Raw genomic sequence first — 57,054 nt, 5'->3', positions numbered from 1 at the left:
GCACGCACGCGTTAGATGCAGAGTGGGCCAGAGTTACGTCCTCAGAACTTAAGCTAGACTATCTAACTGGTGATCCAGTCTGCTGGAGCTAGCCGAAGTGGGAGCAGCGGTCAATGCAACCGGAGTATTGAGAATAAAACGCCGATCTTTTGAGTGAACGGATCATTAGAATGACCAAAGAGACGATTGCGGGCGTGAATATCCAGGAGCGGTACAAGATGCATAGCAATAGCGATGCGATGTTTGACAACTCCTCGCTGAAAGACCCTGCATCAAAGATGCTATTAACATCTGAAGTGAAACGTCATCCCGTTCCGCACGTTATGGATTGACGTGTTCCATCCATTGGATGCAACGACGCGTTCGCGTCGGGTCCTGACGTTTAGCATTTGAGCAAGAGCATTTCTTACGTCACTCACCAAGGCGATTGGGAGTTGTTTATCAGTTCTTCACCTACCATTGGCATTTTGAGGTACCGCGAAACCGTCGGGACCGAACATGAAGATCAAAGAGCTACTTGCGGAAAAGCCTAAGAAGAAGGTTGAAGGCATCTTACCATCGGCCACACTACAGGACGCCGCGACAAAGCTGATCGATCTCAAGATCGGGGCGCTTGTTGTCTTTGAGCGAGGCGACAGGATGGTAGGCATCGTCTCCGAGAGAGATCTTTTGCCAGTTGCTGCAAACCCTGACGACAGATTGGCGAATATATGCGTTGAGACAGTTATGACGCGGGACGTCATCACTTGCAGTCCCGATGATGAAGTTGGGCATTTACTGCAGCTGATGGGTGCACACTCGATCAGACACGTTCCTGTAGTTGAAGACACCGAAGTGATCGACATTGTCAGTATCAGAGAACTGACAACGGCATATGACCTTCTGCGAAAAGAGGCAGAGACCGATCCTTTAACTGCATTGCCAAACCGTCGAACATTCCTGCGAAGACTTGAAGTTGAGTATGCACGCGCCACACGCTTTAAGCACCAGCTAGCCGTCGCGATGATCGACATCGATCATTTCAAGGCAGTCAACGACGTCCACGGCCATGATGCTGGTGATCGGGTCCTGCTGGCGATTGCCGCTATGCTCATGACTGAGCTTCGTACGATCGATCTGGTTGGGCGCCTTGGGGGTGAGGAATTCGCAGCTATCTTTCCTGAAACAGATATCGGACGGGCCAAAGTGGCGTGCCAGCGTTTGCTTGATACCATTGAGGCCTGCACATTTTCGATAAGGGGGGAAACAAATCCGCGTTACGGCGAGCATTGGTTTGGCAGGTGTGTCGGCGACGACATGTGAAGGAAGCTGCATTTTAAGGCAAGCGGATGAATCCCTTTACGATGCCAAGCGTAGTGGTCGTAATCGCCTAATGGCCAAAGCTTGCTGAACCGAGTGGCTGCCATCCAAAGCTTTTAAGCAGCGATTTCGTTCCTATTGTCTGCGGGGTGGTACGCGGACAAAGCTGATATGCTCCGAGATCGAGATTCTGGTTCGGCGCTTCTAGCTCGGCGAGAAGCGAGATCCCGCGGTCTCTACGGAGCCCAAAAATCAATGCATGCAGCGATATGCATATATGGGTGACGCCCTGCATTACCTTAGCTTGCATGAAGTCATGTTTGATATAGGCTAAGTTGTAGCCAGCATGGCCGGGGTACAGTTTGGGGAGGCTGCCCAGAATGGCGCGTATCAGCGAGATACACTACTCAAATGCCCACGCGAGCAGTACTGGCGTTGGCGAGTTCTTCGAGGTTGCGCTTTCGCCGGGCGAGGATTCTGCAGATTTCTTCGTTTCAACGTACAATCAAAACGGATCGGTCAATATTGATATCCCTCTCACTGATCCGGGAATTACCACAAGTTTTGATCCAGCCTCTGGCGAAACGATTTACGTTATCTCCGGTGCAACATATGGCTTCTTGTTAACCGACCCAAACGGGGGAGGCAGCAACAACGAAGCGGTCGCGCTAACGGATGTCAGCGGTCCAACAAACGTCGTCGTAAACTTCTACGACATCGGCGGTGGAACCACCGAAATCGAAGCAACAAATGGGGCGGCGGCAGGGGCGACCTCCACCAATTTGGCTGGAGATTTCGGTTTCTCGATACAGTTCAATCAGCCTAACCCCGACACACCGGTCTTTGCTACAACGTCTCCAGGCACAGCCCAGGTCGTGTGTTTTGTTGCTAACACGCATATCACAACACCAAAGGGCGAAGCCCCCGTCAGATCTCTAAGCGTTGGAGATCTCGTCACCACCGTTGATCGTGGGCCCCAACCTATAAGGATGATAGTTGATCGCGAGATCAGTTTTCCTGAGTGGAACGAAGATCTCAAACCAATAGAGATCAAACCATGCAGTCTGGGCGGTGGCTTGCCGCTACGCACGCTTTGCGTATCGCCACAGCACCGTATTCTGTTAGCAAATCTGGCCACACGTCAAGCTTTTGGAATAGGAGAATGGCTCGTGCCAGCGAAAGCTCTCACGCGATTGCCAGGGATACGTCAGAAGACAGGATGTCGAAGAGTGACGTACTTCCATCTGGTTTTCGACCAGCACGAAATCATAGTCTCTGAGGGTGCCATGACTGAAAGCCTCTATCCCGGTCCCATGGCAACAAGTAGCCTTGATCGCGATTGCCAAAATGAGCTACGTGAAATCTTTCCGGAACTGTCATCAGAAATACCCAAAGCTGCACGACCATGTGTCGGTGCTGGAAGAGCCAGAAGACTTCTCCGCAAAGAGGAATTTGCGGTATCATGAGCATCCATTTGGTGCAAAAAGTAGACCCCCGCAACGCTTCACCGGACGTCAGCTCGTCCGGCAACCTGTAGATACTAGGCCCAATACATCTGCGACTTCCATGAATGGCCGCGTTTGGCACCGCACCGCGGCGTATGAAAAGATGCTATTGCAGCGACTTCTATTGTCTAAGCGCGCGCAGCATAAATTCCCAATGACCGAGTTGGGCTCTCTGCAGACCTCAGATGCGCCGCAGCAACTAACTGCTTACGGCCCAAGCCACTATAGAGAACGGCCCAAAGCCGACATCCAGGATTGCCCAGGCTCGCCTCCCGAAGCGGACGTTCGCACAGCTTGCGGAATTTGTTCTCTGGGGGCAAATACGCGGAAATCATCTCTTTTGGTGAATCTAATGACAACAAAGGGAACTTTCCTTCTCAGGGAGCCAAGCGCAACTTAGTGGCAGAGCGTGTTCATTTGCTTAAGTGGACCATCACGTAGTTCGACGAGCGGGGAAACTGTGTCCCAAGGCAGGCTCATGATCATGATTTCCGACGATCAAGTGCTTTCGGGCGCCAGGCAACTGATCGAATACCGACCGAAGGTAGCTTGCGTCCTTTGATCGAGGGCCGAACGCGAAATCACCAATGATCCAGAGATCGTCATTTTCTTGAACTCGGTCGCACATGTTTTCGATCAATACAGAATCCATCTCCTCCACGGTGGAAAAAGGGCGACCACAGAACTTCAGAACGTTCTCATGACCGAAGTGCGTGTCAGCAGTGTACCAGATCGTCATTTGGTCAGCCTTCGATCCTATGCTTGAAAAGCCCTCAGTTCTTCCGGTGTATAATCAAGAGCCAGCAACTTCAGTAGGATCAAATCCAACGGTAGCTGCGTTTCCGTCCACGCTCCATTTTCTGATGTTACGAAAAGATCATAACCACCTCGTTTGTTGGAGCTGATCTGTATTTCACGACCATTCAAGAAGTCCCACAGTCGCAACGGGCTAAGGTGGTCGGCATTATCTGGGTGCAGGTCTATCCCGGAGCACTTCGAAAGCACTGATGGCAATGCGACCATCAAAGCCTCCCAGTTTTGCTGCCTCTCCTGTGACTTCAACGGCTTCGCCTCGGGCGAAATGGAACCAGCAGCAGCCTTCAACGCGAATACCGGGGCAAACCTGGTCTCGAAATCATCTTGCGCCATTGGCTGCTCCTCAAAAAATCGGTGTGGTACACCAGCTTATATGTTTATCAAAGTTCACTGTTTTTTGGTCCTGAAGCTGCCGCTGTCGGAACTTCAACATAGCAGACTGCCAGCCAAACAATTCCTCTAATTCACAGTATACTTCATAGACGAAATCGTAAAGACCCGAGAAGCCGATTGTATGGAAGCGCAATCGGATAAGTTACTCAGTTCATTTGCATTTGTGGTACGCAGACGCCGGACTGCGCTTGGGCTAACGCAAGAGGAACTGGCACACCGGGCTGGCGTTTCGATGCGTTACATCTCTCTTTTAGAGACCCAAAAGCACCAACCGACGCTTGACACTATAAAGGGGCTTAGCGAAGGCCTCGAGACCACGATGACTGCGCTTGTCTCTGAAATCGAAGAACTGCTTCGCGAAGTCTAGTCCATTGAATTGAATCAATTTTATTGACTCCCAGCAACGAATGGGCTCTGAGCTAGAGGCCGTTTCGTGACCCAAATGGCCATGTCGGGTGACGCGTTTCACCACATGAACTTAGCGCATGGTTAACCGCACTTCGAATAGCCGCAAGACCCGCAGGTCATGCAGCCTTCGATCATCCGTAAATCGTAGGACCCGCAGGACGAACAAGCCTTGCCACGGGGGCCGCCGTTGATGGCCACCACATCTGCCTGCGGATCAGCCTTGAGGCCCATCCCCTCACCCGCAAGGAAACCAATCGAGATCATGTGCTTTTCAATCACGCCGCCAATCGCCGCGAGGATCGAGGGTACGTATTTGCCTTGCATCCATGCGCCACCACGCGGATCGAACACGGCTTTCAACTCTTCAACCACGAAGGACACATCGCCGCCACGCCGGAATACGGCAGAGATCATACGTGTCAGCGCAACAGTCCAAGCGAAATGCTCCATATTCTTGGAGTTAATGAACACCTCAAACGGGCGCCGGTGCCCAGCAATGACCAGATCGTTCACCGTGATATAGATCGCGTGCTCGCTGTCGGGCCATTTGAGTTTGTAGGTCGCCCCTTCCAACTCTTGTGGGCGGTCCAACGGCTCGGACATATAAACAACTTCTGCGCCTTCATCCTCGGTGCGGACTTGCGCTGGCACTTCGGAGGGCGAGGCTTCTTCGGACACCGACAACACTGATCCAGTCACATCATTCGGGCGATATGTCGTGCACCCTTTGCAGCCTTGGTCCCAAGCGGCCATATAGACCTCTTTAAAACCATCAAAGCTGATATCTTCGGGGCAGTTGATCGTCTTCGAGATCGAACTGTCGATCCACTTTTGCGCCGCGGCCTGCATACGCACGTGATCCAGTGGGGCCAGTGTCTGCGCATTTACGAAATAGTCGGGCAAGGGCGCATCACCTTTCAGCTCTCGCCACAGCTGCACGGCATAATCCACGACTTCTTCTTCGGTGCGCGAGCCATCCTTCTGTAAAACCTTGCGCGTGTATGCATAGGCAAAGACAGGTTCGATCCCGGACGAGACATTGCCCGCATAAAGGCTGATCGTGCCGGTCGGCGCGATTGAGGTCAGCAGCGCATTACGGATACCATTTTCACGGATTGCGTCTCTCACATCGCTATCCATGTCCTGCATCGCACCACTGGCCAGAAACTGGTCAGCATCAAACAGCGGGAACGCGCCTTTTTCTTTCGCAAGGTCGACGGACGCCAGATAGGCGGCACGTGCAATTTGATGCATCCACTTATCGGTCTGTGCTGCGGCCTCTTGTGATCCATAGCGCAGGCCGACCATCAACAAAGCATCTGCCAAGCCGGTCACACCCAAACCAATGCGGCGCTTGGCTTTTGCCTCGGCCTGCTGCGCGTCCAGCGGGAAGCGGGACGCATCGACCACGTTGTCCATCATCCGGACAGCGGTCGCAACCAGATCGGTGAGTGCTCTTTCATCCAATGCAGCGGCGGCTCCAAACGGATCAGCAACAAGGCGCGCCATGTTGATTGAGCCCAGCAAACATGCCCCATAGGGTGGCAACGGTTGTTCTCCGCAGGGGTTCGTCGCCGCAATTGTCTCGCAATAGTTCAGGTTGTTCATTTGGTTGATGCGGTCGATGAAAATGACACCGGGTTCGGCGTAGTCATAGGTGGATTGCATGATCGCATCCCACAACGCGCGTGCTTGCACGGTGCGATAGACCTCGCCCTTGAACACAAGATCCCATGTTGCATCCGCTTTCACCGCTTCCATAAATGGATCAGTGATCAGGACCGACATGTTGAACATCCGCAAGCGCGCCGGATCAGATTTTGCCGTGATGAAATCTTCGACGTCCGGGTGATCGCACCGCATTGTGGCCATCATCGCACCACGGCGCGACCCTGCAGACATAATCGTGCGGCACATTGCGTCCCACACATCCATGAATGACAGTGGACCAGAGGCATCCGCCGCGACCCCCATCACGCTCGCGCCTTTGGGGCGAATGGTCGAGAAATCATAGCCGATCCCACCGCCCTGCTGCATGGTCAGCGCGGCCTCTTTCAGCATGTCAAAGATCCCGCCCATACTGTCTGGAACCGTGCCCATGACAAAGCAGTTAAAAAGAGTCACAGACCGCGCCGTGCCCGCCCCCGCCGTAATGCGCCCTGCAGGCAGGTACTTGAAATCCGCCAGCGCGTCGTAAAACTTGCCTTCCCAAGCCTTCGGATCATCCTCCACCGCTGCTAAAGCACCTGCGATCCGCGTCCATGTGTCCTCAACCGTTTCGTCAATCGGTGTGCCATCTGCCTCTTTGAACCGATACTTCATGTCCCAGATTTGTTCGGCAATGGGGGCAGAAAAACGGGTCATGCGAGGCTCTTTCAGGTTGAAGTGTGACACAGCAGGCTGACATCATAGTGACGTCATCGAGATTCGGGAATGGGAATTTGGCAACGGTATGTCGCGGGGTTGCAGCATAAATTGGGTGAACTCGCAAATTACCACATCTGGTGTTTGCAATCAATGCGATTTCTACATATAGTGCTTTTGGCACAGTCGTTGAAGTTGAGACACAACGCCTTACGTCTAAAGTTCAACTCGGGGGATTGATGTCAAAAACCGTTCACATGCTCAAACTCTCTGTCGGCACCGAAGATGTCGCCGGACTAGAGGCATGGCAGGCAACCAAACGCGCCCAAACTGATAACGGCCTGCCGCGCCACATCACCCGGATGTGGCCCAAGCGGGGCGATGAGATTCTGAATGGCGGGTCGATCTTTTGGGTGATCAAGGGTGTGATCCTCTGCCGCCAACCCATATTGCGACTTGATGAATACATCGGGGCCGACGGTATTCGCAGATGTGCGATCGTTTGCAAACCGGGGCTGATCCGGGTGGAGGCGACCCCCAAGCGCGCCTTCCAGGGTTGGCGCTATCTGGCAGTCGCCGACGCGCCGCGCGACCTGCCCGAGGGGCGGCAAGACGAAGAAGCCTTGCCACCCGAATTGTCCAAAGCACTTGCCGCGATTGGTGTCCGGTAGTCCCTTAAGAGTTGCAGTTAACCTGGAAGGATCGCACTTCTCTCGTCTCCCCGCCCGCAAGTGTTGCATTGAACGATCTGAAGTTTGGCTCTTCAGCAGTGACTGCTACCGAACCGAGACCGGCATTCACGCACCACTGATCCATTCGGCTCAATACGACATCTCTTGAAACTTCTGATGGGAAGTATTGAACGATAAAAGTCTCATTAGACTGAAACATAATGTACATGCCAACCCGATCAGCCGGATCTGGAAACTGGTTTGCCAGCCGGGCCTCGCGGTTTCTTTGCGCTTGTTCGGGCGATACACAGGCGGCGGCAAGAAGCAGCAATGTACATATGGAGATGAGTTTCTTAGCTCGACTAAGCGCTGAGATCATTGATTGTTTGTCCTTCTAAATCTGATCGTGAAGCCCTTGTGGCTCCGCTTCTTCTTATCCGTTGCTATGTGGCTCAACCGAAGCGAGCATTCAAGAAGATTTACGGCGCAATGAGACCCTCGCCACCATCATCTTGTTCTGCCATGATTGCGTGCAGGAGGAACAAATATGACAGTCTTTACCAGTCCGTACCCGGACGTCGCAGTGACGGATCGGTCGATTACCGAGCGCGTTTTTCAAGGTCTTGAGAGCAGGTTAGATGACGTGGTCCTGACGGATGGCCCGACGGGTCGTAACCTAACTGCCGCTGCATTCATGGATCAGGTCAAAAGGCTCGCAGGTGGACTCGATGCCGCTGGCTTCGGCGCAGGCCGGACTGTCGCGATCATGGCCCCCAATATGCCAGAATACTGTATAGTCTTTCACGCAGTAGCCTGGGGTGGCGGCACGATTACTACGCTCAACCCGACCTATACCGCTCATGAGGTAGCCCATCAAATGGCTGACTCCGGTGCGCAGCTTCTGATTACGATTCCCGATTTTCTAGAAACCGCGAAAGAAGGCGCAGGCGATACACCCGTCATCGCCATCGGCACCCCGGAATACGCCGCACTCTTTGGTGATCCGATCATGGCGCAAGTGCCTGTTGACCTTGACGACTTCACCGTTGTTCTTCCCTACTCCTCTGGCACCACCGGCCTGCCCAAAGGCGTAATGCTTTCGCACCGCAACCTTGTCGTCAATGTTGATCAGGTGATTGCCGCCGCCGATTTTCAGCCAGGCGAGGTGGCCGCAGGCTTTCTACCTTTCTTTCACATCTACGGAATGACGGTATTGATGAACGTCCACCTCGCTGGCGGTGGGGCCATTGTCACTATGCCGCGCTTTGATCTGCCATTGTTTTTGCAGATCAGTCAGGACCACAAAGCCAAACGCATGTGGATCGTGCCACCCGTCGCCCTTGCATTGGCAAAGCATCCGCTGATTGATGACTATGATTTGTCATCGGTTGTTCAAGTGTTCTCGGGCGCAGCGCCGCTGGGGGCGGAGCTATCCGAGGCCGTGGCAAAGCGGCTCGATTGCCTGTCACTGCAAGGCTACGGGATGACCGAACTTGCCCCGGTCTCCCATGTCACACCGGGCAGCGCCCCCGGGCAGGCGGGGCTGGTCTTGCCGTCCCCAACACGGCCTGCCGCATTGTCGATACCGACACAGGCGCCGACCTCGCCGCAGGGGAAGAGGGCGAACTTTGGATCAAGGGGCCGCAAGTCATGCAAGGCTACCTCAACAATCCCGAGGCGACCGCAGACACAATCGCGGAGGGTGGCTGGCTAAGGACCGGTGACATCGGCAAGATCGACGCGGATGGCTATCTTTTTGTGACTGATCGTTTGAAAGAGTTGATCAAGTACAAAGGCTTTCAGGTTGCTCCCGCTGAGTTGGAAGCAACACTTGTGACAATGGCGGGCATCGTCGACGCCGCTGTCATTGGAAAGCCCGATGTAGAGGCCGGTGAGCTACCAATCGCATTTGTCGTCACAGGTGACCCGGCCCCAAATGATGCCGCGATCAACGCATATCTTGACCAACACCTGGCCCACTACAAACAAGTTCACGAGATACATCGCATCGAAGAGATCCCTAAATCGGCTTCGGGCAAGATACTGCGGCGACTGTTACGCGACGGGTTGCAGGGCTGATCACTGGACGGGCGCGATCGTACCTCTATAGTCCAAAGGTGTGATCACAAGGCCTCCAAACATGAAACCAGCTTCATCCCGCGCCGCCCGACGGCTCGCCCAGAAGAGCGGTAAATCGGCACCCTTAAGCGTTGCCGATCTGGCAGGTCGCGTGGCCAAGGCCAAAGTCAAAGGCGTGGACAAAGCACTGGAGACACGGGCCAAGCGCATTCTGACCTCTTACCTCGAAACGGCGCAATCTTACGGCCTACCCGTGAATGAGGTCGTGGCAGAGATGGCCAGCGGTCAGACAGCATGGCGTCTGGGCCATGCGGTGCGCGAAGAAATCCTCAAATCACCGCCCGATGCCGTAAAAAATGCCGCCTGTGCGCAAGGCTGCGCCTTCTGCTGCATCCTGTCGGGTGGTGAGGGCGGTGTGATCACCGGGTTTGAGGCGGCGCAGCTGCACGCGGCGGTTATGCCGTTGGCGGGCCAGCCCGATGGCCGCAACTGGCACCCCGAGGCTTGCCCGGCCCTTGACCCTGCAACACGCAGTTGCCGCGCGTATGATGCAAGGCCCATGATCTGCCGCTCTTTTCTTTCGACGGATGCTGGTGCATGCGAACGCAACGCGGCGGGCGGTCAGGAACAGGGGGCGGGGCTCCTGGGCAGTCACCTGGACTACCTCGTGGTCCATGCGCTTTGCTTGGCAAGCGCTGCGCGGTATCACACAAGTCCATACCTACAGCATGGCCGCAACGGCCGCTTCTGCCGTTGCAGGATCAGATAAGGCACATAGCCTGCAACATGCGCGTCACAAACCATTTGCATTGGATACGGCGTGCAAGGATGCTGCACAGGCGGCGCAGGCATAAGCAAAACCACCCGATTGCTGCCAAGTTCCCGCGGCTACACCCCCAACACCATCTGCAAGGCTTTCAGCTTTGCGCGCTGTTCATCGGTCCAGTCGCGGCGGCGACCCCGGAACAAGGTCGCCTGAGAGGCATGTATCAGCCCGTCGTCGAGGATCTTAAGACCATTGGCACGCAAAGTTTCCCCGGTTGAGGTGATATCCGCTATCGCCTCAGCTGTTTCATTTTTGACGGTACCCTCTGTAGCACCTTGGCTATCAACCAGTTGATAGTCCGCCACCCCCTGCTCACGCAGAAATTCCCGTACCAAACGGTGATATTTTGTGGCAATCCGCAATCGGAAGCCGTGGGTGCGTCGGAAGGCAGCCGCCGCCGCGTCCAGATCATCAAGGGTTGAGACATCCACCCAAGCTTGCGGCACCGCAATGATCAGATCGGCCCCGCCAAACCCCATTGGAGCCAGCTCCGCAACTCGCGTATCCCAGTTCGCCAGTTTCTCGCGCACCAGATCCGATCCGGTGACACCAAGATGGATATTGCCTGCCGCCAATTCGCGCGGGATTTCCCCGGCGGATAACAGCACCAACTCAACCCCGTCGATCCCATCCACCGCACCGGCATACTCGCGGTCGGACCCGGATTTGCGCAGGCCAATTCCGCGTGCACCAAACCAGTCAAACGTCTTTTGCATCAATCGGCCCTTTGAGGGCACGCCAAGCTTCAACATGTCCGCAACCCCAACGCCAGATCAGGACGAATGACGCCGCCAACGGCAGGCACTGCACGGCCCTGCCCCAGCCGCGCCGTCAGCGCATCATAGCGCCCACCGGTGGCCACCGGCGGATGCTCTGGCCGGTCAGTTGCGTAGAATCCAAACACAAACCCGTCGTAGTATTCCAGCGATGTGCGCCCATAGCTGCCTTCAAACTCAAGGTTGGCGACATCAACACCACGATCTGTCATCGCATCCAGTCGTGCATCCAGACCTGCGACGGCATCCGCAATTGCGGGCATATCGACGGCGATATCGCGCAGGGCGCTCAGCACGTTCGGTGCCGTTTCGCGCAAGCCAAGAATGGCATCAATCAAGGCAATCTCTTCCGCGGCAATCGGTGCAGCAGCGGCATCCGCACGCAAAGCCTCAATCCGTGCGGCAACCTCCTTGCGGCTTCGCAAACCGATATCCGCTCCTGCATCACCAAACGGATCATCCGCTGCCAAAAGTGAGGCCCGCGCTGGCGGAACCTCGCCTGATCCAAAACGCTTCATCAACGCGCGAAACCGTCCCGGTCGCCAGATATGCCTTAAGAGTGCGGCCTTGCGTGCATCCGTCGTGCGCAAGCCGCGCACCGCCGCCATCAGCACGCCGATATCACCAGTTGCCGCACGCACTGGTAAATCGGCCAAGCCTTCGGCAATCGCGGCGAACACTTCTGCGTCCGCACTGGCCGGGTTCTGACCGTCAAACACCTCGTACCCCACTTGCACATATTCATTTGCGCGGGTCTCATCAGTTTCCTGCTTGCGGAACACCTTGCCCGCATAGGTATAGCGGGCCGGGTCAGCATGCGCCTGCATATGCATCTGCACAACAGGCACCGTGAAATCCGGACGCAATACCATCTCGCCACGCAGCGGATCAGAGGTCAGATAGGCGCGCGCGCGAATATCCTCACCGTAGAGATCCAACAAAGTATCCGCCGATTGCAGCACATCCGCCTTGAAGACCAGGGCCCCCTTGGCAACGAAGAGATCACGCAGACGACGTGCCTCGGTCAGTGTTTCGGGAGAGGTGGGCATCAGTTGGTCCGCCACAATGCGATGATGACGCCGGCGATGGCAGTCGCCACGCCTGCAACGCCGGCGGGCCACATGTTCAGGGCGAACGCAGCGATGACGAGACCGACGCCAATCAAAAAGATCCAAAACCAGATCGGCACTGCTGCGAAGGCGAAGACTTTGTTGAGCGCATCCAATAGATCACCCATCGCTCTGCCCAGCCAAAATCTCGCGCACTTTCGCGATCATCTGATCACGCGGTACCTCGTACTGGCTGGGGCGGTCCTTCCACTCTTCCAATGTCGCGTTCTTGGCAATCTCAGCACCTAAGATCAGGTCCTTAATTTGGACAATCCCGGTATTGAACTCGTCGCTGCCCGCAATGATGGCAATCGGTGATTGGCGCTTGTCCGCATACTTCAGCTGGTTGCCAAAGTTCTTTGGATTGCCCAGATAAACCTCGGCTCGGACACCCGCGTTGCGCAGCTCGGCCACCATCGATTGATAATCCGACATGCGATCACGATCCATGACAGTGACAACAACAGGACCAAGAGCAGATTGCTTCATCTGGCCTTTGGCGCGCAGAGCGGCCAATAGGCGATCTACTCCAATCGAGACACCCGTCGCAGGGACTTCCTGCCCGGTAAAGCGCTTGACCAGATCGTCGTAGCGACCACCGCCAGCAACGGAGCCAAAGTTCCGTGGGCGGCCCTTTTCATCTTGGATTTCAAAGGTAAGTTCGGCCTCGTAAACCGGGCCGGTGTAGTACCCTAGACCACGCACAACAGACGGATCGATTTCGATCCGCTCTGCGTTGTAGCCTTGGGCGTCCAACAACTCGGCAATTGCTTCCAGTTCTGCAGCACCATCAAGACCGACATTTGACCCGGCCACAAGCTCCCGTAGGCGTGTGACGGTCCCGGCTCCTGTGTCGCGCTTCGCGGTCATGAAGCCCATCACGATCTCAGCCTGTTCATCAGCCAGCCCAGCGCCTTTGGTGAAATCACCACTGGCGTCCTTGCGGCCCTCGCCCAGCAACGCCCGCACACCTTCCGGTCCCAGCCGATCCAGCTTATCAATCGCGCGCAGCACGATCCCGCGCTCGGCCTCTTTATCGTCACCGACAAGGCCAGCAACTTCCATCACACCATTCAGCACTTTGCGGTTATTTACCCGGATCACATAGTCGCCACGGTCGATCCCCACGGCCTCCAGCGTGTCCGACAGCATCGCGCAAATCTCGGCATCAGCCGCAACGGAACCGGACCCTACAGTGTCCGCATCGCATTGATAAAACTGACGAAAGCGCCCAGGTCCGGGCTTTTCATTGCGCCACACCGGGCCCATCGCATAACGGCGATAGGGGAATGGCAGATCATTGCGGTATTGGGCCGCGACCCGCGCCAAAGGGGCCGTCAGATCATAGCGTAGGGCGAGCCAGTCGTTATCCTCTTCCCATGCAAACACGCCCTCATTCGGGCGGTCCACATCGGGCAAAAACTTGCCCAGCGCCTCAACCGTTTCAACGGCAGAGGTTTCCAACGCATCAAACCCATAGCGATGATACACCCCGGCAATCGTGTTCAGCATTTCGGCGCGCGCGGTCACATCGGCGCCGAAATAGTCCTGAAAACCCTTGGGCGTCTGCGCCTTGGGCCGGGGTTGTTTTTTGATCTTGGCCATTGGGTTGGTCCTGCCAGTCTTTCACGTTCCCGCGCCGTTTAACCCGGCAATGTCACAGGGGCAATGCAGTCGTATATTTCAGCTCTTTCAAACTAAAGGACGACACAACCGATTTCACAAACTCAGAGCGGAGCAAGCTGTGGGTCATGAAGCTTTCATATGCCTCCACATCGCGGCAACGGATTTTAAGAATATAGTCGGCTGTGCCCGACACCGCATGGGCCTCCATGATCTGCGGGTGGGCGCTGATAACGCTGGCGAACCCTGCGATCGATGTTTCGCTATGGTCCGCCAAACGCACGGTTGCAAAAACACAAAGCCGCGCATCCACCCCGGTTGGATCCAACAACGCCACCCGTCCGCGCAAAAGGCCGGCGTTCTCGAACTCCTGCACCTTGCGCCAGACTGTCGAGGTGGCCATGTCCGCCCGCTCGGCCAATTCCGCCAAGGATGCCGCAGCATCCGATTGCAGGGCGTTGAGCAGTTTGCGTTCTTGGTCAGATATTTTCATGAATGCGATAATCCTGAATACTATCTTATCAAGATTACGCGGAATACAGCCAAAACAAAACAATTTTTCACTCCTATCGGGTCATTATACCCAAGAAGGAGAACACCGATGCCAAAGGACACCAGCTATACCTCACTCCAACCGGATGCTCGTGGGTACTTTCCCTACGCCGCCGAAGATGACGCCGTCTGGAGAGAGCTTTTCACCCGTCAAATGGCGTTTTTGCCCGGCAAGGTTGCTCCCGAGTACTTGGACGGTGTGAGAAAGCTGCGCCTTAGCGCCGACAAGACGCCGCAAGTCAAAGACATCGACGCGCGGCTGCAAAAGCTGACTGGCGCGGGCGCATATGGTGTCCCGGCCATCATCCCGCCATCGCAGTTCTACGATCTGCTCAGCAAACGGACGTTTCCCGTCGCCACCTTTCTCAGACGGCGCGAGCATATGGACTACATCGAAGAACCAGACCTCTTTCACGAGGTTTTCGGCCATTGCCCCATGCTGACCAACACCGCTTATGCCGATTTCATTGAAGGGTTCGGTCAACGCGCCAAGGCGCTCGGCAAGGGGTATTCCTGGCATATGTTCCGGCTTTTCTGGTTCACGGTCGAGTTTGGCATGATCCGCTCGGCAGAGGGGCTGCGCGCCTATGGTGCTGGCATCGTCTCTTCCCCGTCAGAGGCCGAGCACGCGACAGATGGCACCGCCGTGATGCAGGACTTTGACCTGTTGACAGTGTTCCGGACGCCCTACCGTATTGATATCGTCCAGCCGACCTACTTTGTCATTGACAGCTTTGATCAACTCGCGGCCACGCTGGACGCGGATTTCGGCGCATTGATTGATCAGGCCAAAGCATCTGGAGATCTGCCCGCCCTTTTCGAAAGCAAACAAGCGGTGTAAAGACCCGCTATGACCGACAGCACACATCTGGAAGAACAAATCGCCCATCTGACCCGCACGGTCGAGGAGTTGTCAGATATCGTCGCACGGCAAGAGGGTGAAATAGCTCTCATTACACGGCGTCTGGCGATGTTGATGGAGCGCGAGGCCGGGCGGGAAATGGATGCAGGCGGATCAGTGCCGCTCGCAGATCAACGCCCACCGCATTGGTAAGTGTGTGATTTAGGCAAGGTGGATCATGATCCACCTTACGCTACGCATCTTCCACCTCAATCACACCGCCCAAAGACCTGATGGCTCCTTTGATCTGCGGGTTGACCGGAAACTCCTCGCCAAGGTCCAGTTCAACCTCGCCGGGCAGATCATCATGCATCAGGCAAAAGTAGACCGGTCCCCGCCCAGCGCGCACAGCACCACCTGAGGCATTCGCCAAAACACTTGCAACCGACCCGATCACCTCTGGCTCGTCGATAAAAATCCGCAACCCTGCACCACCAGCGTCAGCCACGACCGCATCCACCGGCGACACCGACCGACCCAGCAGTTTCAGCTGATCTGCCTCCATCGTCGCTTCGCATTGCAGGACGACCTGACTGCCCGTTTCAAGGAATTCGCGAGAGGCTTCTAACGTGTCCGAGAACATCGTCACCTCGTATTGCCCGGTCGGATCAGATAACTGCACAAAGGCAAAGCGATTGCCCCGCGCTGACTTGCGTTCCTGCCGTCCAGACACCGTGCCCGCCATTTTCACAATAGCCGCACCATTTTCGGCGCGGGCAATCACATCATCCAGCGTCAAAATCTGTTTGCGCTTCAGCGGTCCCATATAGTCGTCCAGCGGATGCCCGGACAGGTAGAACCCTATCGCCTTGAACTCTTCGGCCAAGCGTTCCGCTGGCAACCAGTCCTCACCGCCAATCAATCGCGGCTCTTGCAGGTCATCCCCGGCATCCCCGAAAAGCGACACCTGGTTGGATGATTTCTGATCATGGATCGCGGCGGAGTAAGCTGTCAGCGCATCCAAGCTCATCATCACCCGACGCCGGTTCGGGTCCAACACATCAAATGCCCCTGCCCGGGCCAGCATTTCCAATGGCCGCTTACTGATACGTTTGAGATCACAACGGCGTGCGAAATCAAAGAGGTTCACAAACTCTTTCTCACCACGGCCCTCAACGATCAGCCTCATTGCCTCAACGCCCACGTTTTTCAGTGCGCCCAGCGCATAGACCAGTTTTTGATCCTTTACGTCAAACGTCGCCATCGAGCGGTTCACACAAGGCGGCGTATATGCGACGCCCAGACCCTTCTTCACCTCTTGGAAATAGACGCCCAGTTTGTCGGTCAGGTGAATATCGCAGTTCATCACACCGGCCATGAACTCCACCGGGTGGTTCGCCTTCAGCCACGCCGTCTGATAGCTGACCACAGCATAGGCCGCCGCGTGGGATTTGTTGAAGCCATAGTTGGCGAATTTTTCCAGAAGATCGAAGACTTCGCGCGCCTTCTTGGGCTCTACGCCATTGGCCTTCGCGCCTTCCTCAAACTTCGGGCGTTCCTTCGCCATTTCTTCCGCGATCTTCTTACCCATCGCACGGCGCAGCAGGTCAGCACCACCTAGCGAATAGCCTGCCATGACCTGTGCGATCTCCATCACCTGTTCTTGGTAGACGATGATGCCTTGGGTTTCCTTCAGGATATGGTCAATCGACGGATGGATGGATTCCAACTCGCGCTGCCCGTTCTTCACCTCGCAATAGGTCGGGATGTTCTCCATCGGACCCGGTCGGTAAAGCGCCACCAGCGCGACAATATCTTCGATACAGGTCGGTTTCATGCGTTTGAGCGCATCCATCATGCCGCTGGATTCCACCTGAAACACCGCTGTGGTCTTTGCACTGGAATAAAGCGCATAGGATTTTTTGTCATCCAGCGGGATCGCCCCGATGTCATACTCAAACCCGTCCAGCACATCGTAAAGCTTTGTGCCATCTGCTGCGATGTTCAGGGGTCGTCCAGTCTTTTGGATCAGTTCCACCGCGTCCTGAATGACGGTCAGTGTCTTCAGACCCAGAAAGTCGAATTTGACCAGCCCGGCCTGTTCGACCCATTTCATGTTGAACTGGGTCGCAGGCATATCCGAGCGCGGGTCTTGATAGAGCGGAACCAATTCGTCCAGCGGGCGATCCCCAATCACAACGCCCGCCGCGTGGGTCGATGCGTTGCGCAGCAAGCCTTCAACCTGTTGGGCATAGGTCAGCAAGCGGTCCACGACCTCTTCGGCCTTCGCCTCTTCACGCAAACGCGGCTCATCGGCCAACGCTTTTTCGATGGAAACCGGCTTCACACCCTCAACCGGGATCATCTTCGACAGGCGGTCCACCTGCCCGTAAGGCATCTGCAGTACACGTCCAACATCGCGCACGGCAGCTTTCGACAAGAGCGCACCGAAGGTGATGATCTGTCCTACCTTATCGCGCCCATACTTCTCTTGCACGTATCGGATCACCTCTTCCCGGCGATCCATGCAGAAGTCGATGTCGAAGTCCGGCATCGAGACACGCTCGGGGTTCAGAAAGCGCTCAAACAGCAGCGAATAGCGCAGCGGGTCCAGATCGGTGATGAGGAGCGCGTAAGCGACCAAAGAACCGGCACCAGAGCCACGACCCGGGCCGACGGGAATACCTTCATCCTTGGCCCATTTGATGAAGTCGGCCACGATGAGGAAGTAGCCAGGGAACCCCATGCCCTCAATGATGCCCAATTCAAACTCAAGGCGCTTTTCGTATTCTTCAACCTCAGCAGCGTGGGGGATAACGGCCAGACGATCTTTCAAACCTTGCTGTGCCTGACGCCGCAATTCAGCGACCTCATCATCGGCAAACTTGGGCAGGATCGGGTCACGCTTATACGCCTTGAAGGCACAGCGCTTGGCAATCTCTACCGTGTTCTCCACCGCTTCGGGCAGGTCGGCAAACAAGGTTGCCATTTCTTGCGGAGATTTGAGATAGTGTTGCGGGGACAAGCGGCGGCGCGGCTCCTGCTGATCAACATAGGCCCCCTCGGCAATGCAGATCAACGCGTCATGCGCCTCATAAAGCTCGGGTTTTGGAAAATAGACGTCGTTGGTCGCCACCAGCGGCAAGCCTTTGGCGTAGGCCATTTCAACATGGCCGCGCTCGGACAAACGTTCTGCCTCAGGCAACCCTTCACCGGGATGTCGCTGAAGCTCGACGTATAGCCTGTCAGGGTAAATCGCCGCCAACCGATCCATAAATGCCTCGGCCTTGGGGCGCTGCCCCTGCCGCAGCAAGCGACCGATCGGGCCATCCGGCCCACCAGACAGGCAAATCAACCCATCATGATATTGCGCCAGTTCATCAGCACTGACCTGCGGCAATTGCCCATCTGCGTCTAGATAGGCGCAAGAGTTGAGCTTCATCAGGTTCATGTATCCCGCTTCGGACTGGGCAAGCAGAACAATGGGCGCAGGCGCCTCTGCACGTTTGCCCGGTTCCGGCGTCGCAAAAGTCACATCTACCTGACAGCCAATGATCGGCTGGACCCCTGCCTTAGCAGCCCCTTCCGAAAACTCCAGGGCGCAGAACATGTTGTTGCTGTCGGTCACGGCGACAGCTGGCATATCCATGTTGACTGCCAAACCGGGCAGTTTCTTCACCGGAATAGCACCTTCGAGTAGAGAGTACTCGGTATGGACACGCAGATGAATGAATCGGGGATCAGTGGACATAGAGGCAAGGTAGCCAAAGCCCGTCTGGCTGCAAGCGTCGTATTTAGTTAGCACTATGACTAACTATCTTGACTCCGCGCCGCCAAAACCTTAATACTTAGCACCATGGCTAACCAACTTGATTCCTTTTTCGGCGCAATGGCCGACCCAACCCGCCGCGCCGTCATCGAACGGCTCGCATCTGGTCCGGCCAGCGTCAGCGAACTGCACGCACCCCACCAGATGGCACTGCCCACTTTCATGCGACACCTCAAGGTGCTGGAAGACACAGGTATTGTCCGCTCGATCAAGAAGGGTCGTGTGCGCACCTGCCATATCGAGGCAGCCCCCTGATCGAAGCGCAAGGCTGGCTCGCCTGGCAGCGCGAGATCTGGGAAGGGCGTTTGGATAGGCTGGATGCCTTGGCGCAGCATATTTCAAAAATGGAAAAGGACTAACTGATGCCCCTTGATACGAAATCATTCGACATGCACCGCACTTTGCCTCTGCCCGCAGAGCGACTTTGGCAGGTCCTGACAGATGCAAAGGAACGCGAGAAATGGAACGGCCCCGACGCTACAACACTGTTAGAAACAGACATTGCGGACCTGCGGGTTGGTGGGCTGGACCGGCATAGGTTTGGCCCGGTGGATGCACCCGAATTTCTGGTTGATACCCGCTGGTATGATCTGGCTGCCCCAGAGCGCGCGGTCTTTACCGAAACATTGATCTTCGGAGGTGAAGCCGTGTCCACAAGTCTTGTGACCTATGTGCTCGAAAGCAACGGTAAGGAGACAGCGCTGAGTATCACTATCGCGGTCTCTTCTTTCTCTGGTTCCGAGGCATTGGCCGAAGTTGAGCAAGGCTGGGCTGGCGGTGTGGATAACCTGCAAAGTTACGCCAAAAGTGTTGTACTCCAAACCTGATAACCTGCCCAAGGAATGCGCATTTGCCGCAAGTGCGGGCGCGCGTTTCACGATATTTCTTGCCAAACGGGCCCTGCCGAGGTTTCATAGAGTTCGGCAAAGAGGCAGGTGTCTACGTCGCATCGACACCTGAATACCCTCGAATAGATTTGGTAAGGCGGCAGGTTTTTAACATGAACGTCACGTTTCTTCTCAATGGGGAAACCGTGCAGGTGGATGCGGGCGCAACGCACACCCTGCTCGACTGGCTGCGCGAGGACCGCAGCCTTTGCGGCACCAAAGAAGGCTGCAACGAAGGTGACTGTGGCGCCTGCACCGTTATGGTCACGGATGAGGGTGGAGCCAAAGCGCTCAACGCCTGTATCCTCTTCCTGCCACAACTGCACGGCAAGGCGGTGCGCACGGTCGAAGGGGTCACTGGCCCGGACGGACAACTGCATCCTGTACAACAGGCCATGATTGATCATCACGGGTCGCAATGCGGCTTCTGCACGCCGGGCTTTATCGCGTCGATGGCGACCGGACACTTGCAGGGGCGGGCGGATCATGACGATGTATTGGCCGGAAACCTGTGTCGCTGCACAGGATATGCGCCGATCGTGCGCGCCGCCGAAGCGGCTGCAGCAGCGCCTGTTCCCGCCTGGATGAATGACAAGGCAGTTGCAGTAGACGCGCAGCCTTATGCCCCGGAAACACTAACTGAACTGGCTGATTGGTACGCTGCCAACCCGGATGCAACATTGATTGCCGGGGCTACGGATGTGGGGCTATGGGTGACCAAGCAGCTGCGGGATCTGCCAAATGTCGCCTTTCTGAATCGCTGTGCAGACCTGCGCACGATAACGCAGACCGGTAGCACTATCTACTTCGGCGCCGCTGTCACAATGACCGAGGTTTTGGCCGCGATAGTCGAAAGTCACCCGTCCTATGCCGAGATGATCCGGCGCTATGGCTCTGAACAGGTGCGCAACGCTGCCACGATTGGCGGGAACATCGCCAATGGATCACCGATTGGGGACAACCCGCCTGCCCTGATTGCAATGGGGGCGACGGTGCATCTTCGACACGGCACCAAAACACGGGACATGGCGATAGAGGATTTCTTCATCGCCTACGGCAAGCAAGACCGTGCGCCGGGTGAGTTGGTGACAGGTGTCACAATACCGAAAGCGGCACCGGCGCTGCGGTGCTACAAGATTTCGAAACGTTTTGATCAGGATATCTCAGCCGTCTGCGGCTGTTTCAACATCACCGCCGTTGATGGCAAAGTAACTGAGGCCCGGATCGCCTTCGGCGGCATGGCAGGCACGCCACATCGCGCCCGTCAGGTTGAAGCCGCTTTAACGGGGCAGCCTTGGACGGTCGAGACGGTGGCGAAAGCCGCCAAAGCGTTCAGCGAAGACTACACCCCTATGTCCGATATGCGCGCAAGCGCGGACTACCGGCTGGAGGTCGCGAAAAACCTGTTACATCGCTACTTCGCAGAAATGACGGGGCAGGCAACGTCGGTACTGGAGGTGACACCATGAGTGTCGCCAAGCCCCTGCCCCATGATGCCGCCGCGCTGCATGTCACCGGTGCGGCGCGCTATATAGATGACATCCCAACACCTGCAGGTACGTTACACTTGGCCTTTGGTACAGCAGACATCGCTTGCGGTACCATCCGCGCGATGAACCTCGCAGAGGTGAAAAGCGCCCCCGGTGTGGTCGCTGTCCTGACGGCTGATAACCTGCCCTTTGCCAATGATGTTTCCCCGTCGATCCATGATGAGCCGCTTTTGGCCACCGGCACAGTCCACTACATTGGACAACCGCTGTTTCTGGTCGTGGCCGAAAGCCATCTTGCGGCCCGCAAAGCAGTGCGGCTGAGCAAGATTGAATACGTCGAAGAGACCCCGATCCTGACGATGGACGACGCCATCGCCGCAGACAGCCGTTTTGAGGATGGGCCTCGCATCTGGACCAAAGGCGATGTGGATCAGGCGCTGGCCTCTGCGCCCCATCGCCTGCAAGGTACGATTGAGATGGGCGGACAGGAGCACTTCTATCTTGAGGGGCAAGCTGCCCTCGCCTTGCCTCAGGAAGGCGGGGATATGGTGGTGCATAGCTCCACCCAGCACCCGACCGAAATCCAGCATAAGGTAGCCGACGCACTGGGTGTGCCGATGCACGCTGTGCGATGCGAAGTGCGGCGGATGGGTGGTGGTTTTGGCGGCAAGGAAAGCCAAGGCAATGCGCTTGCTGTCAGCTGCGCTGTTGCTGCGCGCGCCACGGATCAACCCTGTAAAATGCGCTATGACCGCGACGATGACATGATGATCACCGGAAAGCGCCATGATTTTCGGATTTCATATGACGTAGGCTTTGATGGCGAAGGTCAGCTGACGGGCATCGACTTCACGCAAATGACCCGCTGTGGCTGGGCGCTGGATTTGTCGCTTCCCGTGGCGGACCGGGCCATGCTGCATGCGGATAACGCCTATCATCTGCCAACATCACGTATCACATCGCATCGGTTCAAAACCAACACACAATCTGCCACCGCATTCCGCGGGTTTGGTGGCCCACAGGGAGTGTTGGGGATTGAGCGGGTGATGGATCATATTGCCGCTGAACTGGGGCTTGATGCGGCACTTGTTCGCCAGCGCAACTACTACGATGAGATGAACGACGATGTTTCTACGGGTGCAGGGCGTGGAACCCGGTACAGCGGTGCCCACTCACCAAAACCCGAAGTGCAGACAACACCCTACCACATGCCGGTCAAGGATTTCATCCTGCACGAAATGACGGGCGCATTGCTCTCATCTTCCGACTATCACGTAAGGCGCGCGGCGATTGCGGCGTGGAACGCGGAGCAACCGATATTAAAGAAAGGCATTGCCTTCAGCCCGGTGAAGTTCGGGATTTCCTTTACCCTGACCCACCTCAATCAGGCGGGTGCATTGGTCCATGTCTATCAGGATGGTTCGGTTCATATGAACCATGGCGGAACCGAAATGGGGCAAGGACTGTTTCAGAAGGTGGCGCAGGTTGCCGCACATCGTTTTGGCATTGATGTCGGCGACGTGAAAATCACAGCAACCGACACGGGCAAGGTGCCAAATACATCGGCGACAGCCGCCTCTTCCGGAACGGATTTGAACGGTATGGCCGTCGCGAATGCCTGCGATGAGATCCGTGATCGCATTGCCCTTTGTCTGGCAGAGTTTCACCAGACGCAGATCGAGAATGTCCGTTTTGAAGACGGGCAGGTGTTTGTGGGCGATACCCAGATGACCTTTGCCGAGGCCGCGCAGACCGCCTACCTCAATCGCGTCAGCCTGTCGGCCACAGGTTTCTACAAAACCCCTGATCTGGCCTGGGATCGCATCAAAGGCGAAGGCACACCGTTCTTCTATTTTGCCCAAGGGGCCGCAGTCACCGAGGTGGTTGTTGACACCCTGACAGGCGAAAACCGCATTCTACGCGCGGACATTCTGCATGATGCAGGCGCCTCGCTGAACCCATCGCTGGATGTCGGACAGATTGAAGGCGGTTATGTGCAAGGCGCAGGCTGGCTGACCACCGAGGAATTGGTCTGGGACGACAAGGGGCGTTTGCGGACACATGCGCCTGCGACCTACAAGATCCCGGCCTGCTCGGATCGGCCCGATATCTTCAATGTGACACTTTGGGATCAACCCAACCCGGCGCAGACAATCTACCGGTCCAAAGCCGTGGGTGAGCCGCCATTCATGCTAGGCACCTCAGCGTTTCTTGCGCTTTCGGACGCGATTGCGGCTTGCGGACCTGCCTACCCGGACTTGCAGGCCCCTGCGACTGCCGAAGAAGTGTTGCGCGCTATTGGACGCGCCCGCGCATGACCGCGGTCCGCATCACGATAACCAAGGCGGCAGGCTCTGCCCCGCGGGACGCAGGCACGCAAATGCTGGTCTGGGCCGACAGAACCGAAGGGACCATCGGCGGTGGAACGCTGGAGTGGGAAGCGATGGCCGAAGCGCGGCGCATGCTGCAAGAAGGGCGCAAAACGCATACGGCACGTATTCCTTTGGGCCCGGCACTGGGCCAATGCTGTGGCGGTTCCGTGAGTTTGCTGTGGGAAGTGGCCGAGGCGATGGATGCGCCCCCTGCCCGCCCGCTCTGGATTTATGGTGCCGGGCACGTCGGACGGGCGCTGGTACATGTGATGGCCCCGTTGCCGGACTTTGACATCACGTGGGTCGATACGCATGCGGACCGGTTTCCTCAGACAAAGGTCACCACACTGGTCGCAGCTGACCCCACTCTGGTGGTGAAACACGCCCCCAAACATGCCGATCATCTCATTCTTACCTATAGTCACGAGATTGACCTCGGCCTGTGTCACGCGATCCTCTGCCACAGCTTTCACAGCGTTGGACTAATTGGATCGGCAACCAAATGGGCGCGTTTCAAGTCTCGACTCGCGGCATTGGGGCACCCGCCCGAACAGGTTTCGCGCATCGCGTGTCCGATTGGTGATCCGGCCTTGGGAAAACACCCTGCAGCGATTGCACTTGGCGTCGCAACTGCCATGATCAGCCCTGCAACCCGCCGGACAAAGGACCGCACTGCATGATTGAACCGCTCTTGCGCCTGTCTGGCCTGACCAAGGCCTATCCCGGAGTGGTCGCCAACAAGGATGTCTCGTTTAGTATCGCGCGCGGTGAGGTGCATGCGTTGCTTGGTGAAAACGGCGCTGGCAAATCGACACTGGTGAAAACCATCTATGGTTTGGTCAAGCCAGACACAGGGAAGATGATACTGGAAGGACAGCCCTTTCAACCACCCGAGCCGCGGGCGGCACGCGCGGCAGGCGTCGCGATGGTGTTTCAGCACTTTTCCCTTTTCGACGCGATGAACGTGGCCGAGAATATCGCGCTGGGCATGGAGAACCCGCCACCGCAGGCCGAGATTGCAGCCCAGGTCCGCACTGTATCTGACCAATACGGGCTGCCATTGGACCCCGACCGGATTGTTGGTGAGCTGTCCGCCGGTGAACGTCAGAGGGTCGAGATCATCCGCTGCCTGCTGCAAGAGCCTAAACTGTTGATTATGGACGAGCCGACTTCGGTACTGACGCCACAAGAGGTAGACATTCTATTTCAAACACTGCGTCAGCTCAGCTCCGAGGGTACAGCTATTCTGTACATCTCGCACAAACTCGAAGAAATCAGGGCGCTTTGCGACAACGCCACTGTGTTGCGTCTGGGGCAAGTCGTCGGTGAATGCGATCCAAAACAAACCTCGGCGCGTGATATGGCCGAATTGATGGTCGGCTCCACGCTGCATGTCCCCGAAAAGGCCGAAAAACCGGCAGGAGAGACTGTTCTGGCGCTGGACGGATTAAGTGCAAAGCCGCCGCACCAGTTTGGCACTGCTTTGCGTAACATCACGTTAGATGTCCGCAAAGGCGAGGTGTTGGGCGTTGGCGGCGTGGTAAACAACGGACAGGATGAACTGGTCGCCGCTCTGTCCGGCGAGATGAGATCGGCCAAGGCAATGATCCACTATAAAGGTAAGGATATCGGCGAGCTGTCACCAAACGCGCGCCGCAAGATTGGTTTGCTTGCAGCGCCAGAGGAACGCATGGGCCATGCCGCCGCCCCGGATATGAGCCTGACCGAAAACGCAATCCTGACGGCCATGACACGGGAAAAACTGACCAGCAAAGGTTTCCTGCATTGGGGCAAAGCACGCGCCTTTGCCGAAAGTGTGATTTCAACATTTGATGTGCGGACGCCGGGGCCGCAAAACGCGGCACGGTCACTATCGGGCGGAAATCTGCAGAAATTCGTGATTGGTCGCGAGATCATGCAAGCACCCGAGGTTTTGGTCGTTAACCAGCCGACATGGGGGGTGGATGCCTCTGCCGCCGCAGCCATCCGGCAGGCTTTGCTGGATTTAGCCGAGAAGGGCACGGCTGTCATCGTGATCAGTCAGGACTTGGACGAACTGATGGAAATATCTGACCGTTTCGCGGCATTGAATGAGGGCAAGCTTTCTGCGCCGCGTCCAGCAAAGGGCCTGACGGTGAAAGAGATTGGCCTGATGCTGGGTGGCGCCCATGATATGGAGGTGGCGCATGTTGATGCTTGAAAAGCGGCCGCAGCCTTCACGGACTTGGACGTTTGCGACACCTGTTCTGGCGGTGGTGTTAACGATGTTGTTTGGTGGGCTCTTGTTTGCGGCCCTTGGCCAAGATCCGCTGGTGACAATCCGGACGATCTTTCTCGACCCGTTGTTTTCCGAATTTGCTTGGTTCTATCGCCCTCAATTGCTCATCAAAGGTGCTCCTTTGGTGTTGATTGCGATTGGTCTGTCATTTGGTTTTCGTGCCGGTATTTGGAACATCGGGGCAGAGGGACAATACATCGTTGGGGCCATCTGCGGGGCTGCGGTTGGTTTGGCTTTCTATCCAATGGAAAGCTTCATTATCTTTCCATTGATGATCTTGACTGGTGCTATGGGCGGCCTGCTGTGGGCGATGATCCCCGGCATCCTCCGGGTACGCTTTGGCACCAACGAAATCCTTGTCTCGCTGATGCTGGTTTATGTGGCCGAACAATTGCTGGCCTCGATGGCGCTGGGCGCTTTGCGCAACCCGGATGGGATGGGATTTCCCGGCAGCAGGAACCTGTCGCAATACGAAAGTGCGGCTAACCTTGAGATTATTGCTGGAAGTGGGATGCACTGGGGGGTTTTGACAGCTTTCCTCGCGGTGATTATCGCCTACGTCGCCCTGTCGCGGCATATCTTTGGCTTCAACGTGCGCCTGTCAGGGCAAAGCCCGCGCGCCGCACGTTTTGCTTAAGCGTAAACCCTGGCCTACTTATTCTCATTTGTATGGGTATTTCCGGTGCCCTTGCAGGTCTTGCGGGGCTGTTTGAGGTGGCTGGCCCTGCCGGACAGATCAGCATCGACTTCAACGTGGGTTATGGTTTCACTGCAATCATTGTCGCGTTTCTTGGACGGCTGCATCCCGTTGGCATCCTGCTGGCAGGCGGCTTGATGGCACTGACCTATATCGGCGGCGAAATCGCGCAATCCAATCTGGGGCTACCTATTGCTGCGATCCAGATTTTGCAGGGGATGTTGCTGTTCTTCCTGCTCGCCGTGGATGTGCTGACAAATTACCGTGTAACATGGGGGCACCAAGTAGCATGAATAGCGAAGACATCATCAATGGCATCTTTCGCCCTGTCATTGGATTCTTTCTAGGTATGGCGCTTGCCTATGCCTTTCAACTCGCGCAGAGCGCCGGCTGGATGTTTGCCGTCGGCTGGGCCGTCTTTCTTATGCTGCTCTTTGGTCTTGTTATTGTCCTCGACAGATTCCTGGACTGGGGTTTCGGCAGGCTTACGGGCTGGGGGCTCAAAAAACCCTTGCGCCCGGCAAAGGCGGCACAACCGCACTGGCTTGTGCGCTTTGGATGGGTTTTTGGCGTGATCATTGGCGTTGGCGCAGTCCTCCTTTTGCCTGAGGAGGCCCTTGCATGGCTGTTATCCTGATCGGCATGGGAGGACACTGATGGATCTCTCCTCGATCAATCCTGTTCTGTTGCTGGCATCCCTCATGGTTGCGGCAACCCCAATTCTGTTGGCTGCCATTGGCGAGTTGGTCGTTGAGAGGGCTGGCGTGCTGAACCTTGGCGTCGAAGGGATGATGATCACCGGGGCGGTTTGCGGGTTTGTCGTGGCCGTTGGCACCAGCTCGCCTTGGCTGGGTTTTCTTGGGGCTGCGGTTGGCGGCGCATTGCTTTCACTGATCTTTGGTTTCCTGACGCAGTTTCTGCTGTCCAACCAAGTGGCCACGGGCCTCGCGCTGACGCTTTTTGGGCTGGGACTTTCGGCGTTGATGGGTCAAGGTTACATCGGGATCAAAGCGCCGGAGTTTCCTGATTGGTACATTCCCTTGCTTGGCGACATTCCGGTGATTGGACCCATCGTTTTTCAGCATGACCCGATGGTCTATGTTGGCCTTGCGATTGTTGCGGGTGTCTGGGCGTTCTTGAAATACTCCCGTGCCGGTCTGATCCTGCGCGCTGTGGGCGAGAACCACGAAGCAGCCCATGCGCTGGGCTATCACGTGATCCGCGTGCGCATGCTGGCGATCATGTTTGGCGGGGGCTGTGCGGGGCTGGGCGGGGCCTATCTGAGCCTTGTGCGCGTGCCCCAATGGACCGAAGGCATGACCGCAGGCGCAGGCTGGATCGCGCTTGCCATCGTCGTCTTTGCCAGCTGGCGGCCGGGGCGGCTTTTGCTGGGTGCCTATTTGTTCGGCGGGGTGACCGTTTTGCAGTTGAACCTGCAAGCAGCCGGGGCCGCAATCGGGGTCGAATATCTTTCTATGGCGCCCTATCTGGCCACGATCGCGGTTCTGGTTATTATGCGGGCCGGACGTGCGCCCGGGTCACTGGGCCAATCATTCCATGCCTCACATTGAGGCGACAACAAGACCACCAAGGGGAAACACATGACAATGAAAACAATACTGGCCGGGGCGACCCTCGCATTTGGCCTTGCAACAGGGGCTGCGGCTGATGGGCACGAACCCACGACCGTTGGGTTTGTCTATGTCGGGCCAATCGGCGACGGCGGCTGGACATATGAACACGACAAGGGCCGCCTGGCCGTTGAAGAAGCGTTTGGCGACAAAGTCGAAACCGTGTTCGTCGAAAGCGTACCAGAAGGCCCCGACGCCGAGCGCGTCATGACACAGATGGCGTTGCAAGGGGCCGACCTGATCTTTACCACATCCTTTGGCTACATGGACCAAACCATCGCTGTGGCCGCACAATTCCCCGATGTGAAATTCGAGCATGCGACCGGCTACAAGCGTGCTGATAATGTGTCTACATACTCGGCGCGTTTCTACGAAGGCCGCGCGGTGCAGGGCCACATTGCGGGCCAGATGACCGAAAGCAACATCATCGGCTACATTGCATCCTTCCCGATCCCGGAAGTCATTCGTGGCATCAACTCTGCGTACATCCATGCGCAAGAAGTAAACCCTGATGTCGAGTTCAAGATCATCTGGGCCTACACATGGTTTGACCCGGCGAAAGAGGCCGAAGCGGCAAACGTGCTGATCGAACAAGGCGCTGACGTGATCTTGCAGCATACAGATTCCACTGCACCGCAAGCCGCGGCTCAGGCGGCTGGTAATGTTGTGACCTTTGGTCAGGCCTCTGACATGTCTGAGTTCGCACCATTCCCACGCGTTTCGTCCATTATCGACGACTGGGCACCCTACTATATCGCCCGCACACAAGCAGTCATGGATGGCACTTGGGAAAGCAAAGACACATGGGATGGCATCGGCCCAGGCATGGTTGGCATTGGTGAGATCACCGACGCTGTGCCTGCTGAAATCAAAGCCTCTGCCGAAGCCTTGGTTGAGCGTCTGCGTACCGGCGAGTACCACGCGTTTACTGGCCCCATCAACAAGCAGGACGGCTCTGCTTGGCTGGCCGACGGCGAAATCGCTGATGATGGGACTTTAGCTAGCATGAACTTCTATGTTGAAGGCTTGACAGGCGAGATCCCACAGTAAAAGACCTTTCCAGAAAACAGGAAGGCCCCGCCTCTGGCGGGGTCTTTGTTTTTTGGCAAGGCATTGATGTCACCGCAAAGTAAACGCTGACGCAGCACATCATTGATAGAGATATTGATGCCAACCGACTATGGCCATTTTTGGGTGTGCTGCTGTAAGATGAACGGCAAAACACGCTGAAGCTACGCATATTGAGCCAGCGCATTCCGCCAAAACCACGCTACAAGCAAAGCAAGTGAACACCGTGGTAGGCCTGTATACTGGGGTGTCCCAGATCGATTCATAAACTAAGCGCGGATTATTGACGCGCGCAAAGAAATTGTTTCGTATGAAAAAAAGCATGTGAAACAAACAGAGGGCGCCATGTCTGAAACACCGATCAAGAACATGGAAGAGTTTTCTGCAATCAGTGGTATCTCCCGGCCGACAGTTTCGAAGTACTTTCACGACCCCGAGAGCGTCCGCCAATCAACGCGGGAGCGTATCGAACGCGCGCTGGAAAAGTACAACTATCGCCCGAACATCTTTGCGATGAACCAGAACCGCAAGCTGACCAAGAACGTCGGCATTGTCGTACCTTTACTGTCTGATCCCTACTTTGCTGAAATTGCGCGCAACCTTGAACAGCGTTGCATTGATGCAGGCTATCGCCCCACGTTGTTTAGCGCGCATGGCGATCCCAATCTCGAAATCGAAGTTCTCGAAAACCTGCGATCGCTTAAGTTTAAGCGGGGGTTCTGCTGGCACCTCTGGGCCGCGCATCACATCGCGACGCTTTGGAAAAATTCTGCGATGATGTCCCAACGCTGATTTTCGATAGCAGCGTTGATGAACTCGGTCTGGCGTTTGTCGGGTCGGACAACTTTCAATTCACCTCGCATATCTCGGACTATCTGTGCCGCACGGGCGAACCACCCTGCTTTTTTGAGATGAAGACACCCGCCAACCCAAACGCTCACCGCCGCATGGCAAAGCTACCTCAACGCGATGGAGGCGTTCGGCCATGAACCGCAAGTGATTTCTATTGAGGGTGAAGGCTGGGGATTTGAGGAAATCGGGCGCGTTGGCGGGCATGAGGCACTGTCGAACAAGCAGTTTTCGACGAATACGATCCTATGCAGCAATGACCGCCTGGCGATTGGCCTGCTGACGGCGTGCTACGAGCAAGGCATTAAAGTTGGTCGTGGTCCGGACTGTGCGATTCGGGTGGCAGGGCAGGATGGGCACCCGCATTCGCGATACACCTGCCCGCCTTTAACGACGATTTCACACGACTATGACGCTGTTTCCAAACATGCGGCTGATAGTTTGCTAGCAGCCATTGACGGGCATGTAGCCCCTTGGAAAAGCACAAGATTAGAGGGCAAATTGATCCTGAGGGATTCCGCCTGAGAGCCCATTTCTTTACGCGCGTAAATTTTATGTTGACGCCGCGTCGCTCTTTCCAATAGCGTTGATGCACAACATCCAACTAGGGAGGATACCGGATGTCTTTGAAGAGCACACTTTGTGCTGCGACTGCGCTTTCGCTGGTGACGGCAAGTAGCGCTTTTGCGGACGGCCATTCAGCAACGATCACCATCGCGACAGTGAACAACGGCGACATGATCCGCATGCAGGGATACACTGACCAATTCACCGCAGAGTCCGGCATCGCCGTCGAGTGGGTGACACTGGAAGAAAACGTACTGCGCCAGCGTGTGACAACGGACATCACCACAAACGGTGGTCAGTTCGACATCATGACAATCGGCATGTACGAAACACCGATCTGGGGTGCCAACGACTGGCTCGTTCCACTCAACGATCTGTCTGCGGAGTATGACGCCGGTGACATCCTGCCAGCGATGGCTGGTGGTCTTTCCTATGACGGCACACTCTTTGCTGCACCATTCTATGGTGAAAGCTCGATGATCATGTACCGCACAGACCTGATGGAAGCTGCCGGTCTTGAGATGCCTGCCGCACCAAGCTGGTCATTCATCGCCAAAGCAGCGCGTGAAATGACTGACCGAGATAATGACATCAACGGTGTCTGCCTGCGCGGTAAAGCTGGTTGGGGTGAAGGCGGCGCGTTCATCACAGCGATGTCCAACTCTTTCGGTGCACGCTGGTTCGACGAAGACTGGAACGCACAATTTGACACACGCGAGTGGTCCGACACGCTGAATTTCTACAAAAACATGATGGACGACAGCGGCCCTGCTGGTTTCGCAACAAACGGTTTCAACGAAAACCTGTCCCTGTTCAACCAAGGCAAGTGCGGCATGTGGATTGACGCAACTGTTGCGGCTTCCTTCGTCACAGGCGCAGATTCCACAGTTGCCGACTCCGTTGGTTTCGCGCTGGCACCAGACAACGGTATGGGCAAGCGCTCTAACTGGCTCTGGGCTTGGGCATTGGCCATTCCGGCTAAGCACCCAACAAGAAGCAGAGGCCAAGCAGTTCATCGAATGGGCAACAGGCAAAGGCTATATCGAGTTGGTTGCAGCCAACGAAGGTTGGGCAAACGTACCACCAGGTGCACGTACATCGCTGTACGAGAACCCTGACTACCAGTCCGTGCCTTTCGCGCAGATGACACTGGACTCTATCCTGTCGGCTGATCCGAACGACAGCACCGTGGACCCAAGCCCATACGTTGGCATTCAGTTCGCTGCGATCCCAGAGTTTGCGGGCATTGCAACCGAAGTAAGCCAAGAGTTCTCTGCCGCTTACGCAGGTCAGCAGTCGATCGAAGAAGCTCTTGAGAAAGCTCAAGCGATCACGAACGAAGCAATGGAAGCGGCTGGCTACCGCTAAGCAACCCTCCTTGCCCGAGGGGCGGCGGCCTCACCCTGCCGCCCCTTGGATTAGCACCTTTCCTAAATGTACTGTCGCCTTAAAAACAGCGCGTGAGACTGCTCCGCCTGTGACCAGAGGAGGTAAATCCAAATGGCTACCAAAGCTTCACGATCCGCGGCCAGACTGATGATGGCGCCCGCTGTGATCCTGCTCTTGGGCTGGATGTTGGTTCCCCTCATTATGACATTGTGGTTTTCGTTCCGCGTTTATCTGCCGCTGCGTGGCGGCGACCAAGGCTGGGCAGGATTTGACAACTATACCCGCTTCGTCACGTCGAGCTCATTCTGGCCCGCGGTTCAGACAACACTGATCATCGTCCTTGGCGTTTTGGCCATCACGGTCATCTTCGGTATCCTGATTGCTCTTCTTCTGGACCAGCCGATCTGGGGGCAAGGCGTCGTGCGTATCCTTGTTATCGCACCCTTCTTTGTTATGCCTACTGTATCCGCGCTGGTCTGGAAGAACATGTTCATGGATCCTGTGAACGGCCTCTTTGCCCACCTCTGGCGGTTTTTCGGAGCGGAACCCGTCAGTTGGCTGTCAGATGCGTCTATGGGCTCGATTGTTATGATCGTCAGCTGGCAATGGCTGCCCTTTGCAACGCTGATCCTGCTGACTGCCGTACAGTCGCTGGACAGTGAGCAACTAGAAGCTGCCGAGATGGATGGCGCCCCCTGGATCAAACGTTTCTGGTTCATCGTTCTGCCCCACCTCAGCCGCGCGATCACGATTGTCATCTTGATCCAGACCATATTCCTGCTTGCGATCTTTGCCGAGATTTTCGTGACCACAGGCGGTGCATTTGGAACGCGCACGCTATCCTATCTGATCTTCCAACGGGTTCTGGAAAGCCAGAACGTCGGTCTCGGTTCCGCCGGTGGTGTCTACGCCATCATCCTTGCAAACATTATCGCGATCTTCCTGATGCGGATCGTCGGTAAGAACCTGGATTAATCACATGGCACGCTCTGTTACCCCCCGCCGGAAGCTACTGAACACAACTGTTGCCTGGGCCATTGGTCTGCTGATCTTTTTCCCGATCCTTTGGACGATCCTGACCAGCTTCAAATCCGAAGCTGAGGCCATTGCGGCCCCACCGATCTTTTTGGGGTTCGATTGGACGCTGGAAAACTACCGCATCGTGATGGAACGATCAGACTACGGTCGGTTTTTGTGGAACTCAATCATCATCGCAGGCCTTTCAACGGTACTTGGCTGCATCATCGCCGTGCCTGCTGCCTGGTCAATGGCCTTTGTACCATCGCGCCGAACCAAAGACATTCTGCTCTGGATGCTCTCGACCAAGATGCTGCCAGCGGTGGGCGTGCTCTACCCAATCTATCTTTTGTTTATTCAGTTCGGCCTTCTGGACAGCCGCTTCGGCCTCGTCGTAGTCCTGATGCTGATTAACCTGCCGATCATAGTGTGGATGCTCTACACCTACTTCAAGGAGATCCCCGGCGAGATCCTCGAAGCCGCCCGCATGGATGGCGCAACACTGGGACAGGAACTGCTTTATGTCCTGACGCCGATGGCCATCCCCGGCATTGCCTCGACGCTGCTGCTGAACTTCATCCTCGCGTGGAACGAAGCCTTCTGGACCCTCAACCTGACGGCGGTTGATGCAGCTCCTTTGACCGCCTTTATCGCAAGTTATTCCAGCCCCGAGGGCCTGTTCTTTGCCAAGCTCAGCGCGGCCTCAACAATGGCCATCGCGCCAATCCTCATCCTTGGCTGGTTTAGCCAGAAACAACTTGTCCGCGGCCTGACGTTCGGCGCGGTGAAATAAGGAACCTGACACATGGGACAAATCCAACTCAAACAGGTGACCAAGTCTTTTGGCGATGTGCAGGTCATTCCTCCTCTTGATCTGACGATCCAGGATGGCGAATTCACCGTCTTTGTCGGGCCCTCGGGTTGCGGTAAATCCACACTGCTGCGTCTGATTGCGGGCCTTGAGGATATCACCACAGGGCATATTGAGATCGACGGCACGGACGCTACTGATCTGGTGCCCGCCAAACGCGGCCTTGCGATGGTGTTTCAATCCTATGCGCTCTATCCGCATATGTCGGTGCGCAAGAACATCGCCTTCCCGTTGCGAATGGCCAAGATGGATCAGGCCGAAATCAACAAACGCGTGAATGCCGCCGCAGAGGTGCTGAACCTCGCCGACTATATCGACCGCCGCCCGGGTCAATTGTCTGGTGGTCAGCGTCAACGCGTCGCCATTGGCCGAGCCATTGTCCGTGAGCCCTCAGCATTCCTTTTTGACGAACCTCTGTCGAACCTTGACGCGGCGCTGCGTGTCGGCATGCGGATGGAGATTTCTGAACTGCACAAAAAGCTCGCTACAACCATGATCTATGTGACACACGATCAGGTCGAAGCGATGACAATGGCCGACAAGATTGTTGTGCTGCAAGCGGGCGTGATTGAACAGGTGGGGTCACCGCTTGAGCTGTACCGCACACCGCGCAATACCTTCGTTGCCGGGTTCATTGGCTCACCGAAAATGAACCTGATCACTGGCGAAGAGGCCGCCAAGCATGACGCGGCGACGATTGGCATCCGCCCCGAACATATTGATGTGGTCGAAAACGGCGGCATGTGGACCGGTACGGTCGGCGTGGCAGAGCACTTGGGTTCTGACACGTTCTTTCACATCCACAATACCGGATTGGCTGAGACGATCACTGTGCGCGCCATCGGCGATGTGAGCCTGAAGCATGGTGACACTATTCACCTGAACCCACGCATGGATGAGTTGCACCGCTTTGGCGCTGATGGCCTGCGGCTTGGATGAAACGGCTGAGCGGCAAGACGGCCCTGATCACAGGGGCAGCACGGGGCATCGGGTTGGCCTTTTCCCAGCGTTATGCGCGCGAAGGCGCAAATGTTGCCATTGCCGATATCGACTATGACCGTGCTATCGCATCGGCAAAAGAGATCGGTGATCGGGCCTTTGCTGTCAACTTTGATGTGGCAGATCAATCAAGCATTGATGCCGGCTGTCGCAGAAACAGTGTCACACTTCGGCCAGATCGACATTCTGATTAACAATGCAGCTATCTTCATCGCCGATCCCATCGTCAAGATCACCCGCAAAGACTACATCCGTGTCTTTGATATCAACGTCAGTGGCACTCTCTTCACGATGCAAGCTGTCGCCAATCACATGATTGACAGTGGCGTCAAAGGGAAGATCATCAATATGGCCTCGCAAGCCGGACGGCGTGGCGAGAGCCTTGTCGCAGTTTATTGCGCGAGCAAAGCAGCGATCATTTCACTGACACAATCTGCAGGCCTGAACCTCATCCAACACGGCATCAACGTGAACGCGATCGCCCCCGGCGTCGTGGATGGTGAACACTGGGACGGAGTGGATGCCTTCTTTGCCAAACACGAGGGCAAAGCGCCGGGTCAGAAGAAAAAGGAAGTTGGCGCAGCGGTGCCCTATGGCCGGATGGGAACGGCCGATGATCTAACTGGGATGGCGGTGTTTCTCGCTTCATCAGACGCCGATTACATCGTCGCGCAAACCTATAATGTGGATGGCGGCAATTGGATGAGCTGATGAAAGATCAAGCGCAGCACGGAACTCCGATGCGGTTAAGCAATGCGAACCTTGGGGATTTACCAACGTCTGTACAGGTGCCCGGATATGACCGGACAGCACTGACGCCGGGCATTGTCCATATCGGGCTTGGTAATTTCCATCGCGCGCATCAGGCTTGGTATCTACATCGTCTGATGCAACAGGGACTTGCGCTGGATTGGGCGATCGTCGGCGCAGGTGTACGGACGGGTGATGCAACCCAACGCGACAAGCTGGCCAAACAGGATTACCTGACGACACTGATCGAACTGAAACCATCGCAGACGTCCGCAGAAGTCATTGGCCCGATGATTGATTTCGTCCCTATTGAAGCGGACAACACGCGTTTGATTGCGCAAATGGCTGACCCCGCCATTCGTATTGTATCACTTACCGTGACAGAAGGCGGGTACTTTATCGAGCCTGCAACAAAGGGCTTTGATGCCCACCATGCGGATATCCAGCATGACGCGGCGCACCCCGAAGCACCGAAGACGGCTTTTGGCGCGATCATTGCCGCCCTCAACCAGCGCCGGAAGGCCGGAACTGGGCCGTTCACCTGTATGAGTTGTGACAACCTGCAAGGGAATGGCGCAATCCTGCGTCAAACAGTGGTTTCACTCGCGCGACTGTCGGACCCTGATCTGGCAAACTGGATTGACCATAACTGCACCTTTCCAAATTCCATGGTGGATTGCATTGTACCCGCCACGGGACCTGACGAGCTAGGCCTTGTGCGCAGCTTAGGCGTCGATGACGCGTCGCCCGTCACGCACGAGAACTTTCGCCAATGGGTGGTCGAGGACAGCTTTTGTGCGGGCAGGCCTGATTGGGACAAGGTAGGCGTGACAATCACGGATGATGTCCACGACTTTGAGGCAATGAAAATCCGTGTTCTCAACGGCGGGCATCAGATCTTGGCCAACGCGGGTGAGCTATTGTCACTTGCGACAATAGCCGAGTGTATTGCAAATGATCTGATCCGCGCCTTTTTTCAGAAGACGGCACGCGACGAGATCTTGCCGCATCTGGTCGCCGTACCTGGCATGGAACCGACGGCCTATGTCACGCTAATCAATGACCGTTTTGCAAATCCCCGTATTGTGGACACAACCCGACGCGTCGCCTTTGACGGCTCATCCCGCCATCCGGGCTTTGTCGTCCCATCCATCATGGACGGGCTAAAACAAGGTACGCCGGTCACCGGGTTGGCATTGGTCGAGGCCGTATGGGCGCGGATGTGCGCGGGAACCCGCGAAGATGGCAGTGAGATCGCAGCCAACGACCCCTTTTGGGATGAGTTGAAGATGGCGGCACAGCAAGCAAAATCATCCTCGCGCGTTTGGCTGTTACAAGAGCAATATTATGGCGATCTTGCACACAACACGCTCTTTGCAGGGCGCTTTGATTATTGGCTGCAGTTAATCTGGCGCGATGGCGTAAAAGCTGCCATGGCAGAGTACATCGGCAACAAAAACTGATTGGCGGTTTGGTGCGGTTTTCCGGCTCTCAAAGCCATTCGTTTTTCGCCTGTCCGCTGTCGTTGCAAAACTTTCACTTGATTTGTCTGTGGTTAGCCCCCACATGCCACGTGCAGACGTTATGCAACTCGACCACTGTTTTCCCATCCGGCTACAGTCTCTCGATTTTGACACTGACTCGGCCAAGCTGTCGCAATCTCGCGGACAGCATTGATACTAAAGGAAAAACACGATGGCTACTGGCACCGTGAAATGGTTCAACACAACAAAAGGCTTCGGCTTTATCGCACCTGACGGCGGCACGAAGGACGTTTTCGTTCACATTTCCGCAGTTGAGCGTTCCGGTCTGACAGGCCTGCAAGACGACCAAAAGGTTACTTTTGACGTCGAAGCTGGCCGTGACGGTCGCGAATCCGCGGTTAACCTCGCACTCGCCTAATCAAGGGCGTTGAAAGATCGTGGCGCGCGGGCCCCGCGCGCTCACACTCTATTGTTTACGTATTCCATCCAATGATCCTGTATTCATTGAAAAAGTGTCTGTCTTATGTGATAATGAGACTGCAACGTTGACTACATCGACCACTGTTTCCCTACCGGCCCAGTCTTTCGATCACGTTTGACCGAGCCGCACCGCTGCACTCCCGCGAGCGGACTACATAAGGAAACAAGGACATGGCTTCAGGCACTGTCAAATGGTTCAACACCACCAAAGGATACGGCTTTATTGCACCCGATGGTGGCAGCAAGGACGTTTTTGTCCACATCTCAGCTGTCGAGCGTTCGGGTCTAACCGGGCTCAAAGACGACCAAAAGGTCAACTTTGACATCGAAGCCGGTCGTGATGGGCGTGAAAGCGCCGTGAATCTGACACTTGCCGACTAAGGCAAATCTATAGGTTTAGCAATTTTTGGAAAAGGGCGCCTGATGCAGGCGCCCTTTTTACTTAATCCAACACGAAAGTGACTTTCATAACGACACGGTATTCGTCGACCTTGCCGTCCTTTACCGTCACTTTCTGGTCCGCGACCCAAGCACCGGTGATCCCCTTGAGCGTCTTGGACGCCCGTTTGATCCCGTTCTCGACGGCGTCGTCAAATGACTTTGAAGATGACGAAATAATCTCTGTAACCTTTGCGACTGACATGGTGTTCTCCCTTTTGGTTAGGTGAAACAGCCTAGCCTCATGCCCCGTTCCAGTCCACATCGTCAGCCTTCTCGACGTGTAACCCGCCATCGGGGAAAGGTACCATGAGCAGCTTGGCATCGTTTTCGCTGCCATCAAGCCACTGTTCACATTGATTTTCTGACAGAATCACCCCCATACGGTGATGAATGTCGCGAACATCCGCCGATGGCGCGCAGGTGATTGTAGCCACTTGGTACACCTGCACCCCACCTGGTCCGTTCCAGACGTCTGAAATGGCGGCAAAATACAGCAATCCGCCATCCTTTCGGGTGATGCGCCACGGCTGCTTACGTCGCTTTTCACCAGTCCATTCATACCAGCCGTTTGCGGGCACAATAGCCCGTTTCACATCAGCAAAGGCGGATTTGTCAAAGACCGTTTCAGAGCGCGCATTGATGATCGTTTCCATCACCGGACGGCCGCGTGCGTTCACGCGTCCCACAGGGATCATCCCCCAGCGCATATGCCCGATGCCATCGCTTGTACGCGTGATAACCTCTTGCCCCGGCGCAATATTCAGGCGCGGGGCATCTGCCATTCCCCAAACCTCTTCGGTCAGGAAAAACCGGCCCGGCATCGCCTACTGCGCGGCTGTCACAAGATCGAGCACAACCGGCCCCATCGCTGCGACAATGACCGAAACACCTTCGGGATTGGGATGAATACCGTCGGCCTGCAAGAATTCTGACATACCTTCCTGCATGCCTGCTGCGGCGCGCAAACCAGACGCAAAGTCAGCGTAAAGCGGCACATCGTATTTGGCCGCGAGATCAACATACATACCTTCGAATTCCTGCTTGTAATCAAGCCCGTAATTCGCCCCGACAGATAGGCCAACCAAGAGCATATGAACCCCCATCTCTTGTCCTGCCGACAGTATCCCATCCAGATTGGCGCGGCTCACAGACGGATCAATCCCGCGCAAATAGTCATTGCCACCCAAAGTCACGATCATCGCATCGACCTCCGGTGTCAGCGTCCAAGCCACCCGACTCAACCCGCCCGCTGTGGTGTCACCCGAAACACCTGCGTTCATGATCGTGACGTCCGCACCTTGCTCTGTAAGCCAAACCTCCAGTTGCGGCACGAACCCATCCTCCTGCGCCAAGCCGTACCCTGCCGTCAGGCTGTCTCCCAGGGCTGCAACGGTCACGGTCTCTGCATGCGCCAATACCGTTGTCAGCAAAAGTGCGGCCCCCAACTTGGCAGCACGCGAAACGGCCCCATATGCAAGGGCAGACCCCCGCACCAAGGCAAATCTGATGAACGACCCTGTTTTATCCATCTCCAACGCAAATCTATCGCTCGACGGCAATGCAGGCCGCGTGGACATTTTGCACGACATCTCGCTTGACGTCACGGGCGGGGAAACGCTGGGGCTGGTCGGGCCGAGTGGGTCTGGCAAATCATCGCTCCTGATGTTGATGGGCGGGCTGGAACAGGCCACATCGGGGCAGATCACCGCTTTGGGGCAGGATCTGACAGCGATGAACGAAGACCAGCTTGCCCTCTTTCGTAGGGACAATATGGGGGTGGTGTTCCAATCTTTCCACTTAATCCCGACGATGACCGCGCTAGAAAACGTCGCAACACCGTTGGAACTGGCGGGTGCAAAGGATGCTTTTGCACGCGCCGAGGCCGAACTGGAGGCGGTGGGTCTTGCAGATCGGATTGATCACTACCCTAACCAAATGTCAGGTGGAGAACAGCAACGCGTCGCCCTCGCCCGCGCGTCAGCGCCGCGTCCGCGTATCCTGTTGGCTGACGAACCAACGGGCAACCTGGACGAAACCAACGGGCAGGCAATCATTGATCTGCTGTTTGATCTGCGTGACCGGCATGGTGCGACGCTGATCATGGTCACCCACGCGACCGAACTGGCCAATCGCTGCGACCGCATTGTGCGCCTGCGCGATGGGCGGGTTGATGCGCCGCTGGCAAAGGCCGCAGAATGAGCCTTGCGATTGCGTCCCGATTTGCCGCGCGCGAATTGCGCGGCGGGTTGCGCGGCTTTCGCGTATTCCTGGCCTGTCTGGCATTGGGTGTCGCGGCGATCGCTGCCGTTGGCACCGTACGCGCGGGAATAGAAGCAGGTCTGAAACGTGATGGCGCTGCTCTTTTGGGCGGTGACGCGGAAGTGGAGTTCACCTATCGCTTCGCACGCGAGGCCGAGTTAGATTGGCTTCTCACCGTCTCTGATCAAGTGTCCGAAACCGTCGACTTCCGCTCCATGGTGGTTGTTGATCGAAACGGGGACACAGAACGTGGCCTTACCCAAATCCGGGCCGTTGATAATCTATACCCATTGATAGGCCAAGTTCAGCTTGATCCCCCAATGCCATTGCCAGAAGCCCTGGCGGACAAAGGCGGTGTCATGGAGCGCGTGTTGGCTGACAGGCTTGCCCTCTCGCCCGGTGATCGCTTCCGCCTGGGCGAGCAGGCCTTCACGCTGCGCGCCATTCTTGATCGCTATCCTGACAATGCCGCTGGCGGTTTCGGCCTCGGACCGCGCACCATCGTACTCACCGATGATCTCGCGGAATCAGGTCTGATTGCTGAGGGCACGCTTTTTTCCACACAATACAGGCTTGATCTGCCCGCCGGGGCAGACCTGCAAGCACTGGAACAAAGCGCGGAGGCCCAATTCCGCGACAGTGGTCTGCGCTGGCGCGACAGTCGTCGTGGCGCTGGCGGCGTCGAGCAGTTTGTTGATCGCATCGGCGCATTTCTGATTTTGGTTGGTCTGTCGGGACTTGCGGTTGGCGGAGTCGGCGTATCCGCCGCCGTTCGTGCATATCTGGCTGGTAAGACAAGCGTTATTGCGACGCTCAAAACCGTGGGTGCAACACGCAAAATCATCTTCCAGACCTACTTCATTCAGATCGGTGTGCTGACCCTGGCAGGCGTGTTGATCGGCGTCATTCTTGGTGCAGGTCTGCCGGTTGTATTTGCACCTCTGATCGAGGCACGCTTGCCAATCCCTGCGGTCTTCACCATTTACCCGGCCCCCTGATCGAGGCTGCTATCTATGGCCTACTTGCCGCACTTGTCTTTACGCTGTGGCCATTGGCCAAGACCGAAGATATCCGCGCCGCAACCCTTTTTCGGGATGCGTTTACAGCCAGTGCGACACTGCCAAGCAAACGCTATCTGGCCGCAATTGCAGCGCTGTTAGTCGCATTGGTCGGCGCAGCCATCTGGTTTTCAGGCACCGTTTTTCTAACGCTTTGGACGGCAGGTGGCATTGCCGGGGCGCTGTCCATTCTGATTGTCGCAGCCATCGTCATCCGCTGGGTCGCACGGCGTTTTCGCAAACCCGCACGCGGCCGCTCCGCGCTCCGCCTTGCCTTTGGGTCCATTGGCGCGCGCGGTGGTGAGGCAACATCAGTTGTGTTGTCGTTGGGCCTGGGGCTTACCGTCCTCGCCGCCGTTGGCCAAATCGACGGCAATCTGCGTAGCTCTTTCTCAAACGATCTGCCAGAGGTGGCACCAAGTTACTTTTTCGTGGACATCCAGCCTGATCAGATCGACGGCTTCCGCGAACGGCTGGATACGGACACGGCCGTCAGCCGTGTCGATACCGCCCCGATGCTGCGTGGTATCATCACTCAAATCAATGGACGCTCTGCAGAAGAGGTCGCAGGCGGGCATTGGGTTACCCAAGGCGACCGCGGGATCACTTATGCGGATGCACAGCCCAAAGGCACAGAAGTGACAGCAGGCACTTGGTGGCCAGAAAACTATGACGGCCCACCCCAGATCAGCTTTTCCGCAGAAGAGGCCATCGAGATGGGCTTGCAACTGGGTGACATGATGACGGTGAATGTGCTTGGCCGCGATATCACCGCCGAAGTCACCAGCTTTCGCGATGTCAGCTGGGAAGACGCCGGCATCGGATTTGTCCTTGCCATGAATCAGGGAGCGCTTGCAGGCGCACCGCATAGCTGGATTTCAACCGTCTATGCCGAGGAAGAAGCCGAGGCGGCAATCCTGCGCGATCTTGCAACCGCCTATCCCAACATCACCGCGATCCGTATTCGCGATGCGATTGATCAGGTGATCGAACTGGTTGGCGGGATTTCAGCCGCAACCCGGTATGGGGCGCTGATCACGCTGGTCACGGGGTTTTTGGTTTTGGTTGGCGCAGCCGCAGCCGGTGAAAGGGCGCGTACGTTTGAGGCAGCGGTGCTGAAGACCTTGGGCGCGCCACGCAGCAGGATCATTACAAGCTTCGCGTTACGTGCCGCGATCCTTGGCTTTGCTGCCGGGACCGTTGCTTTGGGGGCCGAGCATCCTGGGCGGCTGGGCAGTGTCTACTTTCATTATGGAAACGGGCTACACCATCATCTGGTCGAACGCTTTGATGATCATCGGGGGTGGCGTGCTCGCCTCGCTTTTGGCGGGGTTGGCCTTTGCCTGGCGCCCGCTTTCGGCCAAACCGGCGCAAGTACTGCGGGCGCGCGAATGAGCGATCCCGCCTTCTTTGGCTATGGGAGCCTCGTCAATCTGGCGACGCATACCTATGACGATCCGCGCCCGGCTGTTCTGCACGGGTGGCGGCGTATTTGGCAACGAACAAACCTGCGTAAAGCGGCGTATCTTTCTGTCGTCCCCTGTGCACAAACCGCTTTGCACGGTGTCGTTGCCCGGGTTCCCGGTGCAGATTGGGCGGCACTTGATCAACGTGAAGCCGCCTATCAGCGCCATGACGTCAGCCAAACAATCCAACATGATGGCGTGATTGCCCCTACGGCTGTCTATCAAGTCAGGGCAGAGCATGTGGCAAAGGCCGAGGGTCACCCCATTTTGCTCAGCTATGTTGATGTCGTCGTGCAAGGTTACTTGCGGGTGCATGGCGATGAAGGTGTGGCGCATTTCTTTGAAACCACGGACGGGTGGGACGCGCCCGTTCTGGATGATCGGGCAGATCCGATCTATCCGCGCCATCAGACCCTCAGCGCCGCAGAACGCGCATTGACCGATCACCACCTATCGGCGGTGATGCAGAAGGCTGAATAAGCGCGCTTGCCGGGCAAAGGGTTCCGCTGTTTCAGATTCAGTTTCTTGCTTTGCCATCACACTGCGTGCCAGCAGCAGAGCAACCAGCGCAAAGACCGCACCACCCAGATACTGCCCGAATAGCACGCCCGGTGCCCCGAACCAGGCAGCCCCCACAATAACAAAGGGGATGGTGCCAAGCGTATGTCGCCCCCAATTCACAATTGTTGAATAGAACGGATGACCAAGGTTGTTGAAAGCGGCATTGGCCACAAAGATGACGCCGTTGAAAAAGAACATCAGCGATAGTGGGCCTGCGAAGAGGAAAACAATGGTCAACGCGATCCCGTCCTCCAGCTGGAACAGCATCTGAATACCGGGCCGTGCAAGAAAGAACAGACCGGACACAACGACAACCACCAGCGCCGTAAACAGCAACCCTTCACGAAACGCGCCGCGTACGCGGTCGTCCAAACCCGCCCCGGCGTTCTGTCCAATAATCGGGCCGATAGCACCAGAGAGGGCAAAAATGATCCCAAAGCCAACCGGTGTCATACGTGCGACGATAGCCATACCGGCGACAGCCTCTTCCCCGAATTCGGCCATAGCGCGGGTGACATAGGCCTGCCCGATCGGGGTCGCCAGCTGGGTCAGGATTGCGGGGACGGCGATGGCAAGAATGGGACGCAGATCAATCGTCAGACTACCGGGGGTTGGTTTATCAAAACCGCCGTAGTGCCGGATCAGGGGAAGCAACGCAGTGATCGCAATAACCACACGGGCGCAAACGCTGGCAAGAGCCGCACCGGTCAGTTCCAGATCGAACCCGAAGATCAGGATTGGATCAAGAACGGCATTGACCAACCCACCCCAGATCGTCGCCATCATCGCGCGGCGCGCATCACCATGCGCCCGCAGGATCGCCCCACCGATCATGCCGATCATCAGGAAAGGCAATGATGGCACGATGATTTGCAGGTAATGAACCGCAAGGTCGAGTGTTTCGCCGGTCGCCCCAAGAAGCGAGGCAAGATAGCCAAGATTGAACCAGACCATTGCCGCGAAGATCGCCCCAAAAATCACACCGTAAATCAGCGCATTCGTCGCTCGCCTGCGTGCCTCCTCTGGCTCACCTGCCCCCAATGCGCGGGCAACCAGTGCGCCCGCTGCAATCGCCATGCCGATGCCAAAAGATGTTGTGAAAAACAGGATCGCACCGGCATAACCGACAGCCGCTGCCAATTCTGCCTTACCCAGCATCGAGATAAAGATCATGTCGACAAAGTCGACAAGGAACACCGCCATCAAGCCAATAGATGCGGTCAGCGACATGACAGAGATATGCCCAAACAGGCTACCTTGCGTGAATTTGGCCTGGGCGTCGGCGGTCTTGGTATCGCTCATCTTGTCAGTGCGCCCTGCGTTTTGGGTTTGATAACGCCATGGAACGCAGGACATTGCGCAGATTTCAAGACATTTCAGCCGTCGAATGTGGGCCGTGTCTGCAACAATGGCATCACATCTGCCATTTCAGGACCGCGCTGACGCCCCGTGACAGCCTTGCGCAACGGCATGAACAGGCCCTTGCCTTTGCGCCCGGTCGCCTCTTTGACGGCTGTCGTCCACTCACCCCAAGTCTCTGAGGTATAAGGCAAAGGTGGCAACATGGCGAAAGCTTCGGCTACGAATGCGCGGTCCTCATCTTCGACCAATGGTGTTGCGCCGTCGCGGAACAGTGTCCACCAGTCGGCAACCTCATCAAGGCTGTTGATGTTGTCGCGTACAACAATCCAGAACGGCTCTTTCATGTCATCGGGGACACCCGCCGACGTGAGAACATCGGCCACGTCGCCTGACCCAAGGGTTGCCAGATGACGCGTTGTGAGCGGGATCAGGTCCTGGGCGTCGAACTTTGTGGGCGCCGAGCCGAATTTGGATACATCGAAACCGGCCACCACTTCGGTAATGTCGCTGCGCAACTCAACTGGGTCAGAGGACCCCAGACGCGCCATTAAGGACAGGATCGCTTGCGGTGCGATGCCTTGCTTGCGCAGATCACGCAGGGCCAATGTGCCGAGGCGCTTTGACAGCGCCTCGCCGTGTGGGCCGGTTAACAAGGAGTGGTGCGCGAAACGCGGCACATCACCACCCAGCGCTGCGATCATCTGGATCTGCGTGGCGGTGTTGGTCACGTGATCAGACCCACGCACAACATCCGTAATGCCCATTTCAGTATCATCCACCACGGACGCCAGGGTGTAGAGGATTTGGCCATCATTCTTGAACAAGACCGGATCACTGACCGAGGCCGCATCGATTGAAATGTCACCGATGATCCCATCGGTCCATTCGATCCGTTTGTGATCCAGCTTGAACCGCCAATGCGAGCCGCGTTCGGCACGTAGTGTATTCTTTTCGTCGTCAGAAAGGTCCAGCGCCGCACGGTCATAAACCGGGGGCTTGCCCATGTTCAGCTGTTTCTTGCGCTTGAGGTCAAGCTCAACCGGGGTCTCAAAACACTCATAAAGCTTACCCATATCAATCAGCTTTTGCTTGGCCGCAAGGTAGTTTTCCATGCGTGCGGATTGGTGTTCGACCCGATCCCATGTGAAGCCGAGCCACGTCAGGTCTTCTTTCACGCCTGCGATGTACTCATCCTTCGAGCGCTCGGCGTCCGTGTCATCAATCCGCAGAATGAACGTGCCGCCCTGTTGCCGCGCGATAGCATAGTTAAAAAGGGCCGCGCGCAGGTTGCCAATATGCAGCCAGCCGGTGGGGGATGGGGCGAATCTGGTGGTGATCATAGGTGCGTCTCCTGTTGGGGCGCTTTGAGCATGAGACGGGTAAGATGTCCAGTTTGGCACGCGTTACACCGGGGCGTTGCCCCTCGCCCCTAAGTTTGATTTGACAAGAAAGGCGGCCTTAAGTTGGCGTCACTGGCCAGCGTTTGCCCAAATCATCGATGCCAGCACGAATGATCTCTGCGACCACATCCAGATCGACGTCCGTCAGTTTGTTGATGTAAAGGCATGATTTGCCAAGCTTATGCTTGCCGAGGCGGTCCAGAATGGGCTGAAAATCAGCATAACCGGGCATGATATAAAGCGACAGGCTCGCCTTGCGCGGACTGAAACCGGTGGCGAGAAAGTCGCCACTACGCCCGCTTTCATAGGCATAGTGATACTGACCATACCCGATGATTGTCGGACCCCACATTTGGGGTTGCCACCCGGTGACATCTCGAAACATCTTATCAAGCACCGCTGCATCCGCGCGTCGGGTCGGGTGCTCTACCGCAGCGATGAAATCATCCGCGCTTTGGTTCGTTACCTGGGTCTTATTATCGGCCATGCATGTTTTTAGCATGGTTTAGGTCGGTCTCAAAGGCAGCGCCTTCGCGGACTTCCCATATCCCATTGGGCGCGCCACGCACGTCGGTTCTGCCTTCAATAAGGTACTTGCCGCGCTTTTCCAGCCGGATACTGATCTGATTGACGATGTCTTGAGATTCATGGGTCAGATGGATAACGTCAAATGGCGTGTCTCCCTCGTCGGTCTTGAATGTGAGCCTTGTGTGTTTGGCAAGAAGCGGAATGTGCCTTCTGATATGCTGCAGGTCGTCCAATGCGATTGACGCTTGCGGCGACGTCATACTGACCGCCTCATCGCTGATCGTCATTTTAATCTTGGGCGGGTGCCTTGGGAAAGCCGCCCAGAGGCCAACCGCAAGCAAACCCGGTCCCGGCAACAGGATTAAAATGTCAGATATGCTGTCAATTGCCGAGAGACCGAAAAGAAAGACCAGCAACGTCAGCGGCAGCCCTATCATGATCAACAACCCGCCACCAAGCTGCCGCATCTTCTGGTTCTCCCTGATGACCGTATCAGTCATCAAAGGTGTCTGATTTGAAACCTGCGACAAGCGTTTCAAACTGCTCAGTATATTTGGCCAGCCGTTTGGCGTCTTTTGTTGAACTCAGAAACGGCTTGCGCCAAGCCTGTCACCATGACATCCTTGCCATCAGCGACGTAGCCCGCCCGTTGATAAGGTGCCAGGCTTGCGCAGCGTATATCGGGCCGCTTGGCCCGCAGATAAGCGTATTCCTCTGTCGGGAATGTGTTGGGCAGGCTCAGATCGTGCAACGCCATGCAGCCGACTAATGGGCGCAGGCTATCATCGCCCAATTTCAGCGACATCAGACTGAGTTCACGCAAATTGGGAAGTGCGCAAAGCGGCTCCAGCGTGTCGATCAACTGGGTCGAATTCATACCGCTAACCAGCGTGAGTGTTTCCAACCCGATAACCTTGCCAACCGGTTCAATATCGTTTGCGTAGCGTATGTCATCAAGCACCAGATACCGCAGATGCATACCCGCCAGTGGCGACAGATCGGCCAGTTTTTGCACCCACCATAGGTTTAACAGGTTCAACCGTGGCATCTGCCGCAGTGGTTCAAGCGTTGTGGTTCGCAGCCCTTTGAAGCTCAGTGCTTTCACATCAACACACGTGCACAGATGGGTGAGTTCCTTTTCGTTCACCGAATAGCCAAAGGCCGCATCACCAGTCAGTGTTTGCTTGATATCGAGAATCCGGTGCAATGTGCCATCGACAAAGACATGCCCTCCCTTGCCCTCAGGCACCCGCGCCGGGCCGCAGGCGGCATCAAGTGCCAGACTTAGTTTGGCATGGGTCTTGAATTCTGGTTCAGCTGTCATCCCGCCAACGGTTGACGATTGGATAGCGTCGGTCAAGCCAGAACGCCCGATCTGACAAACGCGGCCCGGGGGCAGATTGAAAGCGTTTGTATTCGCTGATGTAGATCAAGTGTTCGACCCGCTTAACCGTATCCCGGTCATACCCGGCGGCCACGCAATCGGCGACCGAGGCTTCACTATCCACCAGCATCATCAAGATACCGTCGAGCACGTCATAGGGCGGTAGGCTGTCTTCGTCCTTTTGATCGGGGCGCAGTTCGGCTGAGGGTGGCTTGTCGATAATCGCGACCGGGATCACCTCACCCTCCGGGCCCTTCATCCAGTCACGGTGGTTCGCATTGCGCCAGCGCGCGGCCTCGAAAACGCGGGTCTTGTACATATCCTTGATCGGATTGTAGCCGCCCGCCATATCGCCATAGATCGTGGCATAGCCAACCGCGACCTCGGATTTGTTGCCAGTCGTCAAAAGCATCTCGCCAAACTTGTTTGACTGCGCCATCAGCAGCAGACCGCGAATACGGGATTGAATATTTTCCTCGGTCAGGTCCGCTTCCAGCCCGTCAAAAAGAGGCGCAAGCGCTTCGGTCACGGCGGCACGTGGCCCGGCAATGCTGATCGTATCGTATTCGCAACCCAGCGCATCCGCAGCGGCGGCCGCATCATCCAGTGACCCCTGCGAGGTGTATTCGGACGGCAGCATCACACAGCGGACATTCTCGGCGCCCAGCGCGTCAGTGGCGATCGCCGCGACGATTGCGCTGTCGATCCCACCTGAGAGGCCAAGCAGCGCTTTCCTGAACCCGGTCTTACGCATGTAGTCGCGCAGGGCTTCGACCATCACACGGTAGTCCTGCTCCATCGTGTCAGGCAGCGTCGCCTTTTCGCCATCCAGCGCAACCCACCCCTGATCGGTCAGCTCAAAATCGACATGCGCCAGCACGCTTTCCATGATCGGCATCTGTACAGCCAATTTTCCGCCACGATTGAGGACGAACGATCCACCATCAAACATCTGATCATCCTGTCCGCCGACCAGATTAATATAGACCAGCGGCACATCATTCTCGATCACCCGGCTGACCATGTTGTTCATGCGGATGGGAAACTTACCCCGGAAATAGGGCGACCCATTGGGAACAACCAAGATCTCAGCCCCACTTTCGACCATGGCTTCGCAGACGTCCGGGTACCACGCGTCCTCACAAATCGGGTTGCCGATACGCGCGCCGTTGTTGTGCGCATATGGACCTGCGATATCGGCACTTTTGAAAAGGCGCACTTCGTCAAAGACGTTGAAGTTGGGCAAGAAGTGTTTCCGCGCACGCGATACGATCTGCCCATCGCGCAGGGTGAAATAGGCATTATAAAGGCGCTCTTCCTCAACAACCGGCGCGCCGATGGACAAGGCCGGACCATCCGCACAATCCTTAGCCAGCGCCAACAGATGCGCCATCGCATCCGCGACGAAGGCAGGTTTGGCGACCAGGTCCTGTGTCTGGTAGCCGGTCAAGAACATCTCTGGCAGGGCGACCAGATCAGCACCCGCAGCCTTGCCTTCGGCCCAAGCTGCACGCGCCTGATCGGCGTTGTCCGCAATATCCCCAACCGTGGGATTTAACTGTGCCATGGTGAGGCGTAGAAATTTTGTCATAGTTTTGTCCCAATGCCTTGGCATTCATGTAACAGAAAGAGACGCGGGGGAAAGCCGTTTGACGTCTGCGACAGTTCGTCGTTGTCAGGTGCGGCCTCCTTTCATAAGCTGCGTCAACGTTGAAGCGAACGGAGAAACGGATGACGATGTTTGGATTACCTAAGGCTGTGGCAGTCGCCATCGTTGCCACGAGCTTGGCATCGCATGCGGCAGCGCAAGAAGTTCAGACAAAGCAGTATGATGACGGTGGTATCTACGAAGGCACCTTCGTTGATGGTAAACAGGACGGCACCGGCACATATCGCCTGCCCAACGGGTATGAATATACCGGCCAGTGGGTTGCAGGCGAAATTCGCGGCGAAGGCATCGCCACGTTCCCCAACGGCTCGGTCTATGAAGGATCGTTTGTTGCAGGCAAACCAGAGGGCCAGGGGCGAATCACATTTGCAGATGGCGGCACATTTGAAGGCGAATGGGTCGACGGAAACATCACTGGGCAAGGAATCGCCGAATACGCCAATGGCGTGATTTACGAAGGCGCGTTCCGCAATGCACGCCACCACGGTACAGGCACGATGACCAGCCCGGGTGGCTATATCTACGAAGGTGCTTGGCTGAACGGCGAAAAGGAAGGTGAGGGCAAGATCACCTATCCTGATGGCGCGATCTACGAAGGCACACTGAAAGCAGGCGAACGCGATGGCACCGGCACGCTGACCATGGCCGATGGTTTGGTTTACAGTGGCGCCTGGGTTGATGGCCAAATCCAGGGTATCGGTACACTCTCACAGCCAAATGGCGATGTCTACGAAGGCGCATTGGTCAACGGCCGCCGTGAGGGTGAGGGTCTGGTAACCTATGCCAATGCCGACACCTACGAAGGCACTTTTTTGAACGATCGCCGTCATGGCACCGGCACATTCCGCGGTACAGACGGCTATGTCTATGTTGGCTCTTGGGTCGAAGGTAAGATCGAAGGCGAGGGCGAGGTCACCTACCCTGACGGCTCTGTTTATGTTGGTCAGTTCATGAACGACCTGGCCAATGGCACTGGCAAGATCACCTATCCTGATGGCTCGACCTACGAAGGCGCATGGGAAGCAGGCGTGATCAATGGCGTTGGTGTCGCGACATATGTGAACGGCCTTGTTTACGAAGGCGAGTTCCTGAACGCTAAGAACCACGGTCAAGGTAAGATGACTTATGCTGATGGTTACGTCTATGAAGGCCAGTGGTCTGAAGGGCAACGCAATGGTTTAGGTCGAGCGGTCTATGCTGATGGCACCATCTATGTCGGTGAATTCCTCAACGGGCAACGCAATGGCGATGGTGAGATCACGCTGCCTGACGGCTTCAACTATGTCGGCCAGTGGCAGGACGGTGAAATCAGCGGCGAAGGCCTTGCGACCTATGCCAACGGTGACGTCTACGAGGGCAACTTCGTGCGTGGCCGCCGTGAAGGCGAAGGGACCATGCGTTATGCTACAGGACAAGAGAGCATTGGCATCTGGTCAGATGGTGCGTTGGTGTCAGAGACGACGAAGAGCGAATAAACAAGTATAGTGTGCGTTTTAAGAAGGTGGCTGTTCAGCCAGCTTCTTTCGCTTTAAGTTTCTAAACCAACTCGCCCGCGTCCATACGCTGTAGAAAATCGTTAGCTTCCCTAAGAACCGCCTCTTTCCGTACATCATCCATACGATCCCAAACCCGGTACATATTGCCCATACGTGGATTCCCTGAAAATCGTGCGCGGTGCCGATCCAAAAAATGCCAATAGAGCAGGTTGAACGGGCAAGCATTTTCGCCGGTTTTGTCCTGCACACGGTAAGTACAAGTTCCGCAATAGTCGGACATTTTGTGGATATAGTTGCCAGAAGAGATGTAGGGCTTAGAAGCAACAATCCCATTGTCGGCAAATTGGCTCATCCCGATCACGTTGGGCGCTTCGACCCATTCGTATGCATCTGCATAGACGGCCAGATACCACCCGTGAACCTCTGCGGGCGCGATACCGGCCAGCAATGCGAAGTTGCCTGTAACCATCAGGCGCTGGATGTGATGCGCATAGGCCTCTGCCTTGGTTTGGTCCACAGATTTATCCATGCAGTTCATTTTGGTCTCACTGCCCCAGTACATCGCAGGCAGCTTGCGGTCATGGCCAAGCGCATTGCGTGTCGTGTAGCCCGGCCCTTCACGGAAATAGATGCCACGCACATATTCGCGCCAGCCGATGATCTGCCGAATGAATCCTTCGACAGCATTCAAAGGGGCATGGCCATCGTAGTAAGCCTGTTCTGCTTTCTGGCAAACCTCAAGCGGGTCCAATAAACCTGCATTGATGTAAAGCCCGATGACCGCGTGATAAAGGAAGCGATTGTCGTTGATCATCGCATCCTGAAAATCCCCAAACTTTGGCAGGCCACCTGTTAACCAATGTGCAAGGTGTTGGCGCGCCTGATCAGTATCTGTCGCAAACCAAAACGGCGTCAGATCGCCAAAGTTCTCGGCAAAGCGCCTGCCGACCAGCATCAGCACCTCTTGCACTGCTTCATCCGGCGCAAACCGCATTGGTCCGGGATAATCAACTTGGTCCGGTGCAGGCTTACGATTGTCATGGTCGTAGTTCCACTTGCCGCCTTCCGGCTTATCACCGTCCATCAACAGGCCGGTCTTACGCCGCATATCGCGATAGAAATACTCCATCCGCAGTTGTTTGCGACCCTTAGCCCAATCGTCAAACTCCTGATGGGTCGCGATAAAGCGGGTATCGGGCAAACTGTGGGTTTTGAGAGGCATAGCGCCCAAAGCCTCAATTAAGCGCCATTCGCCTGGCTCGGTGTAAACCACGCCTGAGGCATCATATTCGGCGGCCCGACGGATCAATTCTCCGGCAATCGACCCGGTGTTCGCTTGATCATCCAGTTTGGTGTAAGCTACTACCCAACCCTCTTTGCGCAACTTGTCAGCAAACTTGCGCATGGCTGAGAAGGTAAATGCAATCTTCTTGGGATGGTGCGGTACATAGCTAGCCTCATCCGCCACCTCTGCCATGACCACTATGTCGGTCGCCTTATCCGTTTTGAGAAGGGCCGAAAGGCCTGACGAAAGCTGATCACCCAGAACCAGAACCAACCTCACCAGACAATCTCTTGCCCGGCATAGTCATAGAACCCGCCGGTCTGCTCGGGCTTTAGCTTGGCTATAACGCCCAGCATGTTCGCCGCTGCCTCATCTGCAGGAACAGTCTTGTGACGCCCGGCATAGTTTTGCGTGAAGGGCGTTTCGACCGTACCGGGATGCATTGACACACAGATTGACTGTTTATGCGACCGGCCCAACTCAATCGCGGCGCCACGGACAATCTGGTTCAGCGCGGCTTTAGACGCGCGATAAGAATGCCAGCCGCCGATTTTGTTATCCCCAATGGATCCGACGCGGGCTGACAGGGTCGCCACTACACCGCGTTTGTCTTTCGGCAAAAGACGGGCCACATGCTGCAGGATCAGGGCGGGACCAATCGTGTTCACAGCAAACACCCGCGTCATATCTTCGGGCTTGATTGCGGAAAGTGCTTTTTCAGGTGTTCCCCAGAGCGGTGCCAAGATCCCCACCGCGACAAAGATCAAATCAAAGCTGCCAATCTGGTGTGACATACAGCGTTCAACAGATGCCGGATTCGCCACGTCAAACCCGTCCACGGACCGCGACAGTGGCACGACCTCCCACCGGTCCTTGCTCAATCGCTGTGTCACAGCCGACCCGATGCCGCCGCTTGCCCCAATCACCAATGCTCGCATGAATGTCTCCTGTGAATGGCTGACAGGTAGGGCCTCCATTGTCCCAGACAAGGTGGCTGGCACGCGCATTTGTCCTGGCCAAAAAACTCTGTAGCGGCACGCATTACACCTTTTCAACAACTTCGTGAGCGCTATAGTGCGGCTCATGATGATGTGCGCACATACGACTTCGACAGCCTCCAAGGGGCTGCTTTCGCGCGACATCCTACTCCTTAGCTGCCTCTGAGCGTGCCTGTCGGCGCGACCGCTCAGAGGGTGAAACGCGCCATGACAAGCTAAGGACCAAAGGAATACAAGAATGACCAGATCGAACGAAGTGTTGATATTCGACACCACCCTGCGCGATGGCGAGCAGTCGCCCGGCGCGACCATGACCCACAACGAGAAACTGGAAATCGCCGAGATGCTGGACGACATGGGCGTCGACATCATCGAAGCGGGGTTTCCCATCGCCTCTGAAGGTGATTTTCAAGCGGTCAGCGAGATTGCCAAGCTGGCACAGTCAGCCACCATATGTGGTCTCTCCCGCGCCAACTACAAAGACATCGACCGCTGCTGGGAAGCTGTAAAGCACGCCAAGTCACCACGCATCCATACCTTCATCGGCACCTCGCCTCTGCACCGGGCCATCCCGAACCTGAACATGGACGAAATGGCCGAGCGGATCCACGACACCGTGACCCACGCCCGCAACCTCTGCGACAATGTCCAATGGTCGCCGATGGACGCGACGCGGACCGAGTGGGATTACCTGTGTCGTGTTGTTGAAATCGCGATCAAAGCGGGTGCGACGACGATTAATATTCCGGATACGGTGGGGTATACCGCCCCGGTTGAAAGTGCCGATCTGATCCGCAATCTGATTGCGACTGTGCCTGGTGCGGATGAGGTGATCTTTGCGACCCACTGCCACAATGACCTTGGCATGGCGACCGCAAACTCGCTGGCCGCCGTCGAAGGGGGTGCGCGTCAGATCGAGTGTACGATCAACGGGCTGGGCGAACGGGCCGGGAATACCGCACTGGAAGAGGTCGTCATGGCGCTGAAGGTGCGCCGCGATATCATGCCTTACACCACCAAAATCGACACGCGCAAGATCATGAATATCTCGCGCCGGGTCGCGACGGTTTCTGGCTTTGCCGTGCAGTTCAACAAAGCCATCGTTGGCAAGAACGCCTTCGCACACGAAAGCGGCATCCACCAGGATGGGATGCTGAAGAACCGCGAAACTTTTGAGGTGATGAAGCCCGAGGATGTGGGTCTGTCAGGAACCTCCCTGCCCTTGGGCAAACACTCTGGCAGGGCCGCGTTGCGCGCCAAGCTGAACGAGCTGGGTTTTGATCTGGCGGACAATCAGTTGAACGATGTCTTCGTCCGGTTCAAAGATCTGGCCGACCGCAAAAAAGAAGTTTTTGATGACGACCTAATGGCCTTGGTCACGCAAAATAACGCCGAGGACGACCGTCTGAGATTGAAATCCCTGCGCGTGGTTTGTGGCACGGATGGTCCGCAAAAGGCCGACATGGTGATGGAGGTTGACGGCGCCGATGTTGAAACATCGGCCACGGGTGACGGGCCTGTAGATGCCACTTTCAATGCGGTCAAAGCCCTCTTCCCTCATGGCGCACGCCTGCAACTCTATCAGGTGAGTGCGGTGACCGAGGGGACCGATGCGCAAGCGACCGTTTCCGTCCGGATGGAAGAAGACGGGCGTATCGCAACCGGCCAATCCGCCGACACCGACACGGTTGTGGCGAGCGCCAAGGCATACATCAACGCGCTGAACCGCCTGCTGGTGCGCCGTGAACAATCCGAGCCCGGCTATGATGTCAAAGGTGTCAGCTACAAGGACACCTAAAGCATCTGATACGACTCAGTCTGAAAGCGGCGATCCATGCCTTTGGGTTGCCGCTTTTCATTTGGGTCGAGGCGCCGTGACAGGAGAGTGACACTCCAACAGCCAGGATAGTTGAAAAAGTGTAATTACTTTCCAAATCGGTCGGCGGATAAGCAGTCTGAAAAGCAGAAAAGTATAAGCAGCAAATTGCCGCCGCGTTTCCATTCAGCAGGGGTTCTATCCCCAGACCACTAGCTCTATAACCAAATGAAACCCGCGAAGCAGGGCATTCGCGGAAAAGGGACACTGGGATTGGGAAGGCCACGGGCATGGCAGGCTTCGGCGGATTGTTTTCTTCGGACATGGCGATTGATCTAGGGACGGCGAACACGCTGGTCTATGTGAAGGGCAAAGGCATCATTTTGTCCGAACCCTCGGTCGTCGCCTACCACGTCAAAGAAGGCGTAAAGAAGGTCTTGGCCGTAGGGGAAGATGCTAAACTGATGTTGGGCCGGACCCCCGGCAGCATCGAGGCGATCCGTCCGATGCGCGACGGTGTCATCGCCGACTTTGATACCGCTGAAGAGATGATCAAACACTTTATCCGCAAAGTGCACCGCCGGTCGACATTCTCGAAACCTAAGATCATTGTTTGCGTTCCACACGGTGCAACCCCGGTTGAGAAACGTGCAATCCGTCAATCGGTGCTGTCCGCAGGTGCACGACGCGCAGGTTTGATTGCCGAGCCAATCGCAGCGGCTATCGGTGCTGGCATGCCGATTACGGACCCAACGGGCAACATGGTCGTCGACATCGGTGGTGGCACAACTGAGGTTGCTGTCTTGTCACTGGGTGACATCGTGTATGCCCGCTCGGTCCGCGTTGGTGGCGACCGTATGGATGAGGCGATCATCAACTATCTGCGCCGTCAACATAACCTGCTGATCGGTGAAAGCACGGCTGAGCGGATCAAGACGTCCATTGGTACCGCACGTATGCCCGACGATGGCCGTGGCCAGTCAATGCACATTCGGGGCCGCGACCTGCTGAATGGCGTGCCCAAGGAAACCGAGATCAGCCAAGCGCAAGTTGCTGAGGCTTTGGCCGAACCCGTGCAACAAATCTGCGAGGCCGTGATGACTGCGCTGGAAGCAACCCCGCCAGACTTGGCAGCGGACATTGTGGACCGTGGTGTCATGCTCACCGGGGGCGGTGCCCTTTTGGGTCAGCTTGATCTGGCGCTGCGCGAACAGACGGGTTTGGCGATTTCGGTGGCCGACGAGTCACTCAATTGTGTAGCCTTGGGGACAGGCCGCGCACTGGAATATGAAAAACAGCTGCGGCATGTGATAGACTACGACAGCTAATACCAACGCGAGGGAACATCCGCCCTTGGCACGTGACAAGAACAGCGAAGATTTCGTCGGCCCGATCCGCAGATTGCTGGTCG

Annotated in this window: 50 protein-coding genes and 8 pseudogenes (1 of these 58 cut by a window edge); 37 read left to right on the top strand and 21 right to left on the bottom strand. The window is 56.3% G+C overall.

Going from position 1 to position 57,054, the window contains the following annotated elements; all coding sequences use genetic code 11:
* The first annotated feature begins 170 nt into the window (after positions 1-170).
* From QTO30_RS18675 to QTO30_RS18665, 3 genes and pseudogenes are all read left to right on the top strand, one after another.
* Positions 171-332, top strand: a complete 162-nt coding sequence (locus tag QTO30_RS18675; RefSeq protein ID WP_340425546.1) for a hypothetical protein — start codon at positions 171-173, stop codon at positions 330-332.
* Between the two features lie 166 nt (positions 333-498).
* Positions 499-1,390: pseudogene (locus tag QTO30_RS18670) on the top strand (diguanylate cyclase).
* Positions 1,391-1,679: 289 nt separating this feature from the next.
* On the top strand, positions 1,680-2,765 hold the full coding sequence (locus tag QTO30_RS18665; RefSeq protein WP_340425544.1) for a Hint domain-containing protein: 1,086 nt from the start codon (positions 1,680-1,682) through the stop codon (positions 2,763-2,765).
* A gap of 472 nt (positions 2,766-3,237) precedes the next feature.
* Here QTO30_RS18665 and QTO30_RS18660 read toward each other — a convergent pair whose 3' ends face one another.
* Both QTO30_RS18660 and QTO30_RS18655 read right to left on the bottom strand, forming a co-directional pair.
* The gene (locus tag QTO30_RS18660) at positions 3,238-3,543 is read right to left on the bottom strand and encodes a metallophosphoesterase (RefSeq protein WP_340425543.1); all 306 of its coding nucleotides are present in this window, start codon (positions 3,541-3,543) and stop codon (positions 3,238-3,240) included.
* A gap of 17 nt (positions 3,544-3,560) precedes the next feature.
* A complete protein-coding gene (locus QTO30_RS18655) occupies positions 3,561-3,953 on the bottom strand; it encodes a hypothetical protein (RefSeq protein WP_340425541.1) in 393 nt (130 codons plus the stop codon).
* A gap of 181 nt (positions 3,954-4,134) precedes the next feature.
* Here QTO30_RS18655 and QTO30_RS18650 point away from each other — a divergent pair, with 181 nt between their 5' ends.
* On the top strand, positions 4,135-4,380 hold the full coding sequence (locus QTO30_RS18650) for a helix-turn-helix domain-containing protein (protein WP_340425539.1): 246 nt from the start codon (positions 4,135-4,137) through the stop codon (positions 4,378-4,380).
* A 122-nt stretch (positions 4,381-4,502) separates the two neighbouring features.
* On the opposite strand, the gene QTO30_RS18645 is transcribed toward QTO30_RS18650, so the two are convergent.
* Positions 4,503-6,785, bottom strand: a complete 2,283-nt coding sequence (locus tag QTO30_RS18645; protein WP_340425538.1) for an adenosylcobalamin-dependent ribonucleoside-diphosphate reductase — start codon at positions 6,783-6,785, stop codon at positions 4,503-4,505.
* Between the two features lie 239 nt (positions 6,786-7,024).
* Between QTO30_RS18645 and QTO30_RS18640 the strand changes: the two genes are divergently transcribed.
* The gene (locus tag QTO30_RS18640) at positions 7,025-7,456 is read left to right on the top strand and encodes a DUF1489 family protein (RefSeq protein WP_340425537.1); all 432 of its coding nucleotides are present in this window, start codon (positions 7,025-7,027) and stop codon (positions 7,454-7,456) included.
* A 4-nt stretch (positions 7,457-7,460) separates the two neighbouring features.
* Here QTO30_RS18640 and QTO30_RS18635 read toward each other — a convergent pair whose 3' ends face one another.
* On the bottom strand, positions 7,461-7,835 hold the full coding sequence (locus tag QTO30_RS18635; RefSeq protein WP_340425536.1) for a hypothetical protein: 375 nt from the start codon (positions 7,833-7,835) through the stop codon (positions 7,461-7,463).
* A 168-nt stretch (positions 7,836-8,003) separates the two neighbouring features.
* On the opposite strand from QTO30_RS18635, the pseudogene QTO30_RS18630 reads away from it, so the two are divergent.
* The 4 genes and pseudogenes from QTO30_RS18630 to QTO30_RS18615 form a co-directional block, all read left to right on the top strand.
* A pseudogene (locus QTO30_RS18630) lies at positions 8,004-8,960 on the top strand (AMP-binding protein); the annotation flags it as partial.
* Positions 8,915-9,079, top strand: a pseudogene (locus QTO30_RS18625) (hypothetical protein); the annotation flags it as partial. The pseudogenes QTO30_RS18630 and QTO30_RS18625, both read left to right, overlap by 46 nt.
* Positions 9,080-9,106: 27 nt before the next feature.
* Entirely contained in the window at positions 9,107-9,535 is a 429-nt protein-coding gene (locus tag QTO30_RS18620) for an AMP-binding enzyme (RefSeq protein ID WP_340425975.1), read from the top strand.
* Positions 9,536-9,596: 61 nt separating this feature from the next.
* Positions 9,597-10,304 carry a YkgJ family cysteine cluster protein gene (locus QTO30_RS18615; protein WP_340425535.1) on the top strand — a complete coding sequence of 236 codons (708 nt, stop codon included), beginning with the start codon at positions 9,597-9,599 and terminating at the stop codon, positions 10,302-10,304.
* A gap of 119 nt (positions 10,305-10,423) precedes the next feature.
* Here the strand turns inward: QTO30_RS18615 and hisG are convergent, their stop codons facing one another.
* Genes hisG through QTO30_RS18590 form a run of 5 tightly spaced genes read right to left on the bottom strand, consistent with a single transcriptional unit; the run spans position 10,424 to position 14,362 of the window.
* Positions 10,424-11,113 (bottom strand): ATP phosphoribosyltransferase, encoded by a 690-nt coding sequence (hisG, locus tag QTO30_RS18610; protein WP_340425534.1) that lies wholly within the window; start codon positions 11,111-11,113, stop codon positions 10,424-10,426.
* Complete coding sequence (locus tag QTO30_RS18605) at positions 11,107-12,186, bottom strand: ATP phosphoribosyltransferase regulatory subunit (RefSeq protein ID WP_340425533.1); 1,080 nt, start codon at positions 12,184-12,186, stop codon at positions 11,107-11,109. The genes hisG and QTO30_RS18605 overlap by 7 nt, the downstream gene beginning before the upstream one ends.
* Entirely contained in the window at positions 12,186-12,374 is a 189-nt protein-coding gene (locus tag QTO30_RS18600; protein ID WP_340425532.1) for a hypothetical protein, read from the bottom strand. Before QTO30_RS18600 ends, QTO30_RS18605 begins: the two co-directional genes overlap by 1 nt.
* Positions 12,367-13,851: a histidine--tRNA ligase gene (gene hisS, locus QTO30_RS18595; RefSeq protein WP_340425531.1), complete on the bottom strand. Its 1,485-nt coding sequence runs from the start codon at positions 13,849-13,851 to the stop codon at positions 12,367-12,369. Before hisS ends, QTO30_RS18600 begins: the two co-directional genes overlap by 8 nt.
* A 52-nt stretch (positions 13,852-13,903) precedes the next feature.
* Positions 13,904-14,362, bottom strand: coding sequence for an Lrp/AsnC family transcriptional regulator (locus QTO30_RS18590; RefSeq protein ID WP_340425530.1), 459 nt, complete (start codon positions 14,360-14,362; stop codon positions 13,904-13,906).
* 108 nt (positions 14,363-14,470) lie between these two features.
* On the opposite strand from QTO30_RS18590, the gene QTO30_RS18585 reads away from it, so the two are divergent.
* Together QTO30_RS18585 and QTO30_RS18580 are read left to right on the top strand one after the other, a co-directional pair.
* Positions 14,471-15,262: a phenylalanine 4-monooxygenase gene (locus QTO30_RS18585; RefSeq protein ID WP_340425529.1), complete on the top strand. Its 792-nt coding sequence runs from the start codon at positions 14,471-14,473 to the stop codon at positions 15,260-15,262.
* A 9-nt stretch (positions 15,263-15,271) separates the two neighbouring features.
* Positions 15,272-15,475: a SlyX family protein gene (locus tag QTO30_RS18580; protein ID WP_340425528.1), complete on the top strand. Its 204-nt coding sequence runs from the start codon at positions 15,272-15,274 to the stop codon at positions 15,473-15,475.
* A 40-nt stretch (positions 15,476-15,515) separates the two neighbouring features.
* On the opposite strand, the gene dnaE is transcribed toward QTO30_RS18580, so the two are convergent.
* The gene (gene dnaE, locus QTO30_RS18575) at positions 15,516-19,013 is read right to left on the bottom strand and encodes a DNA polymerase III subunit alpha (protein WP_340425974.1); all 3,498 of its coding nucleotides are present in this window, start codon (positions 19,011-19,013) and stop codon (positions 15,516-15,518) included.
* Positions 19,014-19,118: 105 nt separating this feature from the next.
* Between dnaE and QTO30_RS18570 the strand changes: the two genes are divergently transcribed.
* The 19 genes and pseudogenes from QTO30_RS18570 to QTO30_RS18480 all read left to right on the top strand — a co-directional run bounded on the left by QTO30_RS18570 (position 19,119) and on the right by QTO30_RS18480 (position 38,301).
* On the top strand, positions 19,119-19,346 hold the full coding sequence (locus QTO30_RS18570) for an ArsR/SmtB family transcription factor (RefSeq protein ID WP_445327164.1): 228 nt from the start codon (positions 19,119-19,121) through the stop codon (positions 19,344-19,346).
* 107 nt (positions 19,347-19,453) lie between these two features.
* Positions 19,454-19,918: an SRPBCC domain-containing protein gene (locus QTO30_RS18565; RefSeq protein ID WP_340425526.1), complete on the top strand. Its 465-nt coding sequence runs from the start codon at positions 19,454-19,456 to the stop codon at positions 19,916-19,918.
* A gap of 173 nt (positions 19,919-20,091) precedes the next feature.
* Positions 20,092-21,447 (top strand): xanthine dehydrogenase small subunit, encoded by a 1,356-nt coding sequence (gene xdhA / locus QTO30_RS18560; RefSeq protein ID WP_340425525.1) that lies wholly within the window; start codon positions 20,092-20,094, stop codon positions 21,445-21,447.
* Complete coding sequence (gene xdhB / locus QTO30_RS18555) at positions 21,444-23,786, top strand: xanthine dehydrogenase molybdopterin binding subunit (RefSeq protein ID WP_340425524.1); 2,343 nt, start codon at positions 21,444-21,446, stop codon at positions 23,784-23,786. The genes xdhA and xdhB overlap by 4 nt, the downstream gene beginning before the upstream one ends.
* Positions 23,783-24,520, top strand: coding sequence for a xanthine dehydrogenase accessory protein XdhC (gene xdhC / locus QTO30_RS18550; RefSeq protein WP_340425523.1), 738 nt, complete (start codon positions 23,783-23,785; stop codon positions 24,518-24,520). The genes xdhB and xdhC overlap by 4 nt, the downstream gene beginning before the upstream one ends.
* Positions 24,517-26,040: an ABC transporter ATP-binding protein gene (locus QTO30_RS18545; protein WP_340425522.1), complete on the top strand. Its 1,524-nt coding sequence runs from the start codon at positions 24,517-24,519 to the stop codon at positions 26,038-26,040. Before xdhC ends, QTO30_RS18545 begins: the two co-directional genes overlap by 4 nt.
* A pseudogene (locus QTO30_RS18540) lies at positions 26,027-27,108 on the top strand (ABC transporter permease). The gene QTO30_RS18545 and the pseudogene QTO30_RS18540 overlap by 14 nt, the downstream one beginning before the upstream one ends.
* On the top strand, positions 27,105-27,452 hold the full coding sequence (locus QTO30_RS18535; protein WP_340425521.1) for a hypothetical protein: 348 nt from the start codon (positions 27,105-27,107) through the stop codon (positions 27,450-27,452). Before QTO30_RS18540 ends, QTO30_RS18535 begins: the two are co-directional and overlap by 4 nt.
* A gap of 19 nt (positions 27,453-27,471) precedes the next feature.
* A complete protein-coding gene (locus tag QTO30_RS18530) occupies positions 27,472-28,386 on the top strand; it encodes an ABC transporter permease (RefSeq protein WP_340425520.1) in 915 nt (304 codons plus the stop codon).
* A 30-nt stretch (positions 28,387-28,416) separates the two neighbouring features.
* Entirely contained in the window at positions 28,417-29,496 is a 1,080-nt protein-coding gene (locus QTO30_RS18525; protein WP_340425519.1) for a BMP family ABC transporter substrate-binding protein, read from the top strand.
* Positions 29,497-29,859: 363 nt separating this feature from the next.
* Positions 29,860-30,888: pseudogene (locus QTO30_RS18520) on the top strand (LacI family DNA-binding transcriptional regulator).
* A 95-nt stretch (positions 30,889-30,983) separates the two neighbouring features.
* Positions 30,984-32,298 (top strand): annotated as a pseudogene (locus tag QTO30_RS18515) (ABC transporter substrate-binding protein).
* Positions 32,299-32,430: 132 nt separating this feature from the next.
* Positions 32,431-33,294, top strand: coding sequence for a carbohydrate ABC transporter permease (locus tag QTO30_RS18510; protein ID WP_340425518.1), 864 nt, complete (start codon positions 32,431-32,433; stop codon positions 33,292-33,294).
* A gap of 4 nt (positions 33,295-33,298) precedes the next feature.
* Positions 33,299-34,129 (top strand): carbohydrate ABC transporter permease, encoded by an 831-nt coding sequence (locus QTO30_RS18505; protein WP_340425517.1) that lies wholly within the window; start codon positions 33,299-33,301, stop codon positions 34,127-34,129.
* 12 nt (positions 34,130-34,141) lie between these two features.
* Positions 34,142-35,146, top strand: coding sequence for an ABC transporter ATP-binding protein (locus QTO30_RS18500; protein WP_340425516.1), 1,005 nt, complete (start codon positions 34,142-34,144; stop codon positions 35,144-35,146).
* Positions 35,143-35,917, top strand: a pseudogene (locus QTO30_RS18495) (L-iditol 2-dehydrogenase). Before QTO30_RS18500 ends, QTO30_RS18495 begins: the two are co-directional and overlap by 4 nt.
* A complete protein-coding gene (locus QTO30_RS18490; protein ID WP_340425515.1) occupies positions 35,917-37,419 on the top strand; it encodes a mannitol dehydrogenase family protein in 1,503 nt (500 codons plus the stop codon). Before QTO30_RS18495 ends, QTO30_RS18490 begins: the two are co-directional and overlap by 1 nt.
* A gap of 232 nt (positions 37,420-37,651) precedes the next feature.
* Positions 37,652-37,858 (top strand): cold-shock protein, encoded by a 207-nt coding sequence (locus QTO30_RS18485; RefSeq protein ID WP_340425514.1) that lies wholly within the window; start codon positions 37,652-37,654, stop codon positions 37,856-37,858.
* A 233-nt stretch (positions 37,859-38,091) separates the two neighbouring features.
* The gene (locus QTO30_RS18480; RefSeq protein WP_055291916.1) at positions 38,092-38,301 is read left to right on the top strand and encodes a cold-shock protein; all 210 of its coding nucleotides are present in this window, start codon (positions 38,092-38,094) and stop codon (positions 38,299-38,301) included.
* 61 nt (positions 38,302-38,362) lie between these two features.
* Here the strand turns inward: QTO30_RS18480 and QTO30_RS18475 are convergent, their stop codons facing one another.
* The 3 genes from QTO30_RS18475 to QTO30_RS18465 are packed head-to-tail and all read right to left on the bottom strand — an operon-like array spanning position 38,363 to position 39,890.
* Positions 38,363-38,563 (bottom strand): dodecin family protein, encoded by a 201-nt coding sequence (locus QTO30_RS18475; protein ID WP_008231134.1) that lies wholly within the window; start codon positions 38,561-38,563, stop codon positions 38,363-38,365.
* Positions 38,564-38,600: 37 nt separating this feature from the next.
* On the bottom strand, positions 38,601-39,182 hold the full coding sequence (locus QTO30_RS18470; RefSeq protein WP_340425513.1) for an SOS response-associated peptidase: 582 nt from the start codon (positions 39,180-39,182) through the stop codon (positions 38,601-38,603).
* 3 nt (positions 39,183-39,185) lie between these two features.
* Positions 39,186-39,890 (bottom strand): arylesterase, encoded by a 705-nt coding sequence (locus QTO30_RS18465; RefSeq protein ID WP_340425512.1) that lies wholly within the window; start codon positions 39,888-39,890, stop codon positions 39,186-39,188.
* On the opposite strand from QTO30_RS18465, the gene QTO30_RS18460 reads away from it, so the two are divergent.
* The 3 genes and pseudogenes from QTO30_RS18460 (at position 39,868) to QTO30_RS18450 (ending at position 43,624) form a co-directional block, all read left to right on the top strand.
* Positions 39,868-40,560, top strand: coding sequence for an ABC transporter ATP-binding protein (locus QTO30_RS18460; RefSeq protein WP_340425510.1), 693 nt, complete (start codon positions 39,868-39,870; stop codon positions 40,558-40,560). The genes QTO30_RS18465 and QTO30_RS18460 overlap by 23 nt on opposite strands.
* Positions 40,557-43,073: pseudogene (locus QTO30_RS18455) on the top strand (ABC transporter permease). The gene QTO30_RS18460 and the pseudogene QTO30_RS18455 overlap by 4 nt, the downstream one beginning before the upstream one ends.
* Complete coding sequence (locus tag QTO30_RS18450; protein ID WP_340425509.1) at positions 43,070-43,624, top strand: gamma-glutamylcyclotransferase; 555 nt, start codon at positions 43,070-43,072, stop codon at positions 43,622-43,624. The pseudogene QTO30_RS18455 and the gene QTO30_RS18450 overlap by 4 nt, the downstream one beginning before the upstream one ends.
* Here the strand turns inward: QTO30_RS18450 and QTO30_RS18445 are convergent.
* The 6 genes from QTO30_RS18445 to QTO30_RS18420 all read right to left on the bottom strand — a co-directional run bounded on the left by QTO30_RS18445 (position 43,595) and on the right by QTO30_RS18420 (position 49,970).
* Positions 43,595-45,007 (bottom strand): MATE family efflux transporter, encoded by a 1,413-nt coding sequence (locus QTO30_RS18445; protein WP_340425508.1) that lies wholly within the window; start codon positions 45,005-45,007, stop codon positions 43,595-43,597. The two genes, QTO30_RS18450 and QTO30_RS18445, sit on opposite strands and share 30 nt — an antisense overlap.
* 74 nt (positions 45,008-45,081) lie before the next feature.
* Positions 45,082-46,407, bottom strand: a complete 1,326-nt coding sequence (gene gltX / locus QTO30_RS18440) for a glutamate--tRNA ligase (RefSeq protein WP_340425507.1) — start codon at positions 46,405-46,407, stop codon at positions 45,082-45,084.
* A gap of 118 nt (positions 46,408-46,525) precedes the next feature.
* A complete protein-coding gene (locus QTO30_RS18435) occupies positions 46,526-46,954 on the bottom strand; it encodes a DUF1801 domain-containing protein (RefSeq protein ID WP_340425506.1) in 429 nt (142 codons plus the stop codon).
* On the bottom strand, positions 46,944-47,495 hold the full coding sequence (locus tag QTO30_RS18430) for a hypothetical protein (protein ID WP_340425505.1): 552 nt from the start codon (positions 47,493-47,495) through the stop codon (positions 46,944-46,946). The genes QTO30_RS18435 and QTO30_RS18430 overlap by 11 nt, the downstream gene beginning before the upstream one ends.
* Before the next feature lie 44 nt (positions 47,496-47,539).
* The gene (locus QTO30_RS18425; RefSeq protein WP_340425504.1) at positions 47,540-48,355 is read right to left on the bottom strand and encodes a hypothetical protein; all 816 of its coding nucleotides are present in this window, start codon (positions 48,353-48,355) and stop codon (positions 47,540-47,542) included.
* Entirely contained in the window at positions 48,309-49,970 is a 1,662-nt protein-coding gene (locus tag QTO30_RS18420; RefSeq protein ID WP_340425502.1) for an NAD+ synthase, read from the bottom strand. Before QTO30_RS18420 ends, QTO30_RS18425 begins: the two co-directional genes overlap by 47 nt.
* A gap of 146 nt (positions 49,971-50,116) precedes the next feature.
* Here QTO30_RS18420 and QTO30_RS18415 point away from each other — a divergent pair, with 146 nt between their 5' ends.
* On the top strand, positions 50,117-51,523 hold the full coding sequence (locus QTO30_RS18415; protein WP_445327196.1) for an MORN repeat-containing protein: 1,407 nt from the start codon (positions 50,117-50,119) through the stop codon (positions 51,521-51,523).
* A 61-nt stretch (positions 51,524-51,584) separates the two neighbouring features.
* Here QTO30_RS18415 and QTO30_RS18410 read toward each other — a convergent pair whose 3' ends face one another.
* Both QTO30_RS18410 and QTO30_RS18405 read right to left on the bottom strand, forming a co-directional pair.
* The gene (locus QTO30_RS18410; RefSeq protein WP_340425500.1) at positions 51,585-53,108 is read right to left on the bottom strand and encodes a cryptochrome/photolyase family protein; all 1,524 of its coding nucleotides are present in this window, start codon (positions 53,106-53,108) and stop codon (positions 51,585-51,587) included.
* Positions 53,105-53,767 carry an SDR family NAD(P)-dependent oxidoreductase gene (locus tag QTO30_RS18405; RefSeq protein ID WP_340425973.1) on the bottom strand — a complete coding sequence of 221 codons (663 nt, stop codon included), beginning with the start codon at positions 53,765-53,767 and terminating at the stop codon, positions 53,105-53,107. Before QTO30_RS18405 ends, QTO30_RS18410 begins: the two co-directional genes overlap by 4 nt.
* A gap of 298 nt (positions 53,768-54,065) precedes the next feature.
* Between QTO30_RS18405 and QTO30_RS18400 the strand changes: the two genes are divergently transcribed.
* The 3 genes from QTO30_RS18400 to mreC form a co-directional block, all read left to right on the top strand.
* Positions 54,066-55,625 carry a 2-isopropylmalate synthase gene (locus QTO30_RS18400; protein WP_340425499.1) on the top strand — a complete coding sequence of 520 codons (1,560 nt, stop codon included), beginning with the start codon at positions 54,066-54,068 and terminating at the stop codon, positions 55,623-55,625.
* A 308-nt stretch (positions 55,626-55,933) separates the two neighbouring features.
* On the top strand, positions 55,934-56,971 hold the full coding sequence (locus QTO30_RS18395; protein WP_340425498.1) for a rod shape-determining protein: 1,038 nt from the start codon (positions 55,934-55,936) through the stop codon (positions 56,969-56,971).
* A 25-nt stretch (positions 56,972-56,996) separates the two neighbouring features.
* Positions 56,997-57,054: the 5' portion of a rod shape-determining protein MreC gene (gene mreC / locus QTO30_RS18390; protein WP_340425497.1), read on the top strand. The gene runs 866 nt beyond the window's last position; 58 of the gene's 924 nt are visible here — the first part of the coding sequence; it begins with the start codon at positions 56,997-56,999; the stop codon falls past the right edge of the window.

This window comes from Yoonia sp. GPGPB17 (assembly GCF_037892195.1).
GTDB lineage: Bacteria > Pseudomonadota > Alphaproteobacteria > Rhodobacterales > Rhodobacteraceae > Yoonia.
This window is presented reverse-complemented; position numbering and strand designations above follow the sequence as displayed.

What these genes read in the sequence shown, in the direction of transcription:
- QTO30_RS18400 (WP_340425499.1), top strand. Translation starts at nt 54,066, where the DNA reads ATGACCAGATCGAACGAAGTGTTGATATTCGACACCACCCTGCGCGAT.
- QTO30_RS18585 (WP_340425529.1), top strand. Translation starts at nt 14,471, where the DNA reads ATGCCAAAGGACACCAGCTATACCTCACTCCAACCGGATGCTCGTGGG.
- QTO30_RS18535 (WP_340425521.1), top strand. Translation starts at nt 27,105, where the DNA reads ATGAATAGCGAAGACATCATCAATGGCATCTTTCGCCCTGTCATTGGA.
- QTO30_RS18620 (WP_340425975.1), top strand. Translation starts at nt 9,107, where the DNA reads ATGCAAGGCTACCTCAACAATCCCGAGGCGACCGCAGACACAATCGCG.
- QTO30_RS18500 (WP_340425516.1), top strand. Translation starts at nt 34,142, where the DNA reads ATGGGACAAATCCAACTCAAACAGGTGACCAAGTCTTTTGGCGATGTG.
- QTO30_RS18665 (WP_340425544.1), top strand. Translation starts at nt 1,680, where the DNA reads ATGGCGCGTATCAGCGAGATACACTACTCAAATGCCCACGCGAGCAGT.
- QTO30_RS18420 (WP_340425502.1), bottom strand. Translation starts at nt 49,970, where the DNA reads ATGACAAAATTTCTACGCCTCACCATGGCACAGTTAAATCCCACGGTT.
- QTO30_RS18480 (WP_055291916.1), top strand. Translation starts at nt 38,092, where the DNA reads ATGGCTTCAGGCACTGTCAAATGGTTCAACACCACCAAAGGATACGGC.
- hisS (WP_340425531.1), bottom strand. Translation starts at nt 13,851, where the DNA reads ATGGCCAAGATCAAAAAACAACCCCGGCCCAAGGCGCAGACGCCCAAG.
- xdhB (WP_340425524.1), top strand. Translation starts at nt 21,444, where the DNA reads ATGAGTGTCGCCAAGCCCCTGCCCCATGATGCCGCCGCGCTGCATGTC.
- QTO30_RS18450 (WP_340425509.1), top strand. Translation starts at nt 43,070, where the DNA reads ATGAGCGATCCCGCCTTCTTTGGCTATGGGAGCCTCGTCAATCTGGCG.
- QTO30_RS18405 (WP_340425973.1), bottom strand. Translation starts at nt 53,767, where the DNA reads ATGCGAGCATTGGTGATTGGGGCAAGCGGCGGCATCGGGTCGGCTGTG.
- gltX (WP_340425507.1), bottom strand. Translation starts at nt 46,407, where the DNA reads ATGATCACCACCAGATTCGCCCCATCCCCCACCGGCTGGCTGCATATT.
- QTO30_RS18615 (WP_340425535.1), top strand. Translation starts at nt 9,597, where the DNA reads ATGAAACCAGCTTCATCCCGCGCCGCCCGACGGCTCGCCCAGAAGAGC.
- QTO30_RS18510 (WP_340425518.1), top strand. Translation starts at nt 32,431, where the DNA reads ATGGCTACCAAAGCTTCACGATCCGCGGCCAGACTGATGATGGCGCCC.
- QTO30_RS18645 (WP_340425538.1), bottom strand. Translation starts at nt 6,785, where the DNA reads ATGACCCGTTTTTCTGCCCCCATTGCCGAACAAATCTGGGACATGAAG.
- QTO30_RS18605 (WP_340425533.1), bottom strand. Translation starts at nt 12,186, where the DNA reads ATGCCCACCTCTCCCGAAACACTGACCGAGGCACGTCGTCTGCGTGAT.
- QTO30_RS18530 (WP_340425520.1), top strand. Translation starts at nt 27,472, where the DNA reads ATGGATCTCTCCTCGATCAATCCTGTTCTGTTGCTGGCATCCCTCATG.
- QTO30_RS18655 (WP_340425541.1), bottom strand. Translation starts at nt 3,953, where the DNA reads ATGGCGCAAGATGATTTCGAGACCAGGTTTGCCCCGGTATTCGCGTTG.
- QTO30_RS18395 (WP_340425498.1), top strand. Translation starts at nt 55,934, where the DNA reads ATGGCAGGCTTCGGCGGATTGTTTTCTTCGGACATGGCGATTGATCTA.
- QTO30_RS18570 (WP_445327164.1), top strand. Translation starts at nt 19,119, where the DNA reads ATGGCTAACCAACTTGATTCCTTTTTCGGCGCAATGGCCGACCCAACC.
- QTO30_RS18675 (WP_340425546.1), top strand. Translation starts at nt 171, where the DNA reads ATGACCAAAGAGACGATTGCGGGCGTGAATATCCAGGAGCGGTACAAG.
- QTO30_RS18435 (WP_340425506.1), bottom strand. Translation starts at nt 46,954, where the DNA reads ATGGCCGATAATAAGACCCAGGTAACGAACCAAAGCGCGGATGATTTC.
- QTO30_RS18490 (WP_340425515.1), top strand. Translation starts at nt 35,917, where the DNA reads ATGAAAGATCAAGCGCAGCACGGAACTCCGATGCGGTTAAGCAATGCG.
- QTO30_RS18505 (WP_340425517.1), top strand. Translation starts at nt 33,299, where the DNA reads ATGGCACGCTCTGTTACCCCCCGCCGGAAGCTACTGAACACAACTGTT.
- QTO30_RS18640 (WP_340425537.1), top strand. Translation starts at nt 7,025, where the DNA reads ATGTCAAAAACCGTTCACATGCTCAAACTCTCTGTCGGCACCGAAGAT.
- QTO30_RS18565 (WP_340425526.1), top strand. Translation starts at nt 19,454, where the DNA reads ATGCCCCTTGATACGAAATCATTCGACATGCACCGCACTTTGCCTCTG.
- QTO30_RS18470 (WP_340425513.1), bottom strand. Translation starts at nt 39,182, where the DNA reads ATGCCGGGCCGGTTTTTCCTGACCGAAGAGGTTTGGGGAATGGCAGAT.
- QTO30_RS18580 (WP_340425528.1), top strand. Translation starts at nt 15,272, where the DNA reads ATGACCGACAGCACACATCTGGAAGAACAAATCGCCCATCTGACCCGC.
- QTO30_RS18475 (WP_008231134.1), bottom strand. Translation starts at nt 38,563, where the DNA reads ATGTCAGTCGCAAAGGTTACAGAGATTATTTCGTCATCTTCAAAGTCA.
- QTO30_RS18460 (WP_340425510.1), top strand. Translation starts at nt 39,868, where the DNA reads ATGAACGACCCTGTTTTATCCATCTCCAACGCAAATCTATCGCTCGAC.
- QTO30_RS18525 (WP_340425519.1), top strand. Translation starts at nt 28,417, where the DNA reads ATGACAATGAAAACAATACTGGCCGGGGCGACCCTCGCATTTGGCCTT.
- QTO30_RS18600 (WP_340425532.1), bottom strand. Translation starts at nt 12,374, where the DNA reads ATGGGTGATCTATTGGATGCGCTCAACAAAGTCTTCGCCTTCGCAGCA.
- QTO30_RS18445 (WP_340425508.1), bottom strand. Translation starts at nt 45,007, where the DNA reads ATGAGCGATACCAAGACCGCCGACGCCCAGGCCAAATTCACGCAAGGT.
- hisG (WP_340425534.1), bottom strand. Translation starts at nt 11,113, where the DNA reads ATGTTGAAGCTTGGCGTGCCCTCAAAGGGCCGATTGATGCAAAAGACG.
- dnaE (WP_340425974.1), bottom strand. Translation starts at nt 19,013, where the DNA reads ATGTCCACTGATCCCCGATTCATTCATCTGCGTGTCCATACCGAGTAC.
- xdhA (WP_340425525.1), top strand. Translation starts at nt 20,092, where the DNA reads ATGAACGTCACGTTTCTTCTCAATGGGGAAACCGTGCAGGTGGATGCG.
- QTO30_RS18465 (WP_340425512.1), bottom strand. Translation starts at nt 39,890, where the DNA reads ATGGATAAAACAGGGTCGTTCATCAGATTTGCCTTGGTGCGGGGGTCT.
- QTO30_RS18415 (WP_445327196.1), top strand. Translation starts at nt 50,117, where the DNA reads ATGTTTGGATTACCTAAGGCTGTGGCAGTCGCCATCGTTGCCACGAGC.
- QTO30_RS18545 (WP_340425522.1), top strand. Translation starts at nt 24,517, where the DNA reads ATGATTGAACCGCTCTTGCGCCTGTCTGGCCTGACCAAGGCCTATCCC.
- QTO30_RS18590 (WP_340425530.1), bottom strand. Translation starts at nt 14,362, where the DNA reads ATGAAAATATCTGACCAAGAACGCAAACTGCTCAACGCCCTGCAATCG.
- QTO30_RS18430 (WP_340425505.1), bottom strand. Translation starts at nt 47,495, where the DNA reads ATGACTGATACGGTCATCAGGGAGAACCAGAAGATGCGGCAGCTTGGT.
- QTO30_RS18650 (WP_340425539.1), top strand. Translation starts at nt 4,135, where the DNA reads ATGGAAGCGCAATCGGATAAGTTACTCAGTTCATTTGCATTTGTGGTA.
- QTO30_RS18660 (WP_340425543.1), bottom strand. Translation starts at nt 3,543, where the DNA reads ATGACGATCTGGTACACTGCTGACACGCACTTCGGTCATGAGAACGTT.
- QTO30_RS18635 (WP_340425536.1), bottom strand. Translation starts at nt 7,835, where the DNA reads ATGATCTCAGCGCTTAGTCGAGCTAAGAAACTCATCTCCATATGTACA.
- xdhC (WP_340425523.1), top strand. Translation starts at nt 23,783, where the DNA reads ATGACCGCGGTCCGCATCACGATAACCAAGGCGGCAGGCTCTGCCCCG.
- QTO30_RS18485 (WP_340425514.1), top strand. Translation starts at nt 37,652, where the DNA reads ATGGCTACTGGCACCGTGAAATGGTTCAACACAACAAAAGGCTTCGGC.